The organism is Streptomyces sp. NPDC005866, assembly GCF_040629895.1.
GTDB lineage: Bacteria > Actinomycetota > Actinomycetes > Streptomycetales > Streptomycetaceae > Streptomyces.
In genome coordinates, this window is the sequence record NZ_JBEXWP010000003.1 from 338650 (window position 1) to 395127 (window position 56478).

A 56478-nucleotide genomic window follows, 5' to 3' on the forward strand; every position below is an offset into this window, starting at 1 on the left:
GCGGTTCTTCTCCCATTGGTGCCGGGTGTTGTCACGGATCGCGCGGGTGCGTGGCCTGCGCACGAAGGTGCCGCTGCCGTGCCGCTTGTCGATCAGGCCCTCCGCGCTCAGCAGCCGAAGTGCGTTCTGGATCGTGGGCACGCTCCGGCCGTAGTGCCGGGCCAGCTCCGGTTCGGAGGGCAGCCGCGCACCGGGCTTGGGCTCGCCGTTCCTGATGGAGCGGCGGAGGTCGTCGGCGATCTCCTCGTACGCCTTGGGCACGGGTTCAGCCTATGACTCCTTAAGAGGAGTTGCAGAGTCGCGTGTGGACATGCGAAGACCCGCGGCCGGCTCCCGGTCGCGGATCTGTGTCGCAGTAGGCGCTGGTACGTACGCAAGTCGCCCTTGCGCCGTTGCGTCTGAGTCTTCTGTGCAGGATCAGCAGTCGAGGGGTGCCGCGGGGGGATCGGCCGGGGTCTCCGACTCGGTCGTGTTCAGGGGGCGCTGGCGGCAGCTGGGGGTCTTGCCGTGGGCCTCGGCCCGGATGCGCTGCTTCATCGTGGGGGGCAGGGACCTGGCATGGGACCAGAGCCAGTGGGTCTGTGCCGGGATCGTCACCCGGCCGGTGGGGCTGTGGTCGTCGCCGCTGCTCTTGAGCGGGGTCTCGGTCTGCGGTGCTGCGGCGGCGGCGGTGGCGGAGACGAGTCCGAGCGCCGTGCACAGCGCGAGGAAGGCGGTGACGATGGCGGTCCACAACTTCATGACCTTGGCGTTCCGGGCCATGGCCCCTCACTTTCGGGTTGGGCGATTTGCGTACTTTCCTCATGATGTGTATGGGGGTCGCGAAGTGGGGGACCTCGACCTGTGGCGCGTCGATGTTCCGATGAACACCACACGGATGGGCGCATGAGGTGGGAAAAATCAGAAGAAAGACCCCTGAAAGCAGGCAAGAGGGAGCAAATCACCGTCCGTGAGGGTGTGATCACCCTCCGATCAGAACGGCCCGGCCTGCTGCAACGCCCTGCACAACGCCTTGTCGTGAGCCGGAGTTGGGGCCGGATGCCAGGTCACCGATCGATATCGGTCGGTGTGTATAGTCGGGCGCCAGAGGTCCCCTACGTCAAGGAAGAGACGAGGTCGCGCGGTGAAGAAGCTTCTCCTGGTCGCACTGGCCGCCATCGGCGGGCTCCTCGTGTACCGCCAGATCCAGGCGGATCGCGCCGAGCAGGATCTGTGGACGGAGGCGACTGACTCCGTGCCCACGGGTTCGTGAGTACCGACAACGGACGACACTGAGACTGAGACCCCGGCCGCCTCGCGGTCGGGGTTTTGCGTTGCCCGGCGGCTGATGCGAGACGGGCTGTTTCGGACGGTCGTACGGATTGCCGGGGTGGCGCGGGACCGCGCGCGGCAGTATGGGCCAGTCCAGGGGGTTCGACGGCTGGCGAGCGACGGCTGGGGGCGCGCGTGATACGGCAGTGGCGTACGACGGGGTGGCGGGGCATCGCCGTGACGGCCGCACTCGCACTGACGGCACTGCTGCCGGTCCCTCCGGTTGCGGCGGACGACGGCAGCGGCTACGCGTTTGCCCCGGACGCTCGCGCGATCACCGGAGCGACAAGCACCGCGAATGCCGTACCGCTGGAACCCGGCACGACCTACGGCAGTTCCCTGCCGGAGAAGGGCCGGCTGTACTACCGCCTCGAACTCGCCGCCGGCACCACGTCCTACGTCCCCGTGACCGCGGTCCCGCCGACCGACGCCACCGTCTCCGCCAGCGACGGCATCGGGGTCTCGATCGAGGACGCCAACGGTGTCTCCTGCGGCTACGACGGCGCCCGCTTCGGCGCCGGGCTGAGCGCCCGCCCGGTCACGGCGCTGGGACGGCGGGAGGCGGGCAAGGCGCTGTGCCAGGACGCCGGCACGTACTACGTGGTCGTCGAGCGCCTCGTGTCCGGCTCGCAGACCACGTCCCCGGACAGCTGGGACCTGGAGATCGCCCCCGTCGTCGAACCCGGCCTGGCCAAGGCCGGCGCCACCACCGCCCCCGGGACCTGGAACTCCGCGTCCCCCGAGCCGCTCACCGGCGACCCCCGCCGCCGCACCGCGGGCGCCGGCTTCACCACGGCCCGCACACTGGGCGACGGCGTCTGGCAGACCGGCATCACCCCCGGCCAGACCCTCTACTACGCGGTCCCGGTCGACTGGGGACAGCAACTGCACGCCACCGTCGACCTGGGCAGCACCAGCGGCGGTACCCACGGCTACGTCAGCGCCGCGCTCAACCTCTCCCTCTACAACCCGGTCCGCGGCTACGTCGATGACGTCTCCCTCGGCTACGACGGCACCCAGAAGTCGTCCTCCCTCGACCCCCTGCCACCCGTGGCGTACGCCAACCGGTACGCCATCTCCGGTGAGGAGACCTCCGTCCGCTTCGCCGGCGCCTACTACCTCGTCGTCCACCTCAGCGGGCAGACCGCGGACACGTTCGGGAAGGGGCCCTACGACGTGACCCTCCGGGTCCGCGTCGACGGCACCCCGAACTCCGGCCCGCACTACGCCGGTTCACCCGTCCCGAAGGGCGTCTTCGACGCACCGTCGGACCAGGGCGGCCTGATGGCGGCGGCCGGCGACGACGACACGGCGATGCGAGCGCTCGCGGCCGGCGGGATCGGCACGGGCACGGCCCTGCTCCTGGTCCTGGGCGTGTGGACCCTGACCGCCCGCCGCGCTCAGATCCGGGTCAACGCCCAGAAACCCACGGCGTAACAGGCCAGCGCCAGCAGCAGGATGGGCACGGCGGCCTTCGCCGGCGGCCCGGACCGACGCACCCGCCGCCGACGGCGGCCGTGGGTACGCACCGACGGCCGCGGGGGCTGCGGGTCGCGAGCGGTGTACGTGGCCGTGGTGGAGGTGTCGGCATCCGGCTGGGCCGGGGGCAGGGGTTGTGCGGGTGGCCAGGGGGTGGCTGGCGGTCGCGGCTGCCGTTGTGGCTGCTGGGCGTATGGCGGGTACGGCGGTGTCGGCTGCGGCGACTCCGCGTATGGGGTGGGCGGTACCGGCGTCTCGGGTGGCGGGAGCCGGAAGCTGCCGGTGTCGGACATGCCGGCCGGGGCCGAGGGGGAGCCGTCAGAGCCGGTGGAGGTGACCGGGGGAGCGTCCGCGCTACCGGCTGCCCGGGCTCCGGCCGCCGAGGTGAGGTCCGCGCCGGCCGCCGTACCTGTAGCGGCCTCCTGCGCCGTACCGGAAGCGGCCTCCGGCGCCGGGCCGTAACCCGTCGGGGCGGCCACCTCTGAAACCGGCCCCGTTCCCGCCGCCGTATCCGATCCCGAACTCGTCCCTGTCAACGCGGCCGGATCCGCGGCTGCCCCCGATTCCGCGCCTGCCTCCGAATCGACGGCCGCCACCGAACCCCCGGCGGCCCTCGCTCCCCTCTCCGCCGTCCCCGCCGCTCCTCTCGCCGTATCGGCCCCCGACGCCACCCCTACCGGACCCCCGGGCCCGAACCCCGATGGCAGCGGCCCAAGTTGGTCGAAGATCTCGATCGACTCGTCGTCGATGCCCGGCTCCGGGAGCAGTTCCATGGCGTGGGCGAGGGCCTTGCGGGCGCCCGTGGCCGTGCGGAAGCGGGACCGGGGGTCGGGCTGAAGGAGGGTGGCGACGACCTGCCACAGGGGGTCGGGGATGCCTTTGGGGGCTCCTGGGGTGCCGTGTTCGGCGAAGTGCTGGACGAGCGCCTTGGCGTCCGGCTTGGCGCCTTCCAGAAGGAACAGGGCGACCAGGCCGACGGCGAACAGATCGGCCGTGAAGTCGGGCTCCGCGCCCAGGAGTTGCTCGGGTGCTATGTAACCCGGCGTGCCGACCACGAGGTTGGTCTCGGTCAGCCGGGCCTCGCCGAGTCGCATGGCGATGCCGAAGTCGGAGAGACGGAGGCGCGGGCGGGCCGTGCCGGTGGCCTCCAGCAGGATGTTCGCGGGCTTGATGTCCCGGTGGACCACGCCCTCGGCGTGCACCGCGGCGAGGCCGGAGAGGAGCTGATCGAGAAGCGTGCAGACGAAAGCCGGGGGCAGGGGGCCGTAGTCCCCGACGAGGTGGACCAGCGAGCCACCGGCGACCAGGTCCATGGTGAACAGGACCTTGTCGTCGTCGGCGGCCCAGCTGGCCGGGGCCAGGACATGGGGGTGGTCGATGCGCAGCGCCTGCTCCCGCACGAAGCGCAGGAGCGCGTGGGCGTCGCTCTGCTGGAGCACCTTGGCGGCCACATAACGCTTGCGCCGGTGGTCCCAGGCGCGCCAGACGGCACCCACTCCGCCGTGACCGATCGGGTCGGCCAGCTCGTACCGGCCTGCGAAGACCTCACCCATGACTACCCATAGCCCTCCCCCTCTGGTCCCCCCTGCCACCCCCCTTGCTTCCCCGCGATGAGCGATACGACCCTCTCGCGTGACCCCCTTGGCCCAGAGCCGTGCCCCGCCCGGTTCACCGGACCCCCTCCGGTGTACCGGGCCGTGGCTAGCTCTGGTGCGACTGGTAGTGCGTGACCGCGTCCGAGGTGCGGCCGGCGCCGTAGACCCGGAGGAACTCCGCCAGCTCGGGATGGGTCGGAGTCAGTGTGTCGGCCGCGTCGATGATGTCGCCGGCGGCGGCCACCGAGCGCAGCAGCGACTGGATCTCACGGACCACCCGCCTGACCGTAGGCGCACCCGAACCGCTCGTCGTCTGCGTAGTGTTGCTGAGCACCGAGCCCCCCTGGGACTTCTTGATCTCGTCCATGCGCTCGGTCGCCTCGGCCGCGCTCACGCTGCCGTCCGCGACCTGCGCCGCCAGGTCCTGCAGCAGCTGCACCCGCTGGACCACGGCCGGGTTGCCGATCTTCGCCCGCTGTCCGCTCATCAACTGCGACAGCATGGGCGCGGACAGTCCGAGGACCGCCGCGAGACGTGCCTGGTTGAGCCCCAGGTCGTCGATGAGCTTACGGAAGAGCGCCCCCAACGGCTCTCCATACCAGTTCCGCTGCAGCTCCCGCGCTCTGGCGGTGGCTTCCTGCTGTGCGGCGTCCATTGCGTCTCCCCATCGCTTCCCCAAAAAATCCACGGTTCGCTACAGCGAACCTCGCGGAGCATCTTACGGAGCGTGGTCATCCGCGGGGACCCCCCATCTTTTTGCGAGGTACGGGGGGTGACCCGGTACTCTGGTCTGCGGCACCGACCAGCGGACGTATCGCTTGGCCGGCCGCTTCCCGTACGGGGCCTTAGCTCAGTTGGTAGAGCGCCGTCTTTGCATGGCGGATGTCAGGGGTTCGACTCCCCTAGGCTCCACAACAAAACCCCTCTGACCTGCGTAAACGCGGATCAGAGGGGTTTCCTGGTTTCACGTGAAACGCGGCTGTTGGGCGGGAGACACGCGGTCTTCCCGCCCCGCAGCGGGCGGGCTCAGTTCTTCTTGTCGTCCCGGGACGTCTGCTCCTCTGCTTCCTTGGCCTGGACCTCGGGGTCGAGGGGAGAGCCGTCCACCGAGCTGAGACGGTTCGAATCGGGGACCTCGGTCGCGGCGGGGGGCTCCACCAGCCAGTCGGGGTTGGCCTGCTTGTCCCACCACTTCCAGGCGGTGAAGGCGGCACCCGCCAGCACACCGAACACGGCGAACGCCTTGAACGCACGGCCGTACGCCGAGCGTCGCTCGTTCCTGCGCGCCAGCTTCTCGATCTGCTCGGCGGAGACATTGCCGCGCAGCGCGGCCAGCGCGGCGGCGCCCCGCGCGGTGGCCTCATCACGGACCGGCACGGCCGCCGCCACGGCCTGCTCGATCCTCGGACGGGAATAGTCGGCAGCCTGCCGGGCGGCCTTGCGGGTCAGGTCGGCGGCGTCGTGCGCGGCCTGGTCCACCTTTGGCGGCACATGCGTCCGGGCCTGCTCCAGGCGCGGGACGAGGCGGGCGTCATACTGGACGCGGGCCTGTTCAGCGGCCTGCGAGACCACGGGCGCGAGCCGTACGCGTGCCTCCTGCGCGTAGTACGCGGCACGCTCCTTGGCCGTGTCGGCGTAGGGCGCCACCACTTCCGCGGCGTGCCGCACGCTGTCCTTCGCCGAGCTGGTCGCGGCGCGCACGCTTTCTTTGCGGGTCACGGGTTTCCTCCTCCTCGGTGGCGTACGGTATTTCGACTTTCCACCCTTTTAGGGATCATGCCTGTCTGCGAGCCGAGCGGCGCGCGAGGACGGGCATACGGGTGCAACCAGAGCTAAGAGGGGCTTGTCGACGACAATGCCACGGATCGGCGCCCAGCGCTCCCGCCAGGCGGACAGATGAGGGCTTCGAAAGGCTCGGAGCAGTCCCCGGAAGGCCCGGAGGAGCTCCCGGAGGGCTCGCAGACGATCTGGGGACTCCGCCGGGTTTCCGCAAGCGATTCGTGAGGATCCCCGCCGCGAGACTGCAGGCGGGCCACCGGGCCGCCGCACCGTGCGAGGATCGTGAGGGCGAACCCGCCACCGGGTTAAGCCCGAGCACACATGAGCACAACGGAAGGCGGACCGTGGCCGAGCAGCTCTACGCCACCTTGAAGACCAGCCTCGGAGACATCGTGGTCCGGCTCTTCCCGAACCACGCGCCGAAGACGGTCAAGAACTTCGTCGAACTGGCGCAGGGCGAGCGCGAGTGGACCCACCCGGCCACCGGCACGGTCTCCACCGACCCGCTGTACGACGGCACGATCTTCCACCGGGTGATCGGCGGCTTCATGATCCAAGGGGGCGACCCGGTCGGCACCGGCATCGGCGGCCCCGGCTACGAGTTCGAGGACGAGTACCACCCCGACCTCCGCTTCGACCGCCCCTACCTGCTGGCCATGGCCAACGCCGGCCCCCGCACCAACGGCTCCCAGTTCTTCATCACCGTCAACCCCGCGCCCCACCTCAACCGCAAGCACACCATCTTCGGCGAGGTCGTCGACGCGGACAGCCAGAAGGTCGTGGACAAGATCGCCTCCGTCCCCGTCAGCGGACCGAACAGGCGACCCGAGAACGACGTCGTCGTCGAGACGGTCGTCGTCGACAAGCGCGAGAGCTGATCCGCCCAAAGGAAGCGCCCAAAACGAAGCGTCCCAAGGGAACCAAACGCCCCGCTCGTCCGTAAGGATGGGCGGGGCGGAGTATTGCCGTACGACGAGCGAGGGGACCCCATGGAGGACCAGGCGGCAGGCAGCGCGCGCGACGCCCACAGCCTGCCCATGTGCTACCGGCACCCGGACCGGGAGACCGGCGTGCGCTGCACCCGCTGCGAGCGGCCCATCTGCCCCGAGTGCATGGTCAGCGCCTCCGTGGGCTTCCAGTGCCCCGAGTGCGTACGCGGTACCACCGCCGGCCGGAGCGGCCCGCCCCCGGCCGACTCCCGCCCCCGCACCATCGCCGGCGGCACCGTCACCGCCGACCCTCGGCTGCTCACCAAGATCCTCATCGGCGTCAACATCGCCGTCTTCCTGGTCGAGCTCTCCCTCGGGAACAGCTTCACCAACCGCTTCGAGCTGATCGGCCAGGCCTGGTTCCCCCAGTACGGCGACATCGAGGGGGTCGCGCGGGGGCAGTACTACCGGCTGCTGACCGCGATGTTCCTGCATGACAGCTCGAACTTCATGCACATCGCGTTCAACATGCTCAGCCTGTGGTGGATCGGCGGCCCCCTGGAGGCCGCCCTCGGCCGCGCGCGTTACCTCACGCTGTACTTCGTCGCCGGCCTGACCGGCAGCGCCCTCACCTACCTGCTCGCCGCCCAGAACCAGCCCTCGCTCGGCGCCTCCGGGGCGATCTTCGGCCTCTTCGGCGCGACCGCGGTGCTCATCCGCCGACTCAACTACGACATGCGGCCGATCATCGCCCTGCTGGTGATCAACCTCATCTTCACCTTCAGCGGCGGCATCGCCTGGCAGGCCCATATCGGCGGCCTGGTCGCCGGTGTCATCACCGGTTACGCGATGGTGCACGCCCCGCGCGAGCGGCGGAACCTCATCCAGTACGGCACCTGTGCGCTGGTCCTGATGGTGGCCGTCGTCCTGACGATCATCAGAACCGCCCAGCTCACCTGACCTGACCGGACTCGCCCCGTTCACCTGTTCCCGGCGGCGCGCCGCACCGATACCGAACCGTTGTCCACAGTCGGTGGCGAATCTTGTGCATAGAGTTCGTGCACAACTGCGCCCCCTGCCACTCACCTGCGTTCGTGCAGGTCAGGGAGGGGGCGAACAGTCTTACGACGGGTGTTGTGGTAGTCGTACCGGCGTCAACGTCCGATGGGTTATCCACAGATCGTCGTCTTTTCCCCAGGAGGGTGTGGACAGCAGATCAGGTCTGTGGATAACTCAGCGAACAGCCCTGGGTAAAGCTGCTAGCAGAGCTACTTCCACTGTGTGGAGACGCCGAAGCCGGCCGCGATGAAGCCGAAGCCCACGACGATGTTCCAGTTGTCGAGGCTGTTGATGGGCAGCGAACCGTCGGTCACATAGAAGACGACGATCCAGGCCAGTCCGATGAGGAACATGGCCAGCATCACCGGCGCGACCCAGGCGCGACTGTTCAGTTTGATGGCGGTCGCCTGCTTCGCCGGGGGCGGCGTGTAGTCGGCCTTCTTGCGGATACGTGACTTCGGCACGAGGGTCTCTCCTGTCGATGCGCTGCGTGGCCGCGCAGGTAACTGGGTCGGGCTCGGGGCAGCGTACAAGGGGACAGTAAAGGCACCCTGACCGCTCCCCCGGGCGTCCGTTAGCGTAGTGCTTCCGCGGCGCCGAAGGAGATAAGGGTACGTTGAGCAATTCTGCCGACTCCAGCGCGACCGGATCAACGGGTACCGGCCCGGCCCGCAAGGGCGGCCTCCGGCCGGTGCGGATTCTCACCGTGGGTGTCTTCGCCCTCGCCGGTCTCCTCTTTTTCACCAGCTTCAACACGGCCAAGGGCACTGACATCCGCTCGGACGACAACCTGCTCAAACTGTCCGACCTGATCCAGGAGCGCAGCCGCAAGAACAAGGAGCTGGACGAGGCCAACGCGAGCACGCGGGACCAGAACGAGAAGCTCGCCGAGCGGGACGACGGTTCCACCAAGGCCCAGGACGACCGGCTCACCGGGCTGGAGAAGGATGCCGGGACCCAGAAGCTCACCGGCGACGCGATCACCGTCACGCTGAACGACGCCCCGCCGAACGCCACGGCCAAGCTCCCCGGCTATCCCGAGCCGCAGCCCGACTACCTGGTCATCCACCAGCAGGACCTGCAGGCCGTGGTGAACGCCCTGTGGCAGGGCGGCGCCCAGGGCATCAAGGTCATGGACCAGCGGCTGATCTCCACCAGCGCCGTGCGCTGTGTGGGCAACACGCTGATCCTCCAGGGCCGCGTGTACTCGCCGCCGTACAAGATCCAGGCGGTGGGGGATCCGGCGAAGATGCAGCAGGCGCTCGCGGACTCCGAGGCGATCCAGAACTACATGGTGTACGTCAATGTGTACGGCCTGGGCTGGAAAGTCACCGAGGACGGGGCGGTGACTCTGCCGGGCTACTCGGGCACAGTGGATCTGCACTACGCGAAGCCCGTGGAGTAAGCAGCTCGTCGCCCTCTGGAGCCGCCTGTGCGCGGGATCGTCAGCGAGCTCTGCATCACCGTCGGTACGCTCATAGTGCCCTTCGTCGCGTATGTGCTGTTCTGGACCGGTGTGAAGGCCGACAGGCGCACCCGTCGCGTATCACTACGGCAAGCCTTTCGCGATCATGTACATCCCGCGGTTCGGTTTCACGTGGAACAAGCCGGTCCTGGAGGGCACCGGCACCGATGTGCTGAAGAAGGGCCTCGCCCACTACGCCCGTACCGCCCGGCTGGGGCAGGGGGGCAACGTCGCGGTCGCCGGCCACCGGCGCACCTACGGCGACCTGTTCCTCGACTTCCTGAGGCTGCGCTAGGGCGACGCGATCGTGGTGACGGACGGTACGACCTGCTTCACGTATCGGATCGACCAAGGCCCCTAGAAAACACTTCCGACGGACGTTGAAGTGATTGACCCTGTGCCACGTAAGTCGGGGTATACGCGTCCGGGCCGCTATCTCACACCGACCACGTGCGATCCGGACTGGGGGCACAGCCATCGGCTGATCATCTGGGCGCGTCTGGACTCCACACAGCCTGTGGAGTCAGGCAAACCCGAGGCGCTGCGCCGTTAGTCTGGTGCAGTACGGCGGGATTCTGGTGCCGTGGTGGAACGGAAGGGACGGCATGTACGGCTGGATCTGGCGGCATCTGCCGGGGAATATGTGGGTGAAGGCGCTGATGTCACTCGTGCTGGTCCTGGCCGTGGTCTACGTCCTCTTCCAGTACGTCTTCCCCTGGGCCGAACCGCTGCTGCCCTTCAACGATGTGACGGTGAACAACCAGTGAGCGCACGGATTCTCGTCATCGACAACTACGACAGCTTCGTCTTCAACCTGGTCCAGTACCTGTATCAGCTGGGCGCCGAGTGTGAGGTGCTGCGCAACGACGAGGTGTCGACGGCGCACGCCCAGGACGGCTTCGACGGCGTCCTGCTGTCGCCCGGGCCCGGTACTCCGGAGGAGGCGGGCGTCTGCGTGGACATGGTCCGCCACTGTGCGGCCACGGGCGTCCCGGTCTTCGGTGTCTGCCTCGGTATGCAGTCGATGCAGGTGGCGTACGGCGGTGTGGTGGACCGGGCGCCGGAGCTGCTGCACGGCAAGACCTCGCCGGTCGAGCACGAGGGCAAGGGGGTCTTCGCAGGGCTGCCGACCCCGTTCACCGCGACCCGCTACCACTCACTGGCCGCCGAGCCGGCCACTGTCCCGGCAGAGCTGGAGGTCACGGCCCGCACCCACGACGGGATCATCATGGGCCTCAGACACCGTGAACTCCGGGTCGAGGGTGTGCAGTTCCATCCCGAGTCGGTGCTGACCGAACACGGGCACCTGATGCTGGCCAACTGGCTGGTGGAGTGCGGTGACCGGGGGGCCGTGGCGAGGTCGGCGGGGCTCGCCCCGGTGGTGGGCAGGGCCACGGCGTGACCGCGCTGCGCCCCGAGCGCGAGACCGATACCTCGTACGGGGATCAGTCGTACGGGGGGTCGAGTGCGCTCGGGGACACTGCGTATCTGCCGCCGATGGTGGAGCCGTTGGCATCTGCGCCTGGGGCGACGACGGCTTATCTCCCGCCGACCGACGAGGAGACCGTCGCGCTGCGTATCCCCGATGCGCCGCGTGTATCGGCCTCTGCGGGCGCCGTGGCTCCTTCTGGCCCTGGTACCCCAGGGGGTGGGCGAGCGGCCCGCAGAAAGGCAGCCAGGCGGCGCGGTGGTCGTCATAGTGGCGCACCGGAGACGGCGCCGCCGGAGAACAGTCCGCCGGGGCGGCCCCTGTCCCGGGTCGAGGCCCGTCGGCAGGCGCGGTTGCGCAAGCCGAGCCCGGCCGTCGTGGCGAGCCGGGCCATAGGCGAGGTGTTCATCACCACCGGTGTGCTGATGCTGCTGTTCGTCACCTACCAGCTGTGGTGGACGAACGTGCGCGCCCATGCCCAGGCGGGCAATGAGGCCAGCAGCCTCCAGAAGGACTGGGCGAGCGGCAAGCGGGCCCCGGGTGTCTTCGAGCCGGGTCAGGGTTTCGCGATCCTGCACATCCCCAAGCTGGACGTGGTGGCGCCGATCGCCGAGGGCGTCAGCAACAAGAATGTCCTCGACAAGGGGATGGTCGGCCACTATGGCTCGGGTGCGCTGAAGACCGCGATGCCGCAGGACAAGACCGGCAACTTCGGCCTGGCCGCGCACCGCAACACGCATGGTGAGCCGTTCCGGTACATCAACAGGCTGGTGGCCGGTGACGCGGTGGTGGTCGAGACACAGGACGAGTACTTCGTGTACAAGGTGACGTCGATGCTTCCGGTGACGTCGCCGAGCAATGTGAGTGTGCTGGAGCCGATTCCGAAGGGTTCGGGTCTCACCGCACCGGGCCGGTACATCACCCTGACCACCTGCACACCGGAGTTCACCAGTAAGTACCGGTTGATCGTGTGGGGCAAGATGGTCGAGGAACGCCCGCGCAGCAAGGGCAAGCCAGACGCGCTCGTCGAGTAAGGGCAGAGGATCAGTGGCAGCGACCGCGGACGACACCGAAGAGCAGACCGACGCGCCGGACGCGACGCCCGTGCCGGGCCGTCGGCCGATCGGCCCGTTCGCGATGGCGGTCAGCGTCTTCGGTGAACTCCTCATCACGGCGGGCCTGGTACTGGGCCTGTTCGTCGTCTACTCGCTTTGGTGGACGAACGTCATAGCGGACCGCAAGGCGGACCGGGAGAGCAACAAGGTTCGTGACACCTGGGCGCAGCAGGACACCGGTCCGGGTGCGCTGAACACGAAGAACGGCATCGGGTTCCTGCATGTGCCGTCGATGAGGAACGGCGAGGTCCTGGTGGAGAAGGGCACGTCGACGGACGTGCTGAACGACGGTGTGGCCGGCTACTACACGGACCCCGCGAAGGCCGCGCTCCCCACCACTGGCAAGACGGGCAACTTCACCCTGGCCGCCCACCGTGACGGCCATGGCGCGAAGTTCCACAACATCGACAAGGTGAAGGTCGGCGACCCGATCGTCTTCGAGACGCGGGACAAGTGGTACGTCTACAAGGCCTACTCGATCCTCCCCGAGACCTCGAAGTACAACGTCAAGGTCCTCTCGCAGGTCCCCAAGGAGTCCGGGAAGACCAAGCCGGGCCACTACATCACCCTGACGACCTGCACGCCGGTGTACACGAGCCTCTACCGGTACGTGGTGTGGGGCGAGTTGGTCCGGGTGGACAAGGTGGACAGCAAGCGGACTCCGCCGAAGGAACTGCGGTGACGTGAGTGAGGTCCTTGCGGGACCTCACTCAACTAGCATGACGGAGGCCCGAAGCCGCAACTTCGACTTGCGGCTTCGGGCCCCCGTATGTCGCGTCCCGCCTATGCGACGTTGAGGACGGCTCGGCGGGAGAAGAGTGCGAGGGATGCAGTACGCGACTGAATCCCACTGAGTTGCTTGAAGTCACTCAGTTCCGAGCCGGTCAGGACTCGATAGCCGTTCGATTCCAACTCCGTACGGTGATCATGCACAAGGGCTCGGATTGCCTCCGCTGTGACTTTGAAGTACGCCGCCACCATCGCCGTAGTCACATGCATCCCGTCCGGCAGCAGTGAGAGCGCTTTGACTCGGTCGAGTACGTCGGTTCGCTCCAGCACGCTGTCGCGCAGGCTCTTGGATTCCAGCAGTGCTGATTCGTTGATCACGGTTCTGCCCTTCTTTCGGAGTCAGGGCAGAGCTGTCGCACCCCACCCCCATCCGATCAACGAGTCGGGATGAGGGAAGGCACGATCGAGCAGGGAACTCATGTGCGACGGCGGGGCACAAGGCAGAGCCCCGGCGTCCTTCGAGGAGAAGGGCGGCGGGGCTCTGTTGATGGGGGCGGGTGTCAGCCGCCGGTACCGCCGAAGAGGTTGGTACCGCCGTTGCCGTTGCCGTTGCCGTTGCCGGTGCTCACCGTGGTGAGGGTGATCGTCGTGCCGGCGGGGTTGTCGACGCCGGTGGTGGGCTGCGGGTCCTGGGCGGTGACGATGGCGTTGTCGCTGGAGTCGCCGTTGAACTGGATCTGGGTGAAGCCCGCCGCCTGCAGGGTCTGCTTGGCCTGCTGCACGGTCTTGCCGAAGACGCTCGGTACGGGCGTCTGCTGCTTGGCCTTGCCGATCTGGATGTCCACCGTGGAGTTCTTGGTGACCTGCGTGCCGGCCTGCGGGTTGGTGGAGACGACCTTGTTGACCAGGTTCGGGTCGGTGGTGTCGACGTCGGAGCAGTTGCCGGTGAGGTTGTTGGCCGTCATCAGCGCCTTGGCCTCGTCACAGCTCTTGCCGCTGACGTCGGGGACCGTCGACTTCTCCTCGGCCTTGGCCACCGTCAAGGTGATCTTGGAACCCTTCTGGACCTCCGTACCGAGGTCGGGGTTCTGCTTGATGACCGTGCCTGTCGGCTGCGTCGAGACCTCGTCCTTGCGGACGACGTCGAACTTGTACTTGTCGCCCTCAAGAGTCGACTGGGCGTCGGCGAAGTTCTGCCCGAGAACATTCGGCACCGCCACCTTCGGTGCGCCCGTCGACACCACCAGGTTGATCGTGTCGCCGTTGTGGACGTCCGAGCCCGCCGTCGGGTCCTGGGAGCAGACACTGCCCTTCGGCGCGTTGTCACAGGTCTTCCGGGTGGGCGCCCCCAGTTTCAGGCCGGAGTTGTCGGCCATCTTCTGCGCGTCCGCGTAGGTCGAGCCGACGAAGTTCGGGGCCTTGAACGGTTTGTCCGCGCCGTTCCCGCTGACCACCCATTTCCCGATCAGGATCGAGCCGACCAGCACCAGGATGCCCGCGACCACGAGCAGAATTGTGGAGGTGTTGCTCTTCTTCTGCTGGCGGCGGCGGTCCGGGCGTTCGTCGTAGCCGTAGCCGCCGTCGTCCGGGTTCATCGGGGGGAGCATGGTGGTGGCGCCGCCGTCGGAGCGCAGCGCGGTGGTCTGCTGGTCGTCCGGGTAGCCGTAGCCCACCGAACCCATCGCCGCGGTGGCCGCGACGGGCTGGCCGTCGAGGCATGCCTCGATGTCGGCGCGCATCTCGTCGGCGGACTGGTAGCGGTAGTTCGGGTCCTTGACCAGGGCCCGGAGGACGATCGCGTCCATTTCCGGGGTGATCTCGGGGTCGAAGACCGACGGGGACTGCGGTTCCTCGCGGACGTGCTGGTAGGCGACGGCCACCGGGGAGTCACCCACGAACGGGGGTCGTACCGTCAGCAGCTCGTAGAGCAGGCAGCCGGTCGAGTAGAGGTCCGAGCGGGCGTCGACCTGCTCGCCCTTGGCCTGCTCGGGCGAGAGGTACTGGGCCGTGCCGATGACCGCTGCCGTCTGGGTCATGGTCATGCCGGAGTCGCCCATGGCGCGGGCGATGCCGAAGTCCATGACCTTGACCTGGCCGTTGCGCGTCAGCATGACGTTCGCCGGCTTGATGTCACGGTGGACGATGCCGCTGCGGTGCGCGTACTCCAGGCCCTGGAGGATGCCGATGGTCATTTCCATCGCGCGCTCGGGCAGCAGCTTGCGCCCGGAGTGCAGCAGCTCACGGAGCGTCGAGCCGTCTACGTACTCCATGACGATGTACGGGATCGAGACCCCGTCGATGTAGTCCTCGCCCGTGTCGTAGACCGCGACGATCGCGGGATGGTTGAGCGAGGCGGCCGACTGGGCCTCCCGGCGGAACCGGGCCTGGAAGGACGGATCGCGCGCGAGGTCCGCGCGCAGCGTCTTCACCGCCACCGTGCGGCCGAGCCGGGTGTCATGCGCGAGGTAGACCTCCGCCATGCCACCACGGCCGAGCACGTGGCCCAGTTCGTACCGGCCGCCGAGGCGACGCGGCTCTTCCATAGTTCCCTACCAGCCCTCTCCGTCGGTCCCGACCGGCACGGGTGTGCGGTCGGAGGCTGCCGTCCGGGCCTACCGTACCCGGCTGTGTTTGTGTGACCTGGCCAAGCCCGTAACCCGATACAGGACCGGTACCGCAACGTGCGTCGATGTGAAGGAGACGTGAGCGGTTTCACGTCCCACAGCGCCGGGGTGCCGTGGCGGGTGGGGTCACTTCTTGGAGTTGATGACCGCCTCCATCACGCTCTTCGCGATCGGGGCCGCGAGGCCGCCGCCGGAGATGTCGTCGCGGTTGGCCTGGTCGTCCTCGATCACCACGGCGACGGCGACGGGCTTGCTGCCGTCGGGGAGCTTGGCGTAGGAGATGAACCAGGCGTACGGGTTCGCGCTGTTCTCCACGCCGTGCTGGGCGGTACCGGTCTTGCCTCCCACGCTGACGCCGTTGATCTGGGCGTTCGTGCCGGTGCCCTGCTTGACGACCGTCTCCATCATGGACTGGAGGATCTGGGCGTTGGAGGAGGACAGCGGCTGGCTCAGTTCCTGGGGGTCGGTCTGGGAGATCGTGTCGAGGTTTGACGACTGCAGCTTGTCGATCATGTACGGCTTCATCAGCTTGCCGTCGTTGGCGACCGCGGAGGCGACCATGGCCATCTGCAGGGGGGTCGTGGCGGTGTTGTACTGGCCGATCGAGGACAGTGCGGTCTGCGACTGGTTCATGTTGTCGGAGAAGACCGAGGCGCTGGAGCGGACCGGGGTGAACTGCTCGGCGTCGAAGCCGAACTTCTTGGCCTCGGCGAGCATCTTGGCGTTGCCGAGGTCGGCGCCGATCTTGCCGAAGACGGTGTTGCAGGAGTAGCGCAGGGCGATCCGCATGGTCGCGTTCTTGCAGGGGATGCTGCCCTCGTTCTTCAGCTCGGTGGTGGTGCCCGGCATGACGTACGGCAGCGGGGACTTCGTGGCCTGGTCCGCGGAGGTGTACAGCCCGTTCTCGAGCGCGGCCGCGGCGGTGACCACCTTGAAGGTGGAGCCCGGCGGGTAGGTCTCGCGCAGTGCCCGGTTCAGCATCGGGTCATTGGGGTTGTACTTCTTCTGGAGTTTCTTCCAGGCCTGTGCGTCGGTGTCCGAGGTGCCGGCGAAGGCGGAGGGGTCGTACGACGGGTAGCTCGACAGGGCCAGGATCTTGCCCGTGGAGGGCTCCAGGGCGACCACCGCGCCCTTGGCGCCCTGCTTCTTCAGCCCGTCGTAGGCGGCGCTCTGGGCGGCCGCGTTGAGGGTGGTGACGACGTTGCCGCCCTGCTTCTGCTTGCCCGTGATCATGTCGAGGGTGTTGCGGAAGAAGAGCCGGTCGTCGTTGCCGGTGAGGATGCCGTCTTCCAGGTTCTCCAGCTGGTTGGCGCCGAAGGCCTGGGAGGCGTAGCCGGTGACCGGGGCCCACATGGGGCCGTTCTTGTAGGTCCGCTTGTACTTCAGGTCGTTGACACCGGAGGAGCCGGACGCCGTGGAGCCGGTGATCGGGTTGCCGCCGACGATGAGGTCGCCGCGCGGAGTCGAGTAGCGGGCGATCGTGACCCGTCGGTTGGCGGGGTCGTCGCGCAGGGTGTTCGCCTGGACGTACTGGAGCCAGTTGTCGCGCAGCAGCAGGGTGAGGACCAGCAGTCCGCAGAAGACCGCGATCCGGCGCAGGGGCTTGTTCATGACGGGCGGACCACCTGGGTCATCTCGGCGTCGGGGGTGGCGGCGGGGGCGGGGGCCGGGCGGCGGGCGGTGTCGCTGATCCGAATCAGTACGCCGATGAGCGCCCAGTTGGCGATGACGGAGGAACCGCCGTACGCGAGGAAGGGCATCGTCATACCGGTCAGCGGGATGAGGCCCATCACACCGCCGGCGACGACGAACACCTGGAGTGCGAAGGCGCCGGAGAGCCCGACGGCGAGCAGCTTGCCGAACGGGTCGCGGGCAGCAAGCGAGGTGCGCAGACCGCGCTCCACGATCAGGCCGTAGATCAGCAGGATCGCCATGATGCCGGCCAGGCCCAGCTCCTCGCCGAAGGTGGCGAGGATGAAGTCGGAGTTGGCGGCGAACCGGATCAGCTCGGAGTGGCCCTGGCCAAGGCCGGTGCCCAGGGTGCCGCCGGAGCCGAACGCCCACAGGGCCTGCATCGCCTGCTCGGAGTGGAGAAGGCCGTCGCTGCTGCCCGACCGGCTGAGCTTGTACTCGCGCAGGGGGTTCAGCCAGGCCTGCACACGGGTCTGGATGTGCGGCTCGAAGCTGGCCACGCCGACCGCGCCTGCCGCCGACATCAGCAGACCGAAGACGATCCAGCTGGTCCGCTCGGTGGCGACGTACAGCATGATGATGAACATTCCGAAGAACAGCAGCGAGGTACCGAGGTCGGTCTCGAACACCAGGATGAGGATCGAGATGAACCAGACGACCAGGATCGGGCCCAGGTCGCGGCCGCGCGGCAGGTACAGCCCCATGAAGCGGCGGCTGGCGAGGGCCAGCGCGTCCCGCTTGACCATCAGATAGCCGGCGAAGAAGACGGCGAGGACGATCTTCGCGAACTCACCGGGCTGGATGGTGAAGCCGCCGACGGAGATCCAGATCTTGGCGCCGTACACGTTCAGGCCGAGGCCCGGGACCAGCGGGAGCAGCAGCAGGAAGAGCGCGGCCACCATCGAGATGTAGGTGTAGCGCTGGAGTGCTCTGTGGTCCTTGAGGAAGATCAGCACGACGATGAACAGGGCGATGCCCATCGCGGTGTACAGCAGTTGGTTGGTGGCCTTGCCGCCGGCGACGTGGATCGACTGCAGCAGCTTGGACTGGTCGAGTCTCCAGATCACCACCAGGCCGAGCCCGTTGAGCAGGGTGGCCAGCGGTAGCAGCAGCGGGTCCGCGTACGGGGCGAACTTGCGTACGACGAGGTGGGCGACGCCGGCCAGGAGGCCGAGGCCCAGGCCGTAGCCCAGCAGCCCCGCGGGGACCTTGCCGTTGATGGCCAGGCCCACGTTGGCGTAGGCGAACACCGGGATGGCGACGGCGAACACCAGCAGCGCGAGTTCGGTGTTGCGCCGGCTCGGCGTGCCGATGGAGCCGATCGTGGACGTCTGGTGCGTCGACGTGTTGGTAGTACTGCTCATCGTGTGACAGGGCCTCTCACGGCTTGCCTACTGCTTACCGCACAGCGAGACGACCTTCTGCTCATCCTCCGAGAGGGTGGGGCCGGGGCTGGGGGTCGCTGAGGGGGACGGGGACGGTGACGCCGTGGAGGACGCCGAGTGCGAGGGGCTTGGCGAGGCCTTGGACGTGAGAGAGGTCTTGGTGGTTCCCGTGGTGCCGCCGGCCTCGCCCTGACCGGTCTTGGAGTTGGTCGTGGACTGGGACGCGCTGCGCTCCGACTCCTTCTTGCAGGCGGAGGCCTGCACGGCCAGTTCCTGGACCTTCGTCTGGGCGTCCTTGAGACCGCCCTCGGCGATGGTGGCCTTGACCTGCTTCTGCTGGTACGGCGGCAGGTACTTGAGTTCGATCTCGGGGTGGTCGTGCTCCACCTTCGACAGTGACACCCAGGCCAGGTCCTGGCTGATGCCCTGGTACAGCGCGATGTGCTCGCTGTTGGCGCCGACGAAGTACTGCGTCTGCGTCCAGCGGTAGCCGCCGTACAGGCCGCCGCCGATGACGGCGAGGGCGAGGACGCTGTAGAAGGATCTCTTCAGCCACTTGCGGCCCCTGCGGGGCTTCACGAAGTCGTCGTCGGTGTAGTCGTCGAAGCTGCCGGCCGGGACGTATCCGGTGGTGTCGCCGGAGCCGGGCGGTCCGTACTCGCCGCCCCCGCCGTGGCCGTGGCCCTGGCGGCCGAGGGTGGCGGCGCGGCCTGCCGGGGTCTGCATGATGCCGTTGTCGTGCAGGTGGTGCTGGTTCTCGGCGACCGCGCCGACCACGACGGGGGTGTCGGAGAGCTGGCCCGCGAGGGTGTCGCCGGTGTCCAGGTCGAGGACGTCCGCGATGATGACCGTGATGTTGTCGGGGCCGCCGCCGCGCAGCGCGAGCTGGATCAGCTCCTGCACGGTCTCCTGCGGGCCCTGGTAGCTGGCGAGGGTCTCTTCCAGGGTCTGGTGGGAGACGACGCCGGAGAGCCCGTCGGAGCAGATGAGATAACGGTCACCCGCGCGCACCTCACGGATGGAGAGGTCGGGCTCGACATGGTCACCGCTGCCCAGCGCACGCATCAGCAGGGAGCGCTGCGGGTGGGTCGTGGCTTCCTCTTCTGTGATCCGGCCCTCGTCGACGAGCCGCTGCACCCAGGTGTGGTCCTGGGTGATCTGCGTGAGCACGCCGTCGCGGAGCAGATACGCGCGGGAGTCGCCGACGTGCACCAGGCCGAGCCGCTGACCGGTCCACAGCAGGGCGGTGAGGGTGGTCCCCATGCCCTCCAGCTGCGGGTCCTCCTCGACCATGGCGCGCAGTTGGTCGTTGGCCCGCTGCACGGCGTGGCCGAGGGAGGTGAGGATGTCGGAGCCGGGCACGTCGTCGTCGAGCGTGACCAGCGTGGAGATCACCTCGGAGGAGGCGACCTCACCGGCGGCCTGGCCGCCCATGCCGTCGGCGATGGCGAGCAGGCGGGGTCCGGCGTAGCCGGAGTCCTCGTTGCCCTCCCGGATCATGCCTTTGTGCGATCCGGCGGCGAAGCGCAGTGACAGACTCATGCGCACCTCGCCCGTCGGCTCCGGGTACATCCGCACGGTGCCCACCCTCCGGTCGGGAGCTCGCAAAGGACCGGCGTCCGGTCCGCCGCTGCGTGCTCGCTCCGCTCGCTCATTTTCGTACTACTTCCGCAGCTCGATGACGGTTTTGCCGATGCGGATCGGCGCGCCCAGCGGGATCGGTGTGGGAGTCGTCAGGCGGGACCGGTCCAGGTATGTGCCGTTCGTGGAGCCGAGGTCCTCGACGATCCACTGGCCGTCGCGGTCCGGGTAGATCCTGGCATGGCGGCTGGAGGCGTAGTCGTCGTCCAGCACGATCGTGGAGTCGTGGGCGCGGCCGAGGGTGATCGTCTGTCCCTGGAGCGCGACCGTCGTACCCGTGAGCGTGCCCTCGGAGACGACGAGCTTGGTGGGGGCGTTGCGCCGTCGGCCGCCGCCGGTTGGCTGCTGGCCGCGCTGCTGCGGGGGCGCGGCCTGCTGCCGGGCGGCGGGCTGCTGCCGGCGTCCTTCTTCCCTGCGCGATCCGCGCTGAGTGACGCGCGTACCGAATAGGTCGCTGCGGATGACCTGCACGGCCACGATCACGAACAGCCACAGTACGGCCAGGAAACCCAGCCGCATGACCGTGAGGGTCAGCTCTGACATTGCCCCCGCTTCACCCTTCGGCTTGCCGGTAAATGATGGTGGTGCTGCCCACGACGATCCGCGAGCCGTCGCGGAGCGTAGCGCGGGTGGTGTGCTGCCCGTCCACCACGATGCCGTTGGTGGACCCGAGATCCTGGATCGTCGAGGGCGTTCCGGTCCGGATCTCGCAGTGCCGGCGGGAGACGCCGGGGTCGTCGATCCGCACGTCAGCCTCGGTGCTGCGGCCCAGCACGAGCGTCGCGCGGGAGATCTGATGGCGGGCGCCGTTGATCTCGATCCAGTGGCGGGTACGGGAGCCCGGCGCCGCGGCGCCGACGGGCCCGGAGGGTCCGGCGGGCGGCTGGGCGGCGGGCTGGGCCGGCTGCGGGTAGCCGTAGGCGCCGGGGCGCTGCGGGGCGCCGGGCGGCGGTGCGCTCGGCATGGGCGGGGCGGCGGAAGACTGCGGGTAGCCGTAGCCGCCGGCGCCGCCGGGGCGCTGCGGGGCGCCGCCGGCCGCGGGCGCGCGCTCCGGGGCGGCCTGCTGGTTGCTGGAGGAGGCGAGTGTGCGGCTGCGCACCCGGTAGAGGCCGGTGTCGAGGTCCTCGGCCTTCTCGAGGTTGACCTTGATCGGCCCCATGAAGGTGTAGCGCTGCTGCTTGGCGTAGTCGCGGACCATCCCGGCGAGCTCGTCGCCGAGCTGCCCGGAGTAGGGGCTGAGCCGCTCGAAGTCGGGAGCGCTCAGCTCGACGATGAAGTCATTGGGTACGACGGTCCGGTCCCGGTTCCAGATGGTCGCGTTGTTGTCGCACTCGCGCTGCAGCGCACCGGCGATCTCCACCGGCTGGACCTCGGACTTGAACACCTTGGCGAAGGTGCCGTTGACCAGACCTTCGAGACGCTGCTCGAACTTCTTCAGGACTCCCACAGGGCACCTCCTCAGTCGCCTTGCCCGTACTGCTGCTGCTTCCGCTACTGCTCGCCGATCGTATCTACGCGCCCGGCAATCAGCCGGTTCCCCCAGCGGCCCCCCTTCGAACTCCTCGGCGCGCTTCTCCTGGCATGGATCGGCGCTTCTTCTGCCAAGGATCGTAGAGGTGGGCCATGACCAGTGTCCCGCACCTGACTGTGGAGCTGGTCCGTCTCCTGGACAGATGGGCTGGACCGGTACGAGGTTGATACGTGAATGCCGACTGCTCGGTACGTAGCGTCAGGTGGCCGCTGCCCGGGGACAAGGAATGTGAACCCACCCCTTCCCACGTGCTAGTGTTCTGCGTGTCGGAAGGGGCCGGCCCGAAAGAAACAGGGCCCGGGACCGGAGGACACACCCAATGCGCGGGTGGCGGAATAGGCAGACGCGCTGGATTCAGGTTCCAGTGCCCGCAAGGGCGTGGGGGTTCAACTCCCCCCTCGCGCACAGAGGCAGAAGGCCCATCGTGACACGGTGGGCCTTTTTGCTGTGCCGTTGTGGTTCACGGGCGCGGGTGCATGGTCGGTCTGCCCGCGGCCCCGGGTGGCAGTGTGATTTTCCTGTCGGTGTGAGGTGTCTCTCACTGGGGTTGGCCGAGCGGTGTGGCGCGGGTGGCCGCGGCGGCCGGTGCGGCCCTCGCGGCCAGGACCGCGAGGGTCGCACACGTGCCCGTGGTGGCGCCCAGGGCCGGCAAGGGGCGCGCGAGGGAGGCCGGGGCGTACAGGACGTGCAGTGCCGCTCCGACGGCCATCAGGTTCAAGGTCGTGACCAGCAGGGCCGGCACGGCGCCAACGGCGACCACCGTCAGCGCCTCGGCGCCGACAAGCCGCAGCACCTGCCGGCGGGTGGCGCCGGCCAGCCGTAGCGCGGCCAGTTCGCGGCCCCGGTCGGCGGTGGCCACCACCATGGGGTTGACCAGCGAGATCCCGGTGTAGAGGAGCGCGATGCCGAGGACGAGGACGAAGCCGCGGCGGGTGGTGCGGTCGGTCCGCGGGTAGGCCGCCGCCATCCACTGGTCCGCGGTGCGGACCCGGCCGCCGCCCGCCCGGACCGCCAGTGAAGCAGGTCTGCGGGGTCGGCGACGAACGGCAGCACGGCCGCGGTCAGCAGCAGACCCCCGCCGCACAGCCAACGGCCCCAGGCCATCGGCCTGTTGTCCACGGCCGCCGCGCGCAGCGCCTCCGTCGGCCCGGTCCGGCCCGCCGGCCAGGACGCGGCGACCACCCCGCACAGCGCTGCCGATCCTGGTGCTCAGTCACTACGTGCAGCGCAGTTACGCCGCCGACCTCCTCGACTCCGGTGACGGGACGGGCGTGGGCTGCCTGCTCAAGCACCGGGTGGGGCAGGTGGCAGGTGGCGGTCTTCGTCGAGGCGTTGTGCGCGGTGGCCGGCGAGGCGTTCTGCGCGGTGGCCGGCGGGGGGACGGTGGTCGACCGCGGGTGGTACGGCAACTGCTGCGCCGGCGCCGGGATCCGCTGGAGCGGCTGTCCCCGCGCGAGCGGGAGGTGCTGGCGCTGGTCGCGGAGGGGAGGTCGAACGGCGCGATCGCCCGGGAGCTGGTGGTCTCGGAGGCGGCGGTGGGCCAGCACGTCGGGGGGATCCTGGCGAAGCTGGATCTGCCGCCGGCCCAGGAGACGCACCGGCGGGTGCCGGCGGTGCTCGCCTACGTGCGGGCGTGAGGCGGGGTTTGGTTCGGGGGTGTGGTTGTCCAGGTTGTCCACAGGCTGACGCGCTTCCGGCTCCCACCTGTACCGTCTCCACGAGTTGATGTTCGTGAGTGTGCGTGCGTGGAGGACGGGGGAGGCGGTCGACGTGACCGGACTGGAAGAGCTGACGACGGCAGGGGCGCGCAAGTTTCCCTCGCCGAAGGGCTTTGCGCAGTGGCCCCCGAAGGGTTCTCCCAAGGAGGAGGGCAAGGCGCTGCGTTCGGCGGTCCCGCGCGCCAGCCATGACGCGCTGGACGTGGACGGCTCCCGGCCCGACGCGGTGAGCGCGGTCGAGGAGTCCAACCGCGACCGTATCCCGGAGCTGATCCCGATAAGGGTCGGCAGAATGGCGGCGAGCCCGTTCGCGTTCCTGCGCGGCTCGGCCGGCCTGATGGCGCACGACCTGGCCCGCACCCCGATGACCAGGATCGCCACCCAGATCTGCGGCGACGCCCACGCGGCCAACTTCGGTCTGTACGGCGACCCGCGCGGCGACCTCGTCATCGATCTGAACGACTTCGACGAGACCGTGCTCGGCCCCTGGGAGTGGGACCTCAAGCGGCTCGCCGCCTCCCTGGTACTGGCCGGCCGGGAGGCGGGCGCCGACGAGGACATGTGCCGCAAGGCGGCGGGTGACGCGGCCGGCGCCTACCGCCGCACCATGCGCCTGCTGGCGAAGCTCCCGGTGCTGGACGCGTGGAACGCCATCGCGGACGAGGAACTGGTCTCCCACTCCGACGCCCACGACATGCTCGGCACCCTGCGCCGGGTCTCGGAGAAGGCCCGCGCCAACACCAGCGGCCGGTTCGCGGCCCGCTCCACCGAGCCCACCGACAACGGCGGGCGCCGCTTCGTCGACGCCGCGCCGGTGCTGCGCCGGGTCGGGGACGAGGAGGCGGAAGCGGTCGTGGCGGCCCTGGAGCACTACGTCACCACGCTCTCCGAGGACCGTCACCCGCTGCTCTCCCGGCATGCCCCGCACGATGTCGCCTTCCGCATAGTCGGCACCGGCAGCGTCGGCACCCGGTCGTATGTGGTGCTGCTCCTCGACCATCGCGGCGAGCCGCTGATCCTCCAGGTGAAGGAGGCCCGCCGGTCGGCGCTCGTCGCACACCTGGCGACGGCCGGCTTCGAGTCGCCCGCCGTCGACCACGAGGGCCGCCGGGTGGTCCTCGGCCAGAAGCGGATGCAGGTGGTCAGCGACATCCTGCTCGGCTGGACCACGGTGGCCGGCCGCCCCTTCCAGGTCCGCCAGTTCCGCAACCGCAAGGGCAGCGTCGACCCGGCCGCCCTGTCTCCCGACCAGATCGACGACTACGGCCGGATGACCGGCGCCCTGCTGGCCCGCGCCCACTCCCACAGCGCCGACCCCCGCCTGATCGCCGGCTACTGCGGCAAGAACGAGGAACTGGACGAGGCGATCGCCGCGTTCGCGGTGACCTATGCCGACCGCACGGAGGCGGACCACGAGGAACTGGTGGCCGCGGTACGGGCAGGGCGGATCGCCGCGGAACTCGGGGTGTGACCGCCAGGGATGAGGTGCTGAGGTGAAGTACGTCGTCATCGAAGGCAGCGAAGGCGTGGGACCGGCCTTCGCTGACGACAGCGAAGGCGTGGGACCGGCCTTCGCTGACGACAGCGAAGGCGTGAGGTCGGTCTTCGCTGACGACAGCGAGGGCACGGGGCCGGTCTTCATCGACGACAGCGGGGCCGTCGGGCCGGTCTTCATCGACCCCAGCCCCTATCTGGCGCGGCTGCCGGAGTTCGTCGACGACCTGCCGCCCGGCGCCCGCGCCTTCGCCACCGACCCCCGCCACTACGACTTCGGCGGCCACCGTTGTGTGCAGGATCTGCGTCCGATGGCCATGCGCCGCACGGCCCCCGACGACATCGAGATCCGCTTCCGCCATCACTGCCACAAGCACGACGAGGACCTGGTCGTCCGCTACTCGGGGGTCTCGCGCTTCCAGACGGAGGTCCTGGGCGCCTGCGACCTGACCTCCCTCGGCGAAGTGGTCCTCGACGAGATCCTCCCGTACCCCGACGGCTGCACCCACGAGCTGGTCTGCCGCCCCGGCACCATCGTCGTGGCCTGCAGAGATCTGGTCGCCGACTGGGTGGCGGCCACCCGCGAGGACGACAGGCCCTAGTCTGGTCGGGTGACGACCCCGGAAGCTGAGCAGTCTGAGGCACCGCGGCCCGAGGAGCGCCTGGAGCGGGCCGTGCGGGCCGCCGAGCAGGCGTTGATCGAGTACGAGATCGCGGTCGAGACCTTCCGTGTCGAGGTCGAGAACTTCTCTCGCCTGCACGAGCAGAAGCTCGGACCCCTCTATCTCCGCCTCGAAGAACTGGACGCGCGGATCGCCGAGGCGAAGGCCGCCCGCACCGGCGACCCCGAGGACATCCGCGCCGCCGAGGAGGCCCGGGCCCGGGTCCTGCCCATCCCCGGTGTCGAGGAACTGCTGCACGGCTGGATGGACGGCCACGGCCTGTTCCCGGAGGCCGCCGCGATGCTCACCGAGCAGGAGGTAAGGCCCCCGCAGCGGGTGCGGCCCAGCGAGGAGGCCCGCCGGCTCTACCGCGAGCTGGCCCGCAAGGCCCATCCCGACCTGGTGCAGGAGGGGGCCGAGCAGGAGCGGCGCGAGGAGTTCCTCAGCCGGGTCAACGCGGCCTACGCCCGTGGCGACGAGGCCCTGCTGCGGGAGCTGGCCGAGGAGTGGGCGGCCGGCCCGGTCCCGCCCGAGCGCAGGCCGAGTCGCGCCGAGGAGCTGTACGCCCGCCTCGAATGGCTCGCCCAGCGCAAGGAACTGCTCACCCTCGTGGCCAAGGAACTGGAGGACGGCCCCATCGCCGGCCTGCTCCGGCTGGCCCCCGACGACCCCGACGGCCTCCTCGGCGAGATCGCCGAGAGGCTCCGCAAGGACGTGGCCGAGCGGGAGACGGAGCTGGCCGCGCTGCTCGCCCAGGAGTAGCGGTCGGGTAGCGTCGGAGCCATGAACTTCGCAGCGCGTGTGCCCACGGTCAAGGTCACGGACCTCAAGGACGGCGACTTCCTGCTGGACGTCCGCGAGGACGACGAGTGGCAGGCGGGCCACGCCGCGGGCGCCCTGCATATTCCGATCAGCGAGTTCGCGGCCCGCTACGGCGAGTTCACCGAGGCCGCTCCTCAGGACGGCCGTGTTCACGTCATCTGCCGCTCCGGCGGCCGTTCGGCCCAGGTCGCGATGTACCTGGTCCAGCAGGGCATCGACGCGGTGAACGTGGACGGCGGCATGCAGGTGTGGCAGGCGGCGGGACGAGAGGTCGTGACGGACGCGGGCGAGCCGGGTTTCGTCGTCTGAAGCGGCCAGTTCGGAGGCGTTGCCGCTATCGCAGTGGATGCGCGGCGAGCAGATCCACGCCTTCCCGGTCGAAGCCCTCGGCCACGGCGCCGGTGGTCAGCGCGGGCTCGGCACCGCGTCCGGCGCCACCCCGGCGAAGACCCCGCGTGCCGCCTCGCCCGCCGCCAGTTGCTCCTCGGCGAAGGTGAAGTCCACGGTCCTGTCCTCCCGGCGGGTCCGCTGATCTCACGGTCCGTCAAGATAGAACAGGTTCCAGAAGAAGGGAACCGAAAACCCCTGCGATCACCCACTCCTTCCGTCGTAGGCTGACGCGCGCTGTCCGCCGACGGGGGACGGACACACGAGGGAGGACACATGGGGATCCGCAGCCTGACCCGCACCGAGGCCGAACGCCGGTCCGCACTGATCACGGTCGAGCGGTACGAGGTGGACATCGACCTCACCGCCCTGACCGCAGGGCCGGAGATCCGGTGCGTCTCCACGGTGTCCTTCACCTGCGCCGAACCGGGCGCCGAGACCTTCGTCGACTGCGCGGCCGAGGTCCGTGCCGCCACCCTCAACGGCACCCCGCTCACCCCGGGCGACGACGGCCGGATCCCGCTGCCCGGCCTGGCCGCGCACAACGTGCTGCGCGTCGAGAGCGTCCAGGCCGGCACCACGGCCGGCCCGGGCGTCCACAAGGCCGTCGACCCCGCCGACGGCGAGGTCTACGTCTGGACCAGCTTCGAACCGGACGAGGCCCGCTTCGTCTGGGCCTGCTTCGACCAGCCCGACCTCAAGGCCCCGCACGCCTTCACCGTGACCGCGCCGGCCGCCTGGACCGTCCTCAGCAACTCCGGTGATCCGCGCGTCGAGGAGCAGGGCGCGGCCCGCCGCTGGTCCTTCCCGGACACCCCGCCGCTGTCCGTGTACAACACCGTCGTCAACGCGGGCCCCTTCCACGAGATCCGCCGCGAGGCCGACGGCCACGACCTCGGTATCTTCGCCCGCCGCTCGCTCGCCGAGGTCCTGGAACGCGACGCCGACGAGATCTTCACCCTCACCCGCCAGGGCCTGGCCTTCTTCGCCGAGGCCTTCGCGATCCCGTTCCCGCAGCGCAAGTACGACCAGGTCTTCATGCCTGAGTTCGGCGGCGCGATGGAGAACTACGGCTGTGTGACCTGGTCGGACATGTTCCTGCGGCGGGCCACGCCGACGCCGGCCGAGCGCGAGCGGCTCGCACTCGTGCTGCTGCACGAGATGGCGCACATGTGGTTCGGCAACATCGTCACCATGCGCTGGTGGGACGACCTCTGGCTGAACGAGGCCTTCGCCGAGTTCGCCTGCCACTGGGCCGCCGAGAGCGCCACCCGCTACACCGACGTCTGGGCGGGCCACCTCGCCGGCGACAAGCTCCAGGCCTACCTCTCCGACCAGGGCCCGGTCTCCCACCCGATCCACCAGCCCATCCACGATGTCGCCCAGGCCGCGTCGATCTTCGACAACATCACCTACCCCAAGGGCGCCTCCGTCCTCCAGCAGTTGATGACCTACGTCGGCGAGGACCGTTTCCGGACCGGCATGGCCGCCTACTTCGCCCGCCATGCCTGGGGCACCACCACCCTCCAGGACCTGATCGACGCCCTTGCTGAGGCGAGCGGCCGGGACCTCGCCACCTGGCGGAAGGCCTGGCTGGAGACCGCCGGCACCGACCGCTTCACGCTGGAGCACGCCGGCGGCACCGTCACTCTGGTCGCCGACGGCAGCCCGCGCCCGCAGGTCCTGGCCGTCGGTGCGTACAACCGCGACGGCGACGCCCTGGAACGCACCGCCCTGGTCCGCGTCGAGGTGACCGAGCCCCGAACCCCGGTCACCGGCCTTCCCGCCATGTCCGACCTCCTCCTGATCAACGACGACGACCTCACCTTCGCCACCACCCGCCCGGACCCCGCGACCCGGGACACCCTGTTCCGCACGGCGGCCCAGCTGCCCACGGCCATCTCCCGGGGCGTGGCCGCCGCCACCGTCTGGGACATGCTCACGGCCGGCGAGGCCACGGCGGCCGAGGCCGGACGGTGCCTCGCCGCGCTCCTCGCCGCCGAGACGTCCGACGCCGTGATCGAGCCCTGTCTGACGCTCGTCACCAACATCGCCGAACTCTGGGCCCCGGACGCCGACCGCCCCGCGCTGACGGAGGCCGCGGCCAGGGCCTGCCGGCAGCTCGCCGACGATCCGGGCCGCCGCCGGGTGGCCCTGCGCGGCCTGGCCCGCACCGCGACCGGCGCCGAGGACCTGGCCTGGCTCCGCGACCAGGCCGGCGACGACGTCGACCTGCGCTGGCGCGCCCTCGTCCGCGAGGCCGAGCTCGGCGGCGACGTCACCGCCGAGTCCGCAGCCCTGCTCGGACGCGATCCCGACCCCGACGCCTGGGTCCGCGCCCTCACCGTCCGGGCCGCCTCCCCCGACCCGGCCGCGAAGGCCGAGGTCTGGCAGCGGCTGGCCGTGGACCGCACGGTGCCCGTCCAGTCGGTCAGGGCGGTGGCGGACGCCTTCTGGCGCCCCGGCCAGGACGCCCTGTTCGTCCCCTACACCGAGCGCTACCTCGCCGCGGTCCCACAGCTGGGCCAGGGCGGAATGATCCCGGCGATGGTCTACACCTCCCAGCTCTTCCCGCTGTACGCCATCGACTCCGCATACGTCGAGAAGGCCCAGCAGGCGGCCCAGGAAGCGGCCCCCGTGGTCCGCAACACCCTCCTGGAACGCTCCGACGCTGTCCGCCGCATGCTCCACGCCCGGGCCGTGAACGCCTGATCCCGGAGCGCGTCCACGGCTTGACGGGCAGATCCACAGTTTCGAGGGGGAGGTCCACGGTTTCAACCGCTGTGGAAAACCTCCGACACGGCCTGTGGACAACTCGCCGAGCAGGCTCCGTCGGCCGCCCTTGTTCGCCGTACGACCTGCTGTGACGTCGGTCGTGGAGTCCGGCGGACCGCTGCGGAGACCGCCGCCGCGCCCGGCCGGAGTGGCGACGGCCACGTGCCCGGGCCGCTCCCCGGGGCTGCGCCCGGCGGCCGGTGCTGAGTACCGTTCCGTGCGAGTGCCGGGCAGCGGCACCCGGCCGGTCCCGGATGGGCCGGCCGGACGACGTGGCGGGATCGGGGAACGGGGCGGAATGGACGCGTACGACGGGGACCCGGACGCCCGGAAGGGGCCGGAGGGTCCGAGCGGGACGCGCCAGGATTTGTGGCCTGTCGAAGCGGCCCGTCCGGAGCAGCCGCTCCTCGGCACACAGCAGCCCCCCGCCGCCCCCCGCACTGGCGTCGCCGCCCTCTCCCCCCGCTACCAGGTCGGAGCGGCCCTGGCCCTGGCCCTGGTCGCCGTCGCCGCCTGTGTGCACCTCGGGATGGTGTTCCTGAGCGTCGCGCCGCCGAACACGGTGACGAAGCAGCACGGCAAGGCGATCGAGGACTGGGTGTACCCGGAGTTCGAGCAGAACTGGAAGCTGTTCGCGCCGAACCCGCTCCAGCAGAACATCGCCGTGCAGGTGCGCGCCGACGTGCTGATGCGGGACGGCACGACGACCACCACCGGCTGGAACGACCTGTCGGCCCAGGACGGCAAGGCCATCGACGGCAGCCTGCTGCCGAGCCACACCGTGCAGAACGAGCTGCGCCGGGCCTGGGACTTCTTCGTCAGCACGCACGGCACCGACAACCGCCCGATCGGCCTGCGTGGCTCCCTCTCCGAGCAGTACCTGCGCCGGATCGTCGTGATGCGCATGTACGAGGGGGACGCGACCAGCGAGAAGGGCACCATCGAGCGGGTCCAGGTGCGCTCCAGCACCACCAACGTGCCGCCGCCGGACTGGAGCGGCGAGAAGGTCTCCGACACCCCCGCCTACCGGGTGCTGCCCTGGTGGACGGTCACGGCGGACGAGGCCGACGGGGGTGTGCGATGAACCGCCTCGCCCTGTGCCTGTCCCGTGCCATCGTCCGGGTCACCGAGTCGGCGCTCGGCCCGTACCAGACGGCCGTCGTACGCATCGGCTTCGCCGCCACATGGCTGCTGTTCCTGCTGCGCGAGTACCCGCACCGCCAGGAGCTCTACGGCCCCGACGGCCCCTGGAGCTTCCACCTGGCCCAGCAGCTGACCACGGACAACCACGCCTTCACGGCGCTGCTGTCCTCCGACGGCCAGGCCTTCTTCGAGGTCTTCTACCTCCTGGCCGTCCTCTCCAGCGCCCTGCTGCTGATGGGCTGGCGCAGCCGCACCATGTCCCTGCTGTTCATGGTCGGCGTGCTGTCCCTGCAGAACCGCAGCGTCTTCATGGGCGACGGCGGCGACAACGTGCTGCACCTGATGTCCTTCTACCTGGTCTTCACACGCTGCGGCCAGGTGTGGTCCCTGGACGCGCGCCGGGCGGCACGCGCGCGTGCCGAGGAGAAGCCGGTCACCGACCGGGTCGGACCGGTGCTCTGGGCGGTGTCCGGTCTCCTGCTGGCCGTGGCGGCCCTCACCGGCCGCACCGGCGGCGGCTGGCTGGTACCGGCCCTGGCGTGGGCGACCTGGGCGGGCGCCGCCCTGTGGTGGGCGGCGGGCCGCTGGGCTCGCACACCCGAGCCCCGGATCCTGCTGGACGTCATCGCCGACATCCTGCACAACGGCGCCCTGTTCGTGATCATGGCCGAGGCCTGCCTGATCTACGCCACCGCCGGCTGGTACAAGATCCAGGGCTCCCGCTGGCAGGACGGCACCGCCGTCTACTACCCGCTCCACCTGGACTACTTCTCGCCCTGGCCGGCCCTCGCCGACCTGCTGTCCGCCAACGGCACCCTGGTGATGCTGGTGACCTACGGGACGGTCGTCGTCCAGGTCGCCTTCCCGTTCACGTTGTTCAACCGCCGGGTCAAGAACGTGCTGCTGGCCGCGATGATGACCGAGCACGCGGTGATCGCGGTCGTCCTCGGCCTGCCCTTCTTCTCCCTGGCGATGATCGCGGCGGACTCGGTCTTCCTGCCGACGGCCTTCCTGCGCCACCTCGGCGGCCGCGCGGCACGCGCGCGTGACCGCGTGTTCCGGCGCGGCGCCCCCGCGCTGCCGCCCACCCGCGCCCCGGAGGCCGACGAACAGCCCCGCGTAGGCTTCGGGGCATGACCGACCCCCTGAGCCACTGGGCGCGGCTGGCCGGCTCCGCCGTCCTCCTCGACGGCTTCCACGCCCTCAAGCACGCGTTGCGCTTCGGAGCGCAGGTACCGGTGGCGGTCACCACGGACCGCGCGGCGGCGCTGGTCCTGGCGGACGAGCTGGCGCCGGACGTCCGGGAGGCGCTGGCCGCCCTGCTGACGGAGGTGCCGCCGGAGACGTACGCGTCCCTCGTCTCCCGCCCGCATCCCACGGCCGTGGCCGCCCTGGCCGTACGGCCGTCCCGCGAGGCCAACCTGCGCGAGCTGGTTCATGTCCCGCGCACGGCCCCGATCATCGTCCTCGACGAGCCCCGCAACCTCGGCAACGCGGGCGCGGTGATCCGCTTGGCGGCGGGTTTCGGCGCCACGGGAGTGATCACGACCGGCCCGCTCGACCCCTGGCATCCGACGGTCGTACGGGGCGGCGCGGGCCTTCACTTCGCGACGGCGGTGGAGCGGTTGACGGTGCCGGAGCTGCCGCCGGGCCCGGTGTACGCCCTGGACCCGGAGGGCGAGGACATCCGGAGCACGAAGCTCCCGGACGACGCGATCCTCGCCTTCGGCTCGGAACGGACGGGCCTTTCGGCAGAGCTGCGCGCGCGTGCCGACCATCTCCTGCGACTGCCGATGCGCCCCCAGGTGAGCAGCTACAACCTGGCGACCAGTGTCGCTATGACCCTGTTCCACTGGAGCGCCCCGTAAGGGGCGCGGGGCCGTATTCGACGGGCGGCTACCGCCGCGTGTGCGCGACCAACCCCCACGCTCCCGCGGACGACAGCCCGGCCTTACGCCTCCCTGCGCACCTCGATCACCCGGAACCGGTTCGCCACGAACGCCCCGTCGCACAGCGCGGCGTTCGCCGCCGCGTTGCCGCCCGACCCGTGGAAGTCGGAGAACGCGGCCGTCTGGTTCACGTACACCCCGCCGACCAGGTTCAGCGACAGCTGCGCCGACTCCTCCAGGCAGACCTCCTCCACGGCGCGCTCCACTTCGGTGTCGACGGTGTAGGCGCCGACCGTCATCGCCCCCTTGTCCCGCACCGTCCGCCGCAGCAACTCCACCGCGTCGCCGGCCGAGTCGACGGCGACCGCGAAGGACACCGGACCGAAGCACTCGCTCATGTACGCGGCCTCGTCGTCCGCCCCCTCCCAGTATTTCCGCGCCCCGTCGAGCTTCACGATCACCGGCGTCCGGACGACCGCGTCCGGGAACTCCGGGTTGGCGATCTCCCGGGACGCGAGGGCGACCTCGCCGAGCCCGGCGGCGGCCTCCAGACGGGCTTTGACGTCGGGGTTGACGATGGCACCGAGCAGCGCGTTCGCACGGGAGTCGTCACCGAGCAGACCGTCCACCGCGCGGGCGAGGTCGGCGACCACCTCGTCGTACGTCCGGGGACCCTCGTCGGTGCGGATGCCGTCGCGGGGGATCAGCAGGTTCTGCGGGGTCGTGCACATCTGGCCGCTGTAGAGGGAGAGCGAGAACGCCAGGTTGGAGAGCATGCCCTTGTAGTTGTCGGTGGACTCCACCAGCACCGTGTTGACGCCGGCCTTCTCCGTGTAGACCTGCGCCTGCCGGGCGTTGGCCTCCAGCCAGTCACCGAAGGCGGTGGAGCCCGTGTAGTCGATGATCCTGATCTCCGGGCGGGTCGCGAGGGTCTTCGCGACGCCTTCGCCGGGGCGCTCCGCCGTCAGCGCCACCAGGTTGGGGTCGAAGCCGGCCTCGGTGAGCACCTGGCGGGCGACCTGCACGGTGAGGGCGAGCGGCAGCACCGCGCGCGGGTGCGGCTTCACCAGCACCGCGTTGCCCGTGGCGAGGGAGGCGAACAGCCCCGGGTAGCCGTTCCACGTCGGGAACGTGTTGCAGCCGACGACCAGCGCGATCCCGCGCGGGACCGGCTTGAACGTCTTCGTCAGCGCGAGCGGGTCGCGCCTGCCCTGAGGCTTGGTCCACTCGGCCGTGTCGGGGGTGCGGACCTGCTCCACGTACGCGTACGCCACCGCCTCCAGGCCGCGGTCCTGGGCGTGCGGGCCGCCCGCCTGGAACGCCATCATGAACGCCTGACCGCTGGTGTGCATCACCGCGTGCGCGAACTCGTGCGTCCGGTCGCTGATCCGCTTGAGGATCTCCAGACACACCACCGCGCGCGCCTCCGCGCCCGCGTCGCGCCACGCGCGCTGGCCGGCCTTCATGGCGGGCAGCAGTGTGTCGACGTCGGCGTGCGGGTAGGTCACGCCCAGTTCGATGCCGTAGGGGGAGACCTCGCCGCCCACCCAGTCGTCGGTGCCGGGCTGGCCGAGGTCGATACGGCCGCCGAGAAGGGCGTCGAAGGCGGCCTTGCCCGCCGCCGCGTCCAGGCTGCCGTGCTCGCCGTAGGCCTTGGGGTGCTCGGGGTGGGGGGACCAGTACGCGCGCGTGCGGATCGCCTCCAGTGCCTGGTCAAGCGTGGGCCGGTGCTTGGCGATCAGCTCGTGCACGGTGAGTTCGGCGGTCATGCGGGACCAACTCCTCGTCTGATGAGCTCCCCTTCGAGCTCAAGACCTGGGCGGAAACGGCCGGACAGAGTTAGAGTAACCGAACGATCGGTCGGGACAAGGGGGCCTGCCGCATCTGTGGAAAACCCCGTGCGGGAGGATCGCGCACATGACAGCACTCGACCTCAGCAGCCCCGTCGGGGTCGCCGGAACCGGCACCATGGGCCAGGGCATCGCCCAGGTCGCACTCGTCGCGGGCCATCCCGTACGGCTGTACGACGCCGTCCCCGGGCGGGCCGGGGACGCTGCCGCAGCGATCGGCGCGCGCCTCGACCGGCTCGTCGAGAAGGACCGGATGGCGGCCGCCGACCGGGACGCTGCCCGCGCGCGGCTGCTGCCCGCCGAGGAGCTCACCGAGTTCGCCGACTGCTCCCTGGTGGTGGAGGCCGTGCAGGAGCGGCTGGAGGCCAAGCAGGAGCTGTTCCGCACCCTTGAGGACATCGTCGACGGCGACTGTCTGCTGGCCACCAACACCTCCTCCCTGTCGGTGACGGCCATCGGCGGCGCCCTGCGCGGCGCCTCCCGTCTGGTGGGCCTGCACTTCTTCAACCCTGCCCCGCTGCTGCCGCTGGTCGAGGTCGTCTCCGGGTTCGCCACCGACGTCACGTCGGCCACGCGCGTGTACGAGACGGCACGCGCCTGGGGCAAGACGCCGGTGGCCTGCGCGGACACCCCCGGCTTCATCGTCAACCGCATCGCGCGGCCCTTCTACGCCGAGGCGTTCGCGGTCTACGAGGCACAGGCCGCCGACCCCGCCACCATCGACGCGGTGCTGCGCGAGAGCGGCGGCTTCCGGATGGGCGCCTTCGAACTGACCGACCTGATCGGCCAGGACGTCAACGAGTCCGTCACACACTCCGTGTGGCAGGCCTTCTTCCAGGACGTCCGCTTCACGCCCTCCCTGGCCCAGCGCCGGCTGGTCGAGTCCGGCCACCTCGGCCGCAAGACCGGGCACGGCTGGTACGACTACGCGGACGACGCCGAGCGCCCCGAGCCGCACACCGCCGAGCCGGCCGACCGGCCCGCCTACGTCATCGCCGAGGGCGGCCTGGGCCCGGCCGCCGAACTGCTTGCGATGATCCGCGAGGCGGGCATCCAGGTCCGCGAGGAGGACGAGGACCACGGCACCCGCCTGATGCTGCCCAGCGGCGGCCAGTTGGTCCTCGCCGACGGCCAGACCGCGGTGGAGTTCCGGGACGTCGTCTACTTCGACCTGGCCCTCGACTACCGCCGCGCCACCCGTATCGCCCTGTCCGCGGGACACGACACCCTGCCGCAGACGCTCCAGGAGGCCATCGGTCTCTTCCAGGCGCTCGGCAAGCAGGTCAGCGTCATCGGCGACGTCCCCGGCATGATCGTCGCCCGAACGGTCGCCCGGATCGTCGACCTCGCGCACGACGCGGTCGCCAAGGGCGTCGCCACCGAGGAGGACATCGACACCGCGATGCGCCTGGGCGTCAACTACCCGCTCGGCCCCTTCGAGTGGAGCCGCCGCCTCGGCCGCGGCTTCGCCTACGACCTTCTCGACGACCTGCATCTGCGCGATCCGAGCGGCCGTTACGCCCCCTCCCTCGCGCTCTACCGCCACGCCTACGCCACCGAGAAGCGGGAGGGCGCCTCATGACAACCGCCAAACGCGACACCTACACCCCCGAGACCCTGCTCTCGGTGGCCGTCCAGGTCTTCAACGAGCGCGGCTACGACGGCACCTCCATGGAGCACCTCTCCAAGGCGGCCGGCATCTCCAAGTCGTCGATCTACCACCATGTGTCCGGCAAGGAGGAACTGCTGCGCCGGGCCGTCAGCCGGGCCCTGGACGGGCTGTTCGGGATCCTCGACGAGGAGCACGCGCGCGAGGGGCGCGCCACCGACCGCCTGGAGCACGTCGTGCGGCGCATGGTCGAGGTACTGATCGCCGAACTGCCGTACGTGACGCTGCTGCTGCGGGTGCGCGGCAACACCGGTGCCGAACGGTGGGCGCTGGACCGGCGCCGCGACTTCGACCACCGGGTGGCCGACCTGCTGAAGGCGGCCGCCGCCGACGGGGACGTACGCGGTGACATCGAGGTGCGCCTCGCGACCCGGCTGGTCTTCGGCATGGTCAACTCGATCGTGGAGTGGTACCGGCCGGACGGGCGCGGCGCGAGCGAGCGCGAGGTCGCCGACGCGGTGGCGCGCCTGGTCTTCTCGGGGCTCCGCGCGGCCTGACCTCAGCCGCCAGGCTCCAGGTCCTCCTCCTCGAACACCAGCAGTGTGCGCGTGCTGAGCACCTCGGGGATCGCCTGTAGCCGGGTCAGCACCAGCTCGCGCAGTGCCCTGTTGTCGGGCGTGTGCACCAGGAGCAGGACGTCGAAGTCCCCGCCCACCAGGGCGATGTGGTCGGCGCCGGGCAGCTGCCGCAACTCCTCGCGCACCGTGCGCCAGCTGTTCTGGACGATCTTCAGCGTGATGTAGGCGGAGGTGCCGTGACCTGCCCGCTCATGGTCCACACGGGCGCCGAAGCCGCGGATCACGCCGTCCTCGATGAGGCGGTTGATACGCGCGTAGGCGTTGGCGCGAGAGACATGGACACGTTCGGCGACCGACCGTATCGAGGCCCGGCCGTCCGCCTGGAGGATCTGCAGGATGTCCTGATCAATGGCGTCCAGGGGGCGCGCGGGCGGCAGCGCGGCGCGGTCCTGCGGGCCCTCGGCCATTTGTTCAGGTGGCATGTCCCCCCGCCTTCTCACCATGGACGTACTGCGTTCATTCCAGGCTGTGGAGAACCGTTTGTCCACAGCCTGGCGCCGCCTGTAGCCAAAATGTGCTGGCGACCGAACAATCGGTAGGTGAGGCGGGCCACAGCCGATCCGTCTCCCGTAGCCACCCCCACGAGGAGGTGCCGTCATGACGGTCCTGGAGCAGCGCGGCGCATACCGCCCGTCGCCGCCGCCCGCCTGGCAGCCCCGGACGGACCCCGCGCCCCTGCTGCCCGACGAGCGGCCGTACCGCGTCCTCGGGACCGAGACGGCCGCCCAGGCCGACCCGGAGCTGCTGCGCCGGCTCTACACCCAGCTGGTGCGCGGCCGCCGGTACAACACGCAGGCCACCGCCCTCACCAAACAGGGCCGCCTCGCCGTCTACCCGTCCAGCACCGGCCAGGAGGCCTGCGAGGTCGCCGCCGCGCTAGCCCTTCAGGAGCGCGACTGGCTTTTCCCCAGCTACCGCGACACCCTCGCCGTCGTCGCCCGGGGCGTGGACCCCGTCGAGGCGCTCACCCTGCTGCGCGGCGACTGGCACACCGGCTACGACCCCTACGCCCACCGCGTGGCCCCCCTCTCCACCCCGCTCGCCACCCAGCTCCCGCACGCCGTGGGCCTCGCCCACGCGGCCCGCCTCAAGGGGGACGACGTGGTCGCGCTCGCCATGGTCGGCGACGGCGGCACCAGCGAGGGCGATTTCCACGAGGCGCTGAACTTCGCCGCCGTCTGGCAGGCCCCGGTCGTCTTCCTGGTCCAGAACAACGGCTTCGCCATCTCCGTCCCGCTCGACAAGCAGACCGCCGCCCCCTCCCTGGCCCACAAGGCCGTCGGATACGGCATGCCGGGCCGCCTGGTCGACGGCAACGACGCGGCCGCCGTGCACCAGGTCCTCTCGGAGGCCGTACGGCACGCGCGCGAGGGCGGCGGCCCCACCCTCGTGGAGGCGGTGACCTACCGCATCGACGCCCACACCAACGCCGACGACGCCACCCGCTACCGCGGCGACGCCGAGGTCGACGCCTGGCGCGACCACGACCCGATCCTGCTGCTGGAGCGCGAGTTGACCGACCGCGGACTGCTCGACGAGGACTTCGCACGGCACACGCGCGAAGACGCCGAGACCATGGCCGCCGACCTGCGCGAGCGCATGAACCGCGACCCGGAACTCGACCCCATGTCCCTGTTCGACCAGGTGTACGCCGAGACCACCACACAACTGCGTGAGCAGCGCGCCATGCTGCGGGCCGAGCTGGAAGCCGAGCAGGACGACCGGGAAGGCGGGCACCGATGACGACCGTCGCCGTCAAGCCCGCCACCATGGCGCAGGCCCTCACGCGCGCGCTGCGCGACGCGATGGCCGCCGACCCCGCCGTACACATCATGGGCGAGGACGTCGGCGCCCTCGGCGGGGTCTTCCGGGTCACCGACGGCCTCGCCAAGGAGTTCGGCGAGGACCGCTGCACCGACACCCCGCTCGCCGAGGCCGGCATCCTCGGCACCGCCGTCGGGATGGCCATGTACGGACTGCGCCCGGTCGTCGAGATGCAGTTCGACGCCTTCGCCTACCCCGCGTTCGAGCAGCTGATCAGCCATGTGTCCCGGATGCGCAACCGCACCCGCGGCCGGATGCCCCTCCCGATCACCGTCCGCATCCCCTACGGCGGCGGCATCGGCGGCGTCGAGCACCACAGCGACTCCTCCGAGGCCTACTACATGGCCACCCCCGGCCTGCACGTCGTCACCCCCGCCACGGTCGCCGACGCCTACGGACTGCTGCGCGCCGCCATCGCCTCCGACGACCCGGTCGTCTTCCTCGAACCCAAGCGCCTGTACTGGTCCAAGGACACCTGGAACCCCGAGCACCCCACGGACGTTGAACCCATCGGCCGCGCGGTGGTGCGCCGCACAGGGCGCAGCGCCACGCTCATCACCTACGGCCCGTCCCTACCGGTCTGCCTCGAAGCCGCCGAGGCCGCCCAGGCGGAGGGCTGGGACCTCGAAGTCGTCGACCTGCGCTCCCTGGTGCCGTTCGACGACGAGACGGTCTGCGCCTCGGTACGGCGCACCGGGCGCGCGGTCGTCGTACACGAGTCGGGCGGGTTCGGCGGACCGGGAGGGGAGATCGCGGCCCGGGTCACGGAGCGCTGCTTCCACCACCTGGAGGCGCCGGTGCTGCGCGTGGCCGGGTTCGACATCCCCTACCCGCCGCCGATGCTGGAGCGCCACCACCTGCCCGGCGTGGACCGCATCCTGGACGCGGTGGCGCGTCTGCAGTGGGAGGCAGAGGGCTGATGGCACAGGTGCTGGAGTTCAAACTGCCCGACCTCGGTGAGGGGCTCACCGAGGCGGTGATCGTCAACTGGCTGGTCCAGGTCGGCGAGGTCGTCACGATCGACCAGCCGGTCGTCGAGGTCGAGACGGCCAAGGCGATGGTCGAGGTCCCCTGCCCCTACGGCGGTGTGGTCACCGCCCGCTTCGGCGAGGAGGGCACCGAACTGCCCGTCGGCGCCCCGCTGCTGACGGTCGCCGTCGGCGAGGCCACCACCGCCCCCGAGGCGGAGGGCTCCGGCAATGTCCTGGTGGGCTACGGCACCGCGGCACCCCCGGGGCGCCGCCGCAGGGCCCGTCCCACCGCACCGGAGCGGGCCAACGGCACGGCCGGCAAGCCCGCCGCGGTCGAAACGGCGGCCCACGCACGCGTGCCCGCACCGGCCCCGGTCACCGAGGGCCCCGTCCCGGTGATCTCCCCCCTGGTCCGCCGCCTCGCCCGGGACAACGGCCTGGACCTGACCCGGCTGTCCGGCTCGGGCCCCGACGGCCTGATCCTGCGCGCCGACGTCGAGGACGCCCTGCGGGTCAGTGCCGCCCGCGCCGCCACCAAGACCCCGCCCGGCCCGCCGAACAGTGCGACCGGCACCCGTACGCCCCTCAAGGGCATTCGGGGCGCGGTCGCCGACAAGCTCTCCCGCAGCCGCCGGGAGATCCCGGACGCGACCTGCTGGGTGGACGCCGACGCGACCGAGCTGATGCGTGCGCGGGCCGCGATGAACGCGGCGGGCCCGAAGATCTCCCTGCTCGCGCTCCTCGCCCGGATCTGCACGGCCGCCCTGACCCGCTACCCCGAGCTGAACTCCTACGTCGATGTCGAAGCCCGCGAGATCGTCCAGCTCGACCACGTCCATCTGGGCTTCGCCGCCCAGACCGGGCGGGGCCTGGTCGTCCCCGTCGTCCGGGACGCCCACACCCGCGATGCCGAGGCCCTGACGGCCGAGCTCGCCCGCCTGACCGAGGCGGCCCACGCCGGGACGCTCACCCCCGGCGAACTCACCGGCGGCACCTTCACGTTGAACAACTACGGCGTCTTCGGCGTCGACGGCTCCACCCCGATCATCAACCACCCCGAGGCGGCGATGCTGGGAGTGGGCCGTATCGTCCCGAAGCCCTGGGTGCACGAGGGCGAGCTGGCGGTCCGGCAGGTCGTCCAGCTGTCCCTCACCTTCGACCACCGGGTCTGCGACGGCGGCACGGCGGGCGGCTTCCTGAGGTACGTGGCGGACTGTGTGGAGAACCCGGCTGTACTTCTCAGGACGCTCTGAACGGTCTCACGCGGCCCTATCGGTTCCCAGTGATCCACCCGCCCCCCATACTCGAAAGGTGACCGAAACCGAGCCGCCGACCTACGACGCGATCGTGTTGGCCGGCGGCGCCGCCCGGCGCCTCGGCGGGGCCGACAAACCGTCCGTCCGCGTAGGCGGCCGCCCCCTGCTGGACCGCGTTCTGGCGGCCTGCGCCGGCGCACGCACAACCGTCGTCGTAGCGGCCCCCCGCCCCACCTCCCGACCGGTCCGATGGACCCGGGAGGACCCCCCGGGCGGCGGCCCGGTCGCCGCCCTCGACGCCGGCCTGCGCCACACCACCGCCGAGCGCACGGTCGTCCTCTCCGCAGACCTGCCGTTCCTCGAAGCGGCCACGGTGGAGCAGCTGTTGTCGGCCCTGCACACCTCCGGCACGGACGCCGCACTGCTCACCGACGCCGAGGGCAGAGACCAGCCCCTCGTCGCGGCCTACCGCACGACGCCGCTGCGCCACGCCCTGTCGGCCCTGGCCGAAGGCGACGGCCCCGGCCTCACCGGCCTCCCCCTGCGGCGCCTGACCGCCGCACTCGACCTCACCCGTGTCCCGGACCCCCTCGCGTCCTTCGACTGCGACACCTGGGACGACATCGCCGACGCCAGGGCACGCATCAGGGAGCATGGACACGTGTTGAACGAATGGATCTCCGCAGTCAAGGACGAACTGGGCATCGACCTGGACGTCGACACCGGCGTTCTGCTCGACCTGGCCCGGGACGCCGCGCACGGCGTGGCCCGCCCGGCCGCCCCGCTGACCACGTTCCTCGTCGGTTACGCGGCCGCCCAGGGCAAGGGCGGCCCCGAGGCGGTCGCCGAGGCGGCCCGCAAGGCCGCCGCGCTGGCCCTGCGCTGGGAGGAAGAGGCGAACGCAGCCGAGCAGTCCGCTACCGGGAAGCCCGCCCCCGACCCCGGGCCCGGCCGGTGACCGCCCCCGGTTCCCGGGTCGGCGCGACAGCCGGTGGCACCGACGACGATCTCGACGTCGAGGAGGCGCTCGCCCTCGTGAGAGAGCCCAGAGAGGGCATCACCGGCGGCCAGGCGCCCCCGCCCGCCGCCCAGGGCGAGCACGCCCACGGTGGTGGACCGGCGCACCAGCACCGCGCCACCCCCTGGCCCCGGGCCCGTGAGATTGCCGCACGCGCCGCCCGCTCCGGCGCCCGCCGCGCCCCCGTCTCCGTGCCGCTGGCCGACGCCCTCGGCCTCGCCCTGGCCGGCCCGCTGGACGCGCTGACCGACCTGCCCTCCTTCGACACCTCCGCGATGGACGGCTGGGCGGTGGCCGGCCCCGGTCCCTGGGATGTGCGCGAGGAGGACGTGCTGGCCGGGGACGCGCAGCCCGAGCCGCTCACCGACGGCGAAGCGGTGGGGATCGCCACCGGCGCCCGGATCCCGGCGGACACCACCGCGGTGCTGCGCAGCGAACACGGCCGTATGGACAGCCAGGGCCGGCTGCACCCCACCCGTGAGGTCGTCCACGGCCAGGACATCCGCGCGCGCGGCCAGGAGTGCCGCAGCGGCGACCAGTTGCTGCCCGTCGGCGCCCTGGTCACCCCGGCCGTCCTCGGCCTCGCCGCGGCCGCCGGGTACGACACCGTCACGGTCATCCCCCGACCCCGGGCCGAAGTCCTGGTCCTGGGGGACGAGTTGCTCACCGAAGGGCTCCCGCGCGAAGGGCAGATCCGGGACGCGCTGGGCCCGATGCTGCCTCCCTGGCTGCGCGCGCTCGGCGCCGAGGTGACCGCCGTACGCCGGCTCGGCGACGACGCCAAGGCCCTGCACAAGGCGATCACCTCGTCCAGCGCCGATCTCATCGTCACCACGGGCGGCACCGCGTTCGGCCCGGTCGACCATGTCCACCCCACCCTGGAACGCATCGGGGCGGAACTCCTCGTCGACGGCGTCAAGGTCCGCCCCGGCCACCCCATGCTGCTGGCCCGCACCAGGCAGAACCAGCACCTCGTCGGTCTGCCCGGTAACCCACTCGCCGCCGTCTCCGGTCTGCTCACCCTCGCCGAACCCCTGCTGCGCACCCTCGCCGCCCACCCGGCCCCCGAGCCGTACACGCTGCCCCTGGCGGAAGTGGCGCACGGACACCCGTACGACACCCGGCTCATCCCGGTCGTGCTGCGTGGTGACGCGGCCGTCCCGCTGCACTACAACGGCCCGGCGATGCTCCGTGGCATCGCCGCCGCCGACGCGCTCGCGGTCGTACCGCCGGGCGGGGCACAGCGGGGTGAGGAGACGGAGCTCCTTGACCTGCCGTGGGCGGCCGCGGGGATCGGGGTGTGTTTCACGTGAAACTTCCGGGCCATGACGCCATAGCCCGCCAGGCGGACGAACATCTGGTGACCCATCGGGTGAAACTCCCCAGGAAAGTGGTGGAGCGCCCGATCCGCCAGGTCAGCAAACGGCTGTCACTGGCCCTGTTGGTACTGATCGCCACCGCGTTCATCGTCTACGCCGACCACGACGGCTACAACGACACCTCGGACGGCGCCCTCGACGTCCTCGACGCCTTCTACTACGCGACCGTCACCCTCTCCACCACCGGATACGGCGACATCACACCGGTCAGTGACGCCGCCCGGCTCACCAACATCTTCGTCATCACGCCTCTGCGCGTGCTGTTCCTGATCATCCTGGTCGGCACCACGCTCGAAGTCCTCACCGAACGCACCCGGGACGAATGGCGCCAGAACCGCTGGAGGTCCGCCTTGCGCGATCACACCGTCGTCGTCGGGTTCGGGACGAAGGGTCGGTCGGCGATTCAGACCGTCTGTGCGACCGGGCTGAGGAAAGAGCAGGTGGTCGTGGTCGACCCCAGCTCCAAGGTGGTCGACGCGGCCACCGCCGAGGGGTATGCCGGGGTGGTCGGGGACGCGACCCGCAGCGAGGTGCTGAAGCGGGCCGAGGTGCACCGGGCCCGGCAGATCATCATCGCGACCCAGCGGGACGACACGGCCGTGCTGGTGAGCCTGACGGCCCGGCAGCTCAACAAGGGCGCGAAGATCGTGGCCGCGGTTCGTGAGGAGGAGAACGCGCCGCTGCTCAAGCAGTCCGGCGCCGACGCCGTCATCACCAGCGCCAGCGCCGCCGGGCGCCTGCTGGGGCTGTCCGTGCTCAGCCCGGCCGCCGGCATGGTCATGGAGGACCTGATCCAGCAGGGCACCGGCCTGGACCTCGTGGAGCGCCCGGCGGTCAAGGCCGAGGTCGGCAAGACCCCGCGCGAGACCGCCGACCTGGTGGTGAGCGTCCTCCGTGGACACCGGGTGCTCGGCTACGACGACCCCGCCGTCGGCACCATCCAGCTGACGGACCGGCTGATCACGATCGTGCGGGCCTCCCCGGGCACCCGGGTCGCCCCCGACATACGACCGCTGCCCCGGGCCTGACACGAAGCGCGCCCGGGTGGGGAGTAGCGTCGCCCGCATGTATGCGATCACGATTCCCGAACCTGGTGGGCCCGAGGTGCTGGTGTGGGAGGAGGTCCCCGATCCCGTGCCCGGCGAGGGCGAGGTGCTGGTCGAGGTGGTGGCCAGCGCCGTCAACCGTGCGGACATCATGCAGCGGATGGGCTTCTACGACCCGCCGCCGGGCGCGTCCCCGTACCCCGGCCTGGAGTGCTCCGGCCGGATCATCGCCCTCGGCCCGGGTGTCTCCGGCTGGTCGGTCGGCGACGAGGTGTGCGCGCTGCTCGCGGGCGGCGGCTACGCGCAGAAGGTCGCCGTCCCGGCCGGGCAGCTGCTGCCGGTGCCCGAGGGCGTGGACCTCAAGCAGGCAGCCGCGCTGCCCGAGGTGGCCTGCACGGTCTGGTCGAACGTCTTCATGATCGCCCATCTGCGCCCCGGCGAGACGCTGCTCGTGCACGGCGGCTCCAGCGGCATCGGCACCATGGCGATCCAGCTGGGCAAGTCGGTCGGCGCCAAGGTCGCGGTCACCGCGGGCACCAAGGAGAAGCTGGACTTCTGCGCCGAACTGGGCGCGGACATCCTCGTCAACTACCGCGACCAGGACTTCGTCACCGAGGTGAAGCAGGGCACCGACGGCGCGGGGGCCGACGTCATCCTCGACAACATGGGCGCCAAGTACCTGGACCGGAACGTGCAGACCCTCGCCGTCAACGGTCGGCTCGCGATCATCGGTCTGCAGGGCGGTGCGAAGGCCGAGCTGAACATCGGCGCGCTGCTCGGCAAGCGGGCCGCAATCAGCGCGACCTCGCTGCGTGCCCGTCCGCTCGCCGAGAAGGCGGCCATCGTCGCGGCCGTGCGGGAGCATGTGTGGCCGTTGATCGCGGGCGGCCATGTCCGGCCGATCGTCGACCGGGAGCTGCCGATGCCCGAGGCAGCCGAGGCCCATCGGCTGGTGGAGGCCAGCGGGCACATCGGCAAGGTCCTCCTCGTCGCCCCCTAGCGCCTGGCTCCACGGCTCGGCGCCTGGCTCCGCCGCTTGGCGGCTAGCTCCGCCGCAGCCGCAGAGCGATGAAGGCGAGGCCGAACCCGAGGCCGATCAGGACCAGGCCGCTGCCCAGCGGCAGGATGTGCAGCACGGGCTCGGAGGCGTCCTCCTGGCTGTGGGCCGCGGCCTGGTGGGTGGGGTGCGGCTGGGACGCGGTGGGCACCAGCCCGGCCTCCCGGGGCGGCTGCGCCGAAGTGGCGGCCGGGCTCTCGTCGCCGGTCTCCTCCGACTCCGTCGCCGTCTGTTCGCCGGGCTCGTCCTCGTCCTGCCCCTCGACAGCGGCCGCCGGTCCCTGGGGCCGTCCGGGCCGCAGCCGGCCCTCACCGGCCAGGGTTCCGGCCCGGGACGGCTCGGGGGACGCCGAGGCGCTGGCGGAGTCCGAGGGCACGGGCTCGGGGTCGTGTGCGACCACGGGCTCGGGGCCGTACGCGACGGCCGTGCCGTACGGCAGCAGGACCGTCGCGAGGACGAGCAGCAGGCGCACGAGCGCGAGCCGAACACCGCCGGGGGTGAATCGCGGCCTTGGAGTCACGTCGGTGACCTCCTGGAACACAGTCGTCAGAGCCGACGAACACCAGCCTCACATTCACCGACAAGCCCGGCATTTCTGATTCGGCCGATGGGTCTACGCCCGACCGGGGCGGTCCGGAAGGGTGGATCAGCCCCAACGGGGGGGCACCAGGGTGGTGAGGTGTACGGGTGCGAGAGAATGGCGGCATGGAGATGCCGAGGAACGAACGGTCGCCCGAGAACCCACAGATCCTGGTCGTGGGCCAGGACGGGATGGCACTCGGTGGCGGCAACGGGGACGAGGACTCCCGCGAGATCCCGGTGACGGAGATGGTGGAACAGCCCGCCAAGGTCATGCGGATCGGCAGCATGATCAAGCAGCTTCTGGAGGAGGTGCGCGCAGCTCCTCTGGACGAGGCCAGCCGGGTCCGGCTCAAGGAGATCCACGCCAGCTCCGTGAAGGAGCTGGAGGACGGTCTGGCGCCTGAGCTGGTCGAGGAGCTGGAGCGGCTCTCGCTGCCGTTCACCGACGACGCCACCCCGTCCGACGCGGAACTGCGTATCGCGCAGGCCCAGTTGGTGGGCTGGCTGGAGGGCCTCTTCCACGGGATCCAGACGACCCTGTTCGCCCAGCAGATGGCCGCCCGCGCCCAGTTGGAGCAGATGCGGCGCGCGCTGCCGCCGGGCGTCGGCGGCCACGAGGGCGAAGAACACGGACCGGCCGGCCGCACCGGCGGGCCGTACCTCTAGGACTGCCGAGCAGGACTGCCGAGCGGGACTCCCGAACAGGACTCCCGGACAGGACAGAGACGGCGAAGGGCCCGGCGTACCCGCCGGGCCCTCACTATGTGCTTGGCCGTGCCTCAGCCGGTGGCCGGGTTGCCCGTCGACACCCTGAGCTCGATGGTCGGCATGTCCTCGGGGTCGACGTCCGTGCCGGAGGACGGGAACTGCTCCATGATCGTGCCGTCGCCGTACGTGTTCTCGTCCACGTAGGTGGTCTTCATCTGCCATCCGGCGGCCTGGAAGCACTCCTTGACCGACTTGATGTACTTGAACTTGAAGTCAGGGACCTGGATCTTGTTCGCGTCGTTGTACGACTCCTGCGGCTCGGTGCACTCGGTCTTCTCGACGGTCTTCGAGGTGTCCGGCCCGCGGTAGCCCGACGCGTGCGAGGCCGAGGCGCTCGCGGTGCCGCCGCCGGTGTCGCCCCCGCTGCCGCCGTTGTTCCGCGCCAGCGCGACGACCAGGACGATCACCGCCACCAGCGACACCGCGATCGACCCGATGACCACCGGCCGGTTGCCCTTTCCACCACCACCGGAGGAAGGCGACTGGGGGGTGATGTTGTACGGCGGCGGGGGCGTCGGCGCCGGCTGGGCGTACCCGGCCGGTGTCCGGTAGCCCGCCTGCTGCGGATAGCCGTACGCCGGAGCGGGGGCCGGGGCGCCGTACGGATGGGGCGCCGGCTGGTACGGCGTCTGCACCGGCCCGGGAGGCGCCGGCGTCGCCTGGCCGACCGGGGGGAACACCGCGGAGCCGACTCCGGCGCCGCTCTGCGTCGGCGGGATGCCCGCGACGATGCTGGGCGCGGCCGGCTGGAGCGAGGCGGCCACCCGCAGGCACTCGTCGCGCATGGACTCGGCCGTCGGAAAGCGCTCGGTCGGGTTCTTCTTCAGCGCGCGGGCGACCAGCGCGTCCACGGCCGGGGGAAGGGAACGGTTGATCGAGGAGGGGGCGACCGGCTCCTCCTGGACGTGCGCGTAGGCGATCGCCAACGGCGAGTCCGCGTCGAACGGCAGCCGACCGGTGACCAGCTGGAACAGCATGATGCCGACCGAGTAGAGGTCGGACCGCGCGTCCACGCCCCGGCCCAGCGCCTGCTCCGGGGAGAGGTACTGCGGGGTGCCGACGACCATGCCGGTCTGGGTCATCGAGGTGACCCCGGACTGCATGGCGCGGGCGATGCCGAAGTCCATCACCTTGACGACCCCGCGCTTGGTCATCATCACGTTGCCGGGCTTGATGTCGCGGTGTACCAGCCCCATCTCGTGACTGATCTCCAGCGCGGCCAGCACATCGGCGGTGATCCTCAGCGCCTTGTCGGCGGGCATCGCGCCGTACTGCCTGAGGTCCTCGTCGAGCACCGAGCCGAGCGGGCGGCCCTCGACGTACTCCATGACGATGTACGGCATGAGCGAGCCGTCGCCCCCGGCGGAGCCGCTGTCGGACAGCGTGTCCTCTCCGGTGTCGAAGACGGAGACGATGTTGGTGTGCGTGAGCTTGGCCACTGCCTGGGCTTCGCGGCGGAAGCGCTCGCGGAAGGCCTGTTCGCGGCCGAGTTCGGTGTGCAGGGTTTTGATCGCGACCTGCCGGTCCAGGACCGTGTCGTACGCCAGGTGTACGGAGGCCATGCCGCCCGCGCCGAGCAGGTCGCGCAGTTGGTAGCGGCCACCGGCCAGGGGCCGCCCCGCATAACGGCCGTGTGCGCCGTCCTGGCTCATTTTCCCCGTCCCCCGTTGGGCACTCAGGCACCCTTGTTGATCGAATGTCTCATTCCCGGCCAAGTCTGCCCGAGGGCACTGACACGTCAAGCGCGGTGCCCGTTCCGTGACCGTACGCGAAAGAAGAGCCGCGGAAGAGTTGCAGCGGCCGTACCTTCCGGTACACAGAATTTGCACGGCAGCGCGTGGTACGGGTTTGATGGCCGGTCCGTCCACGGGCCGGAACCTTGACCTGGGGGTTGCGCGGAGGCTGTAGCGTGGCCGACGGAGACCGTGACAACACCGCGCGCACCGCGGGCAGAAACGACGGCGAGGACCGATGGCACAGACGCACAGCGCCCAGGGCCCGTCCGACCCCGAGGCGACTGGCGGCGGCATGTCAGACACGCCGGAGATGTGGGGCAACGGCGGCCTGGTCGGCGACGGCCGGTACCGGCTCACCCATCGGCTCGGCCGGGGCGGCATGGCCGAGGTGTTCGCCGCCGAGGACGTACGGCTCGGCCGTACCGTGGCCGTCAAGCTGCTGCGCGCCGACCTCGCCGAGGACCCCGTCTCCAAGGCCCGTTTCACGCGCGAGGCGCAGTCGGTCGCCGGGCTCAACCACCATGCGATCGTGGCGGTGTACGACTCCGGCGAGGACGTGGTCGGCGGCCAGTCCGTGCCGTACATCGTGATGGAGCTGGTCGAGGGCCGTACCATCCGCGACCTGCTGATCAACGCGGAGGCGCCGGGCCCCGAGCAGGCCCTGATCATCGTCTCCGGGGTGCTGGAGGCCCTGGCCTACTCGCACCAGCACGGCATCGTGCACCGCGACATCAAGCCCGCCAACGTGATCATCACCCACAACGGCGCCGTCAAGGTGATGGACTTCGGCATCGCCCGCGCCCTGCACGGCGCGTCCACGACGATGACGCAGACCGGCATGGTCATGGGCACGCCCCAGTACCTCTCCCCGGAGCAGGCGCTCGGCAAGGCCGTAGACCACCGCTCCGACCTCTACGCCACCGGCTGCCTGCTGTACGAACTCCTTGCCCTGCGGCCCCCGTTCGTCGGCGAGACCCCGCTGTCGGTGGTCTACCAGCACGTTCAGGACATCCCCATGCCGCCGTCCCAGACCTCCGAGGGCGCCGCCCCGCCGGAGCTGGACGGCCTGGTCATGCGCTCGCTCGCCAAGGAGCCCGACGACCGCTTCCAGACCGCCGAGGAGATGCGCGGGCTGGTCCAGTACGGCCTGCAGATGCTGTACGACCAGGGCGGCCACACCGGCACCTGGAACACCGGCCCGGTCAACGTGCACGACGGCCGGACCCCGGCGGCCGGTTTCGCCGGTACGGCCGTGATGCAGCACCCGGTGGACTCCTCCGGAACCTCGCAGATCCCGCAGCCGATCCTGCCGTCCGGCTACGGCGGCGGTGACGACGGCGGCTTCGAGGGCCAGGGCAACAGGGGCAGCGGCCGCGGCAAGCTGTGGATCCTGGCCGTCCTCGCGGTGATCGCCATCGCGGCGGGCGTCGCGCTGGCGCTGAACGGTGGTGGCGGTGGCGGCGGCGGCACGGGCACCACGCAGTCGCCGACCGCCTCGCGGACCACCAAGGACGAGACGCCCAGCGCCAGCCCCTCCGACAAGGCCAGCGCCACGGTCTCGGACACGGCAACCGACACAAGCGGCTCGGGCAGCGACACCAACCCCGGTTACACGCCGTCGTCGACGCCGTCGTACACCCAGTCCCAGACGGAGAGCAGCGGCCCGAGCGACCAGCCCTCGGACACGGCGAGCGCCTCGCAGCCCACCGACACCGCGAGCTCCCCCGCGGCCTCGCCCTCCGACACCTCGGGCACGGGCAGCGGCAACACGGACCAGGGCAGCACGATCTCCGGCGCCGGCCTGAGCAACCCTTGAGGGACACCGACACCCCCGCGGGGCTGACCGACGGCCCTCACTGGACGAACGCGTCGCACACCGCGTCGTACTCACTGGTCCACCACATGGCGAGCGCCGAGGCGGCCGGGAACTGAGGGTCCGCGCGGGTGTCGCCGCGCTCGTAGTGCCAGCGCAGCATCCAGAAGTCGTTGAGCCGCTCCCACCACACGCGGTGCACGGCCGCCGCCAGCTCCGAGGGCGTGGCCCCGGCCGCGCGCCGGTACGCGCGCGCGTACGCCCGCACCTTCCGCAGGTCGAGCGCCCCCGCCGGGCGGACGAAGAAGATCGCGGCGGCGCGTACGGCCTCCTCCGCGCGGGGCTGCACGCCCAACCGGTCCCAGTCGACGATCGCGGCGGGCGCGTCGTCCTTGTAGAGCAGGTTGAACGGGTGGAAGTCGCCGTGCACCCAGCCCACGGAGGCGCCGCGCGGCGGGCGCCGGCCGGCGTGCTGTTCCAGGAGCGCGCGGCGTTCGAGCAGCCGGTGGCGGGCGAGTTCGTCGAAGGCGTCGGCGGGGCGGTGGCGGCTGACGTTGGCGAGCAGGTCGTCGATGAGCGCGAAGGTGTCGGCGGGATCGGCGCTCTCGACGGGATGGGGGCTCGTGGCCGGGCGCGTGCGCCCCTTGGGAGGCATCACGCGCTCCAGACAGGCGTGCACGGCGCCCAGGAGCGCACCGAGCCGCGCGCACTCCCCGCGCGTGAGCTGTCCGCCGTGCCGGTGCCTGCCGTCGATCCAGGGGTGCAGCGCATAGGCGTGGCCGCCGACGACGGCGACCGTACGGCCCTCGCGGTGGGCCAGCGGCGGGGCGACCGGGACTCCCAGGGCGGCCAGGCGCTGGGTGGCGAGGTGGCGGCGCTCGATGGCGGCCGGGTCGGCGGTGTCGGGGTCGAAGTGGTGTTTCAGGAAGTAGCGGCCGCGGGTGGTGCGGACGCGGTAGCCGCGGTTGAGGAGGCCCTGTTCGACGGGTTCGCAGGCGAGCGCTGAACCGGCGGCGTACAGCCGGAGCAGAGGGCCCAGAGGGGGCGCATGGGGCATGAGGGGTGGTACACATGGGCGCGGCACGCGCCAGATGCTAGGGCAACGCCTGGGCCTGTGAGCTGGGAATTGTCACAGGCAGTCGCTGTTGGTCGCTTTCGGTCACGTGGTGGACGGTGGCGAACTACGGTGCGATGACCACGTGCTCGGGAACGAACGGTTCGCCGTCCACTGCGGCCGGAACGGGGGCGGACGGGAAATATGATGAATTCTCCGTCTTGAGGCACGACGTCGGTGTCACACCCGAACTCTTCCCGTGGCCCGGTGCGGCGGGATAACGTGCGGTAGCTCCGGCCTCTTGCAAGGCTCTGACCAGCAACCTTCCGGCCCACGTCGATCTACTGGGGAACCCAAGCGGAAAGTACTTGGATTTCCAAGCAAAATCGCAGGTCAGGAGGGGTTTCACAGAAATGTGGAGCACTGGGTAACGTGCACCTTGCAGGGCGCTCGCCGGGGCACCTGTCACGCCTGTTCCCGGCCGAGTGGCACCCACCCCGTGCCACGGGTGTCGGAAGCAGGTGAGCCGCACTGGTTCACCCGGCAACCCCGGGGGCCGGACCGACGGAGGAGCACACGTGACCGTGGACAGCAGTGCCGCGAGCGAACCGCGACGCAGCGCCGCAGGCAAGGCCGGTACCACCGGCAGCAAGACCGGCACCAAGCGCACCACTCGCACCACCACGAAGAAGAGCACCGATCCCGAACTCGTGCAGTTGCTGACCCCGGAGGGCAAGCGGGTCAAGAACGCCGAGTACGACGCGTACGTCGCCGGGATCACCCCCGACGAACTGCGCGGCCTGTACCGCGACATGGTGCTCACCCGCCGCTTCGACGCCGAGGCCACCGCCCTGCAGCGCCAGGGGGAGTTGGGCCTGTGGGCGTCCCTGCTCGGCCAGGAGGCCGCCCAGATCGGCTCCGGGCGCGCCACCCGGGAGGACGACTACGTCTTCCCGACCTATCGCGAGCACGGCGTCGCCTGGTGTCGCGGGGTCGATCCGGCCAACCTGCTGGGTATGTTCCGGGGCGTCAACCACGGCGGCTGGGACCCCAACAGCAACAACTTCCACCTCTACACGATCGTCATCGGTTCCCAGACGCTGCACGCCACCGGCTACGCCATGGGCGTCGCCAAGGACGGCGCGGACTCGGCGGTCATCGCCTACTTCGGCGACGGCGCCTCCAGCCAGGGCGACGTCGCCGAATCGTTCACGTTCTCCGCGGTCTACAACGCCCCGGTGGTGTTCTTCTGCCAGAACAACCAGTGGGCGATCTCCGAGCCGACCGAGAAGCAGACCCGTGTCCCGCTCTACCAGCGTGCCCATGGTTACGGCTTCCCCGGTGTCCGCGTCGACGGCAACGACGTCCTCGCCTGCCTCGCGGTCACCAAGTGGGCGCTGGAGCGCGCCCGCAGCGGCGAGGGCCCGACTCTCGTCGAGGCGTACACCTACCGGATGGGCGCCCACACCACCTCCGACGACCCCACCCGTTACCGGGGCGACGAGGAGCGGCTGGCCTGGGAGGCCAAGGACCCGATCCTGCGCCTTCGCCGGTATCTGGAGGCCTCAAACCACGCGGACGAGGGATTTTTCGCGGAACTGGAAGTCGAGTCCGAGGCGTTGGGCAGGCGAGTGCGCGAAGCGGTGCGAGGCATGCCGGACCCGGACAACTTCGCCATCTTCGAGAACGTGTACGCGGACGGGCATGCGCTCGTCGACGAGGAACGAGCCCAGTTCGCCGCCTACCAGGCGTCGTTCGCGGACGTAGAGGGGGTCTGATCATGGCAGCGGAAAAGATGGCCCTGGCCAAGGCGATCAACGAGTCGCTGCGCCGCGCCCTGGAGGCCGACCCCAAGGTCCTCGTCATGGGCGAGGACGTCGGCAAGCTCGGCGGCGTCTTCCGCGTCACCGACGGCCTCCAGAAGGACTTCGGCGAGAGCCGCGTCATCGACACCCCCCTCGCCGAGTCCGGCATCGTCGGCACCGCGATCGGCCTCGCCCTGCGCGGCTACCGCCCGGTGGTGGAGATCCAGTTCGACGGCTTCGTCTTCCCGGCGTACGACCAGATCGTCACCCAGCTGGCGAAGATGCACGCGCGTTCGCTGGGCAAGGTCAAGATGCCGGTCGTCGTGCGCATCCCCTACGGCGGTGGCATCGGCGCGGTCGAGCACCACTCGGAGTCCCCCGAGTCGCTCTTCGCGCACGTGGCGGGCCTGAAGATCGTCTCCCCGTCCAACGCCTCGGACGCCTACTGGATGATGCAGCAGGCCATCCAGAGCGACGACCCGGTGATCTACTTCGAGCCCAAGCGCCGCTACTGGGACAAGGCCGAGGTGAACACCGAGGCCATCCCCGGCCCGCTGCACAAGGCTCGCGTGGTCCGCGAGGGTACCGACCTCACCCTGGCCGCCTACGGCCCGATGGTGAAGCTGTGCCAGGAGGTCGCCGACGCGGCCGCCGAGGAGGGCAAGTCCCTGGAGATCCTGGACCTGCGGTCCGTCTCCCCGCTGGACTTCGACTCCATCCAGGCCTCGGTCGAGAAGACCCGCCGCCTGGTCGTGGTCCACGAGGCGCCGGTGTTCTTCGGCTCGGGCGCGGAGATCGCCGCCCGTATCACCGAGCGCTGCTTCTACCACCTGGAGGCCCCCGTGCTCCGGGTGGGCGGCTACCACGCCCCCTACCCGCCGGCCCGTCTGGAGGAGGAGTACCTTCCGGGCCTGGACCGGGTGCTCGACGCCGTCGACCGTGCCCTGGCGTACTGAGGAGAGGGTCGTGACGACGATGACGGAAGCGTCCGTACGCGAGTTCAAGATGCCGGACGTGGGCGAGGGGCTCACCGAGGCCGAGATCCTCAAGTGGTACGTCCAGCCGGGCGACACGGTCACCGACGGCCAGGTGGTGTGCGAGGTCGAGACGGCGAAGGCGGCCGTCGAACTGCCCATCCCGTACGACGGGGTGGTGCGTGATCTGCGCTTCGCCGAGGGCACCACGGTGGACGTGGGCACGGCGATCATCGCGGTGGACGTGTCGGGCGGGGCGGCGGCGGAGCCCGCCGCGGCCCCGGAGCCGGAGGAGAAGCCGCAAGGCCGCCAGCCGGTCCTGGTCGGCTACGGCGTGGCGACCTCCTCCACGAAGCGCCGTCCGCGCAAGGGCCCGGAGGTGACGGTCGCCGAGGCGGCGGCCCAGGCGTCGATCCAGAACGAGCTGAACGGCCACGGCCACACCGAGGTCGCCGAAGTTCCCGAAGCCCCCGCCGTGGAGCTTTCCCGGCCGCTGGCGAAGCCGCCGGTGCGCAAGCTGGCGAAGGACCTGGGTGTCGACCTGGCCACGGTGACGCCGTCGGGCCCCGACGGCATCATCACGCGCGAGGACGTCCACGCGGCGGTCACGGCCCCACCGGCGGCGGCCCCGGAGCCGGCGGCGGCCGTGCCGACGGCTCCCGCCGCTCCGGCGGCTCCCGCGGCGTCGTACGACGGCACGCGCGAGACCCGTGTCCCCGTCAAGGGAGTCCGCAAGGCGACGGCGGCGGCGATGGTGGGTTCGGCGTTCACGGCGCCGCATGTCACGGAGTTCGTGACGGTGGACGTGACCCGCACGATGAAGCTGGTGGAGGAGCTGAAGCAGGACAAGGACCTGCAAGGCCTCCGCGTGAACCCCCTCCTCCTCATCGCCAAGGCCCTGCTGGTCGCCATCAGGCGCAACCCGGACATCAACGCGTCCTGGGACGAGGCGAACCAGGAGATCGTGCTCAAGCACTACGTCAACCTGGGCATCGCCGCGGCCACCCCGCGGGGCCTGATCGTCCCGAACATCAAGGACGCCCACGCGAAGACGCTGCCGCAACTGGCCGAGGCTCTGGGTGAGCTGGTGACCACAGCGAGGGACGGCAAGACCTCGCCCGCGGCCATGCAGGGCGGCACGGTGACCATCACCAATGTCGGCGTCTTCGGCATCGACACGGGCACGCCGATCCTCAATCCGGGTGAGGCGGCGATCCTGGCGGTCGGCGCGATCAAACTCCAGCCGTGGGTGCACAAGGGCAAGGTGAAGCCGCGTCAGGTGACCACACTGGCCCTGAGCTTCGACCACCGGCTGGTGGACGGGGAGCTGGGCTCGAAGGTCCTGGCCGACGTGGCGGCGATTCTTGAGCAGCCGAAGCGGTTGATCACCTGGGGCTGAGGGCAGCTGGGACGAGAGAGGGGACGGCCGCAAAATCAGCTTGCGACCGCCCCCTCTCTTTCAGACCTGTCAGGTCTGGTTGAGCACGTACACCGGCACACCGTCCTCCGCGCCGCCCTGCGGGCGAATGCAGGCGTGCTTGCGCAGCAGACGCAGACACTCATTGACCCGGTGCACGGTCAGACCGGTACGGGCGGCGATCGATTCGAGCGGCTCCCGCAGCTCACCCTTCTCCACGAGAACGGGGGCGATGACCATGGCGACCAGCCAGACGTCCTCTGTCACGGAGAGCCGTTGGCGCCAGTCGGCGAGTACGGACTCCGCGGTCGGCAGTGCCATGGGCCGGCTGTGGGGGGTACCGCGTTCGAGGACGAGGGCCTCGAGCCGGTCCGCGATACGTTCGATCGCCCGCACCAGAGCCTGCTGCACGGCGAGAGTGGCCTTCTGCGTGGTCAGAGTCTCCCGCTGGATCTCCAGCATCTCCCGCTGCACCGAGAGCGATTCGCGCTGCCCGTTCGCCAGTTCCTCGTCCAGCTCAAGGTTGTGGGCCTCCAACCGGACGATGGCCTCGGCGACCTGATCCGGCATGGCGTACGCGATGGGCGCGCCCGGTTCGGCCGGCTGTACCTCGGCCTCTTCGAGGGTGTAGGAACCTTCTCGCTGCACAGTCTCGATGACTTCTGCGACCCACTGCTTGAAAGGGGCACAGGCAGGCTTGGTACAGCCGTTGACGAGGGTGATCAGGCCCTGGAGATCGATGAGATTCATGTCTCGGCGCCACTCCCGACCTGCGGGAATGCTGAGAGCGTAACTTCCAGTTACGGTCTCAAGACACTCTCGGTGCTCTTCCGGGACATGGTCGGCGAGAGCCTTCCGGGCGTTGGCATACCCCAGTTCCTTGCACACATCCACCGCCGGAAACCAGTGCGTTCCGTCGGGCATGGTCAGCCGTCGTACCCGGGCTCCGGTCGCCGCGTAGACGAAGTCGCTGACGTCGATCGCGTCGTGACGCCCGGCGGGCTTCGCTTGCTTGTTGGGTTCGTTCA

The 56478-nt window shown here is 70.4% G+C and carries 51 protein-coding genes, 2 tRNA genes and 3 pseudogenes (2 of these 56 cut by a window edge); 35 read left to right on the forward strand and 21 right to left on the reverse strand.

The window, feature by feature from the left end; all coding sequences use genetic code 11:
• Window positions 1-261, reverse strand: partial view of a GntR family transcriptional regulator gene (locus tag ABZ396_RS06330; RefSeq protein WP_358915158.1) — the 5' portion only. Its footprint begins 528 nt before the window's first position; 261 of the gene's 789 nt are visible here — the first part of the coding sequence; the start codon lies at window positions 259-261; the stop codon falls past the left edge of the window.
• A gap of 156 nt (window positions 262-417) precedes the next feature.
• Window positions 418-762: a DUF6344 domain-containing protein gene (locus ABZ396_RS06335; RefSeq protein ID WP_358915160.1), complete on the reverse strand. Its 345-nt coding sequence runs from the start codon at window positions 760-762 to the stop codon at window positions 418-420.
• A gap of 361 nt (window positions 763-1123) precedes the next feature.
• Between ABZ396_RS06335 and ABZ396_RS06340 the strand changes: the two genes are divergently transcribed.
• Both ABZ396_RS06340 and ABZ396_RS06345 read left to right on the forward strand, forming a co-directional pair.
• Window positions 1124-1252 (forward strand): DLW-39 family protein, encoded by a 129-nt coding sequence (locus tag ABZ396_RS06340; RefSeq protein ID WP_003999697.1) that lies wholly within the window; start codon window positions 1124-1126, stop codon window positions 1250-1252.
• Window positions 1253-1446: 194 nt separating this feature from the next.
• A complete protein-coding gene (locus ABZ396_RS06345; protein ID WP_358915162.1) occupies window positions 1447-2748 on the forward strand; it encodes a hypothetical protein in 1302 nt (433 codons plus the stop codon).
• Here the strand turns inward: ABZ396_RS06345 and ABZ396_RS06350 are convergent.
• Complete coding sequence (locus ABZ396_RS06350) at window positions 2712-4343, reverse strand: serine/threonine-protein kinase (protein ID WP_358915164.1); 1632 nt, start codon at window positions 4341-4343, stop codon at window positions 2712-2714. The two genes, ABZ396_RS06345 and ABZ396_RS06350, sit on opposite strands and share 37 nt — an antisense overlap.
• A gap of 148 nt (window positions 4344-4491) precedes the next feature.
• A complete protein-coding gene (locus tag ABZ396_RS06355; protein ID WP_358915166.1) occupies window positions 4492-5040 on the reverse strand; it encodes a DNA-binding protein in 549 nt (182 codons plus the stop codon).
• A 184-nt stretch (window positions 5041-5224) separates the two neighbouring features.
• On the opposite strand from ABZ396_RS06355, the gene ABZ396_RS06360 reads away from it, so the two are divergent.
• A tRNA-Ala gene (locus tag ABZ396_RS06360) sits at window positions 5225-5297 on the forward strand.
• 114 nt (window positions 5298-5411) lie between these two features.
• Here the strand turns inward: ABZ396_RS06360 and ABZ396_RS06365 are convergent.
• Window positions 5412-6104, reverse strand: coding sequence for a DUF5324 family protein (locus tag ABZ396_RS06365; protein WP_358915168.1), 693 nt, complete (start codon window positions 6102-6104; stop codon window positions 5412-5414).
• Window positions 6105-6508: 404 nt separating this feature from the next.
• Here ABZ396_RS06365 and ABZ396_RS06370 point away from each other — a divergent pair, with 404 nt between their 5' ends.
• Both ABZ396_RS06370 and ABZ396_RS06375 read left to right on the forward strand, forming a co-directional pair.
• Window positions 6509-7042, forward strand: a complete 534-nt coding sequence (locus tag ABZ396_RS06370; RefSeq protein ID WP_358915170.1) for a peptidylprolyl isomerase — start codon at window positions 6509-6511, stop codon at window positions 7040-7042.
• A 111-nt stretch (window positions 7043-7153) separates the two neighbouring features.
• Window positions 7154-8053 carry a rhomboid family intramembrane serine protease gene (locus tag ABZ396_RS06375; protein ID WP_358915171.1) on the forward strand — a complete coding sequence of 300 codons (900 nt, stop codon included), beginning with the start codon at window positions 7154-7156 and terminating at the stop codon, window positions 8051-8053.
• Window positions 8054-8361: 308 nt separating this feature from the next.
• Here ABZ396_RS06375 and crgA read toward each other — a convergent pair whose 3' ends face one another.
• A complete protein-coding gene (gene crgA, locus ABZ396_RS06380; RefSeq protein WP_358915173.1) occupies window positions 8362-8616 on the reverse strand; it encodes a cell division protein CrgA in 255 nt (84 codons plus the stop codon).
• A gap of 152 nt (window positions 8617-8768) precedes the next feature.
• Here crgA and ABZ396_RS06385 point away from each other — a divergent pair, with 152 nt between their 5' ends.
• The 6 genes and pseudogenes from ABZ396_RS06385 (at window position 8769) to ABZ396_RS06410 (ending at window position 12843) form a co-directional block, all read left to right on the forward strand.
• A complete protein-coding gene (locus ABZ396_RS06385; RefSeq protein ID WP_358915175.1) occupies window positions 8769-9557 on the forward strand; it encodes a DUF881 domain-containing protein in 789 nt (262 codons plus the stop codon).
• Window positions 9558-9572: 15 nt separating this feature from the next.
• Window positions 9573-10170, forward strand: a pseudogene (locus ABZ396_RS06390) (class E sortase).
• 52 nt (window positions 10171-10222) lie between these two features.
• Entirely contained in the window at window positions 10223-10384 is a 162-nt protein-coding gene (locus ABZ396_RS06395) for a hypothetical protein (RefSeq protein WP_359183973.1), read from the forward strand.
• Entirely contained in the window at window positions 10381-11019 is a 639-nt protein-coding gene (locus tag ABZ396_RS06400) for an aminodeoxychorismate/anthranilate synthase component II (RefSeq protein WP_358915177.1), read from the forward strand. Before ABZ396_RS06395 ends, ABZ396_RS06400 begins: the two co-directional genes overlap by 4 nt.
• Complete coding sequence (locus ABZ396_RS06405; protein WP_358915179.1) at window positions 11016-12080, forward strand: class E sortase; 1065 nt, start codon at window positions 11016-11018, stop codon at window positions 12078-12080. Before ABZ396_RS06400 ends, ABZ396_RS06405 begins: the two co-directional genes overlap by 4 nt.
• Before the next feature lie 13 nt (window positions 12081-12093).
• Window positions 12094-12843 carry a class E sortase gene (locus ABZ396_RS06410; protein WP_358915181.1) on the forward strand — a complete coding sequence of 250 codons (750 nt, stop codon included), beginning with the start codon at window positions 12094-12096 and terminating at the stop codon, window positions 12841-12843.
• Between the two features lie 101 nt (window positions 12844-12944).
• Here ABZ396_RS06410 and ABZ396_RS06415 read toward each other — a convergent pair whose 3' ends face one another.
• The 7 genes from ABZ396_RS06415 to ABZ396_RS06445 form a co-directional block, all read right to left on the reverse strand.
• Window positions 12945-13268: a hypothetical protein gene (locus tag ABZ396_RS06415; protein WP_358915183.1), complete on the reverse strand. Its 324-nt coding sequence runs from the start codon at window positions 13266-13268 to the stop codon at window positions 12945-12947.
• Between the two features lie 182 nt (window positions 13269-13450).
• Entirely contained in the window at window positions 13451-15433 is a 1983-nt protein-coding gene (gene pknB / locus ABZ396_RS06420; RefSeq protein WP_358915184.1) for a Stk1 family PASTA domain-containing Ser/Thr kinase, read from the reverse strand.
• A gap of 207 nt (window positions 15434-15640) precedes the next feature.
• Window positions 15641-17125, reverse strand: coding sequence for a penicillin-binding protein 2 (locus ABZ396_RS06425; protein WP_358915185.1), 1485 nt, complete (start codon window positions 17123-17125; stop codon window positions 15641-15643).
• The gene (locus ABZ396_RS06430) at window positions 17122-18570 is read right to left on the reverse strand and encodes an FtsW/RodA/SpoVE family cell cycle protein (RefSeq protein WP_358915187.1); all 1449 of its coding nucleotides are present in this window, start codon (window positions 18568-18570) and stop codon (window positions 17122-17124) included. The genes ABZ396_RS06425 and ABZ396_RS06430 overlap by 4 nt, the downstream gene beginning before the upstream one ends.
• 27 nt (window positions 18571-18597) lie before the next feature.
• Complete coding sequence (locus ABZ396_RS06435) at window positions 18598-20163, reverse strand: Stp1/IreP family PP2C-type Ser/Thr phosphatase (RefSeq protein WP_358915206.1); 1566 nt, start codon at window positions 20161-20163, stop codon at window positions 18598-18600.
• Between the two features lie 90 nt (window positions 20164-20253).
• The gene (locus ABZ396_RS06440) at window positions 20254-20775 is read right to left on the reverse strand and encodes an FHA domain-containing protein (protein ID WP_358915189.1); all 522 of its coding nucleotides are present in this window, start codon (window positions 20773-20775) and stop codon (window positions 20254-20256) included.
• Window positions 20776-20785: 10 nt separating this feature from the next.
• Window positions 20786-21679: a DUF3662 and FHA domain-containing protein gene (locus ABZ396_RS06445; protein ID WP_359183978.1), complete on the reverse strand. Its 894-nt coding sequence runs from the start codon at window positions 21677-21679 to the stop codon at window positions 20786-20788.
• Between the two features lie 405 nt (window positions 21680-22084).
• On the opposite strand from ABZ396_RS06445, the gene ABZ396_RS06450 reads away from it, so the two are divergent.
• A tRNA-Leu gene (locus tag ABZ396_RS06450) sits at window positions 22085-22168 on the forward strand.
• Window positions 22169-22301: 133 nt separating this feature from the next.
• Here ABZ396_RS06450 and ABZ396_RS06455 read toward each other — a convergent pair.
• Entirely contained in the window at window positions 22302-22730 is a 429-nt protein-coding gene (locus ABZ396_RS06455; protein ID WP_358921633.1) for an ABC transporter permease, read from the reverse strand.
• 217 nt (window positions 22731-22947) lie between these two features.
• On the opposite strand from ABZ396_RS06455, the pseudogene ABZ396_RS06460 reads away from it, so the two are divergent.
• The 5 genes and pseudogenes from ABZ396_RS06460 to ABZ396_RS06480 all read left to right on the forward strand — a co-directional run.
• Window positions 22948-23400 (forward strand): annotated as a pseudogene (locus ABZ396_RS06460) (helix-turn-helix transcriptional regulator); the annotation flags it as partial.
• 88 nt (window positions 23401-23488) lie between these two features.
• The gene (locus tag ABZ396_RS06465) at window positions 23489-24952 is read left to right on the forward strand and encodes a DUF2252 domain-containing protein (RefSeq protein ID WP_358921635.1); all 1464 of its coding nucleotides are present in this window, start codon (window positions 23489-23491) and stop codon (window positions 24950-24952) included.
• Window positions 24953-24974: 22 nt separating this feature from the next.
• Window positions 24975-25577: a hypothetical protein gene (locus ABZ396_RS06470; RefSeq protein WP_358921637.1), complete on the forward strand. Its 603-nt coding sequence runs from the start codon at window positions 24975-24977 to the stop codon at window positions 25575-25577.
• A 9-nt stretch (window positions 25578-25586) separates the two neighbouring features.
• A complete protein-coding gene (locus ABZ396_RS06475; protein ID WP_358921639.1) occupies window positions 25587-26399 on the forward strand; it encodes a hypothetical protein in 813 nt (270 codons plus the stop codon).
• 39 nt (window positions 26400-26438) lie between these two features.
• On the forward strand, window positions 26439-26768 hold the full coding sequence (locus tag ABZ396_RS06480; RefSeq protein ID WP_358921758.1) for a rhodanese-like domain-containing protein: 330 nt from the start codon (window positions 26439-26441) through the stop codon (window positions 26766-26768).
• A 64-nt stretch (window positions 26769-26832) separates the two neighbouring features.
• Here the strand turns inward: ABZ396_RS06480 and ABZ396_RS06485 are convergent.
• Window positions 26833-26963: pseudogene (locus ABZ396_RS06485) on the reverse strand (acyl-CoA dehydrogenase); the annotation flags it as partial.
• 159 nt (window positions 26964-27122) lie between these two features.
• Here ABZ396_RS06485 and pepN point away from each other — a divergent pair.
• The 4 genes from pepN (at window position 27123) to ABZ396_RS06505 (ending at window position 32632) form a co-directional block, all read left to right on the forward strand.
• A complete protein-coding gene (gene pepN / locus ABZ396_RS06490; RefSeq protein ID WP_358921641.1) occupies window positions 27123-29558 on the forward strand; it encodes an aminopeptidase N in 2436 nt (811 codons plus the stop codon).
• 361 nt (window positions 29559-29919) lie between these two features.
• The gene (locus ABZ396_RS06495; protein WP_358921643.1) at window positions 29920-30705 is read left to right on the forward strand and encodes a DUF5819 family protein; all 786 of its coding nucleotides are present in this window, start codon (window positions 29920-29922) and stop codon (window positions 30703-30705) included.
• Entirely contained in the window at window positions 30702-31901 is a 1200-nt protein-coding gene (locus ABZ396_RS06500) for an HTTM domain-containing protein (RefSeq protein ID WP_358921645.1), read from the forward strand. The genes ABZ396_RS06495 and ABZ396_RS06500 overlap by 4 nt, the downstream gene beginning before the upstream one ends.
• Window positions 31898-32632: a TrmH family RNA methyltransferase gene (locus ABZ396_RS06505; protein WP_358921647.1), complete on the forward strand. Its 735-nt coding sequence runs from the start codon at window positions 31898-31900 to the stop codon at window positions 32630-32632. The genes ABZ396_RS06500 and ABZ396_RS06505 overlap by 4 nt, the downstream gene beginning before the upstream one ends.
• 83 nt (window positions 32633-32715) lie before the next feature.
• Here ABZ396_RS06505 and paaN read toward each other — a convergent pair whose 3' ends face one another.
• Window positions 32716-34422, reverse strand: coding sequence for a phenylacetic acid degradation protein PaaN (gene paaN, locus ABZ396_RS06510; protein WP_358921649.1), 1707 nt, complete (start codon window positions 34420-34422; stop codon window positions 32716-32718).
• Window positions 34423-34570: 148 nt separating this feature from the next.
• Here paaN and ABZ396_RS06515 point away from each other — a divergent pair, with 148 nt between their 5' ends.
• On the forward strand, window positions 34571-36085 hold the full coding sequence (locus ABZ396_RS06515) for a 3-hydroxyacyl-CoA dehydrogenase (RefSeq protein ID WP_358921651.1): 1515 nt from the start codon (window positions 34571-34573) through the stop codon (window positions 36083-36085).
• Window positions 36082-36669 carry a TetR/AcrR family transcriptional regulator gene (locus ABZ396_RS06520; RefSeq protein WP_358921653.1) on the forward strand — a complete coding sequence of 196 codons (588 nt, stop codon included), beginning with the start codon at window positions 36082-36084 and terminating at the stop codon, window positions 36667-36669. Before ABZ396_RS06515 ends, ABZ396_RS06520 begins: the two co-directional genes overlap by 4 nt.
• Window positions 36670-36671: 2 nt before the next feature.
• Here the strand turns inward: ABZ396_RS06520 and ABZ396_RS06525 are convergent, their stop codons facing one another.
• Window positions 36672-37157 (reverse strand): Lrp/AsnC family transcriptional regulator, encoded by a 486-nt coding sequence (locus ABZ396_RS06525; RefSeq protein WP_358921760.1) that lies wholly within the window; start codon window positions 37155-37157, stop codon window positions 36672-36674.
• A gap of 190 nt (window positions 37158-37347) precedes the next feature.
• Between ABZ396_RS06525 and pdhA (ABZ396_RS06530) the strand changes: the two genes are divergently transcribed.
• Genes pdhA (ABZ396_RS06530) through ABZ396_RS06560 form a run of 7 tightly spaced genes read left to right on the forward strand, consistent with a single transcriptional unit; the run spans window position 37348 to window position 45244 of the window.
• On the forward strand, window positions 37348-38493 hold the full coding sequence (gene pdhA, locus ABZ396_RS06530) for a pyruvate dehydrogenase (acetyl-transferring) E1 component subunit alpha (protein WP_358921655.1): 1146 nt from the start codon (window positions 37348-37350) through the stop codon (window positions 38491-38493).
• Window positions 38490-39494: an alpha-ketoacid dehydrogenase subunit beta gene (locus ABZ396_RS06535; RefSeq protein WP_358921657.1), complete on the forward strand. Its 1005-nt coding sequence runs from the start codon at window positions 38490-38492 to the stop codon at window positions 39492-39494. Before pdhA (ABZ396_RS06530) ends, ABZ396_RS06535 begins: the two co-directional genes overlap by 4 nt.
• The gene (locus ABZ396_RS06540; protein ID WP_358921659.1) at window positions 39494-40798 is read left to right on the forward strand and encodes a dihydrolipoamide acetyltransferase family protein; all 1305 of its coding nucleotides are present in this window, start codon (window positions 39494-39496) and stop codon (window positions 40796-40798) included. The genes ABZ396_RS06535 and ABZ396_RS06540 overlap by 1 nt, the downstream gene beginning before the upstream one ends.
• Window positions 40799-40856: 58 nt before the next feature.
• A complete protein-coding gene (locus tag ABZ396_RS06545) occupies window positions 40857-41759 on the forward strand; it encodes an NTP transferase domain-containing protein (RefSeq protein ID WP_358921661.1) in 903 nt (300 codons plus the stop codon).
• Entirely contained in the window at window positions 41756-43132 is a 1377-nt protein-coding gene (locus ABZ396_RS06550) for a molybdopterin molybdotransferase MoeA (protein ID WP_358921663.1), read from the forward strand. The genes ABZ396_RS06545 and ABZ396_RS06550 overlap by 4 nt, the downstream gene beginning before the upstream one ends.
• Window positions 43129-44226, forward strand: coding sequence for a potassium channel family protein (locus ABZ396_RS06555; protein ID WP_358921665.1), 1098 nt, complete (start codon window positions 43129-43131; stop codon window positions 44224-44226). The genes ABZ396_RS06550 and ABZ396_RS06555 overlap by 4 nt, the downstream gene beginning before the upstream one ends.
• Before the next feature lie 37 nt (window positions 44227-44263).
• Window positions 44264-45244 carry an NAD(P)H-quinone oxidoreductase gene (locus ABZ396_RS06560; RefSeq protein ID WP_358921667.1) on the forward strand — a complete coding sequence of 327 codons (981 nt, stop codon included), beginning with the start codon at window positions 44264-44266 and terminating at the stop codon, window positions 45242-45244.
• A gap of 43 nt (window positions 45245-45287) precedes the next feature.
• Here the strand turns inward: ABZ396_RS06560 and ABZ396_RS06565 are convergent, their stop codons facing one another.
• Entirely contained in the window at window positions 45288-45821 is a 534-nt protein-coding gene (locus tag ABZ396_RS06565; RefSeq protein WP_358921668.1) for a hypothetical protein, read from the reverse strand.
• A gap of 185 nt (window positions 45822-46006) precedes the next feature.
• Here ABZ396_RS06565 and ABZ396_RS06570 point away from each other — a divergent pair, with 185 nt between their 5' ends.
• A complete protein-coding gene (locus tag ABZ396_RS06570; protein WP_358921670.1) occupies window positions 46007-46549 on the forward strand; it encodes a bacterial proteasome activator family protein in 543 nt (180 codons plus the stop codon).
• 113 nt (window positions 46550-46662) lie between these two features.
• Here ABZ396_RS06570 and ABZ396_RS06575 read toward each other — a convergent pair whose 3' ends face one another.
• The gene (locus tag ABZ396_RS06575) at window positions 46663-48303 is read right to left on the reverse strand and encodes a protein kinase (RefSeq protein WP_358921672.1); all 1641 of its coding nucleotides are present in this window, start codon (window positions 48301-48303) and stop codon (window positions 46663-46665) included.
• A gap of 319 nt (window positions 48304-48622) precedes the next feature.
• On the opposite strand from ABZ396_RS06575, the gene ABZ396_RS06580 reads away from it, so the two are divergent.
• The gene (locus ABZ396_RS06580; RefSeq protein ID WP_358921674.1) at window positions 48623-50203 is read left to right on the forward strand and encodes a protein kinase; all 1581 of its coding nucleotides are present in this window, start codon (window positions 48623-48625) and stop codon (window positions 50201-50203) included.
• A 37-nt stretch (window positions 50204-50240) separates the two neighbouring features.
• On the opposite strand, the gene ABZ396_RS06585 is transcribed toward ABZ396_RS06580, so the two are convergent.
• Complete coding sequence (locus ABZ396_RS06585; RefSeq protein WP_358921676.1) at window positions 50241-51257, reverse strand: phosphotransferase; 1017 nt, start codon at window positions 51255-51257, stop codon at window positions 50241-50243.
• A gap of 575 nt (window positions 51258-51832) precedes the next feature.
• Here ABZ396_RS06585 and pdhA (ABZ396_RS06590) point away from each other — a divergent pair.
• From pdhA (ABZ396_RS06590) to ABZ396_RS06600, 3 genes are read left to right on the forward strand one after another with little or no spacing between them, the layout of a single operon-like run.
• The gene (gene pdhA, locus ABZ396_RS06590; protein WP_358921678.1) at window positions 51833-53032 is read left to right on the forward strand and encodes a pyruvate dehydrogenase (acetyl-transferring) E1 component subunit alpha; all 1200 of its coding nucleotides are present in this window, start codon (window positions 51833-51835) and stop codon (window positions 53030-53032) included.
• A 2-nt stretch (window positions 53033-53034) separates the two neighbouring features.
• Window positions 53035-54015: an alpha-ketoacid dehydrogenase subunit beta gene (locus ABZ396_RS06595; RefSeq protein WP_358921680.1), complete on the forward strand. Its 981-nt coding sequence runs from the start codon at window positions 53035-53037 to the stop codon at window positions 54013-54015.
• A 10-nt stretch (window positions 54016-54025) separates the two neighbouring features.
• Window positions 54026-55432, forward strand: coding sequence for a dihydrolipoamide acetyltransferase family protein (locus ABZ396_RS06600; protein ID WP_358921682.1), 1407 nt, complete (start codon window positions 54026-54028; stop codon window positions 55430-55432).
• A gap of 69 nt (window positions 55433-55501) precedes the next feature.
• On the opposite strand, the gene ABZ396_RS06605 is transcribed toward ABZ396_RS06600, so the two are convergent.
• On the reverse strand, window positions 55502-56478 hold the 3' portion of the coding sequence (locus tag ABZ396_RS06605) for a Bro-N domain-containing protein (RefSeq protein WP_358921684.1). 1 nt of this gene lie beyond the right edge of the window; 977 of the gene's 978 nt are visible here — the last part of the coding sequence; its start codon straddles the right edge of the window (only 2 of its three bases are visible, at window positions 56477-56478); the stop codon is at window positions 55502-55504.

Bases quoted from the DNA above. Each gene is read 5' to 3' on its own strand.
- ABZ396_RS06335 (WP_358915160.1), bottom strand. From the start codon at position 762: ATGGCCCGGAACGCCAAGGTCATGAAGTTGTGGACCGCCATCGTCACC.
- ABZ396_RS06350 (WP_358915164.1), bottom strand. From the start codon at position 4,343: ATGGGTGAGGTCTTCGCAGGCCGGTACGAGCTGGCCGACCCGATCGGT.
- ABZ396_RS06355 (WP_358915166.1), bottom strand. From the start codon at position 5,040: ATGGACGCCGCACAGCAGGAAGCCACCGCCAGAGCGCGGGAGCTGCAG.
- ABZ396_RS06375 (WP_358915171.1), top strand. From the start codon at position 7,154: ATGGAGGACCAGGCGGCAGGCAGCGCGCGCGACGCCCACAGCCTGCCC.
- ABZ396_RS06395 (WP_359183973.1), top strand. From the start codon at position 10,223: ATGTACGGCTGGATCTGGCGGCATCTGCCGGGGAATATGTGGGTGAAG.
- pknB (WP_358915184.1), bottom strand. From the start codon at position 15,433: ATGGAAGAGCCGCGTCGCCTCGGCGGCCGGTACGAACTGGGCCACGTG.
- ABZ396_RS06425 (WP_358915185.1), bottom strand. From the start codon at position 17,125: ATGAACAAGCCCCTGCGCCGGATCGCGGTCTTCTGCGGACTGCTGGTC.
- ABZ396_RS06430 (WP_358915187.1), bottom strand. From the start codon at position 18,570: ATGAGCAGTACTACCAACACGTCGACGCACCAGACGTCCACGATCGGC.
- ABZ396_RS06435 (WP_358915206.1), bottom strand. From the start codon at position 20,163: ATGTACCCGGAGCCGACGGGCGAGGTGCGCATGAGTCTGTCACTGCGC.
- ABZ396_RS06440 (WP_358915189.1), bottom strand. From the start codon at position 20,775: ATGTCAGAGCTGACCCTCACGGTCATGCGGCTGGGTTTCCTGGCCGTA.
- ABZ396_RS06455 (WP_358921633.1), bottom strand. From the start codon at position 22,730: ATGGCGGCGGCCTACCCGCGGACCGACCGCACCACCCGCCGCGGCTTC.
- ABZ396_RS06465 (WP_358921635.1), top strand. From the start codon at position 23,489: ATGTTCGTGAGTGTGCGTGCGTGGAGGACGGGGGAGGCGGTCGACGTG.
- pepN (WP_358921641.1), top strand. From the start codon at position 27,123: ATGGGGATCCGCAGCCTGACCCGCACCGAGGCCGAACGCCGGTCCGCA.
- ABZ396_RS06495 (WP_358921643.1), top strand. From the start codon at position 29,920: ATGGACGCGTACGACGGGGACCCGGACGCCCGGAAGGGGCCGGAGGGT.
- ABZ396_RS06500 (WP_358921645.1), top strand. From the start codon at position 30,702: ATGAACCGCCTCGCCCTGTGCCTGTCCCGTGCCATCGTCCGGGTCACC.
- ABZ396_RS06505 (WP_358921647.1), top strand. From the start codon at position 31,898: ATGACCGACCCCCTGAGCCACTGGGCGCGGCTGGCCGGCTCCGCCGTC.
- paaN (WP_358921649.1), bottom strand. From the start codon at position 34,422: ATGACCGCCGAACTCACCGTGCACGAGCTGATCGCCAAGCACCGGCCC.
- ABZ396_RS06515 (WP_358921651.1), top strand. From the start codon at position 34,571: ATGACAGCACTCGACCTCAGCAGCCCCGTCGGGGTCGCCGGAACCGGC.
- ABZ396_RS06520 (WP_358921653.1), top strand. From the start codon at position 36,082: ATGACAACCGCCAAACGCGACACCTACACCCCCGAGACCCTGCTCTCG.
- ABZ396_RS06525 (WP_358921760.1), bottom strand. From the start codon at position 37,157: ATGGCCGAGGGCCCGCAGGACCGCGCCGCGCTGCCGCCCGCGCGCCCC.
- pdhA (WP_358921655.1), top strand. From the start codon at position 37,348: ATGACGGTCCTGGAGCAGCGCGGCGCATACCGCCCGTCGCCGCCGCCC.
- ABZ396_RS06535 (WP_358921657.1), top strand. From the start codon at position 38,490: ATGACGACCGTCGCCGTCAAGCCCGCCACCATGGCGCAGGCCCTCACG.
- ABZ396_RS06540 (WP_358921659.1), top strand. From the start codon at position 39,494: ATGGCACAGGTGCTGGAGTTCAAACTGCCCGACCTCGGTGAGGGGCTC.
- ABZ396_RS06560 (WP_358921667.1), top strand. From the start codon at position 44,264: ATGTATGCGATCACGATTCCCGAACCTGGTGGGCCCGAGGTGCTGGTG.
- ABZ396_RS06570 (WP_358921670.1), top strand. From the start codon at position 46,007: ATGGAGATGCCGAGGAACGAACGGTCGCCCGAGAACCCACAGATCCTG.
- ABZ396_RS06575 (WP_358921672.1), bottom strand. From the start codon at position 48,303: ATGAGCCAGGACGGCGCACACGGCCGTTATGCGGGGCGGCCCCTGGCC.
- ABZ396_RS06580 (WP_358921674.1), top strand. From the start codon at position 48,623: ATGGCACAGACGCACAGCGCCCAGGGCCCGTCCGACCCCGAGGCGACT.
- ABZ396_RS06585 (WP_358921676.1), bottom strand. From the start codon at position 51,257: ATGCCCCATGCGCCCCCTCTGGGCCCTCTGCTCCGGCTGTACGCCGCC.
- ABZ396_RS06595 (WP_358921680.1), top strand. From the start codon at position 53,035: ATGGCAGCGGAAAAGATGGCCCTGGCCAAGGCGATCAACGAGTCGCTG.